36 protein-coding genes, 1 tRNA gene and 1 pseudogene (1 of these 38 running past the window's edge) are annotated in these 43,643 nt (G+C 62.7%); 21 read left to right on the top strand and 17 right to left on the bottom strand.

The window, feature by feature from the left end:
- The 12 genes from EOB80_RS20775 to EOB80_RS20720 form a co-directional block, all read left to right on the top strand.
- Nucleotides 1-168, top strand: partial view of an N-formylglutamate amidohydrolase gene (locus EOB80_RS20775; RefSeq protein ID WP_127329401.1) — the 3' portion only. 606 nt of this gene lie to the left of the window's left edge; the window shows 168 of its 774 coding nt (coding positions 607-774); its start codon lies beyond the left edge, outside the window; its stop codon occupies nucleotides 166-168.
- Between the two features lie 18 nt (nucleotides 169-186).
- The gene (locus EOB80_RS20770; RefSeq protein ID WP_023810103.1) at nucleotides 187-1,749 is read left to right on the top strand and encodes an amino acid permease; all 1,563 of its coding nucleotides are present in this window, start codon (nucleotides 187-189) and stop codon (nucleotides 1,747-1,749) included.
- Nucleotides 1,750-1,836: 87 nt separating this feature from the next.
- A complete protein-coding gene (locus EOB80_RS20765; RefSeq protein WP_127329399.1) occupies nucleotides 1,837-3,207 on the top strand; it encodes a glutamine synthetase family protein in 1,371 nt (456 codons plus the stop codon).
- 125 nt (nucleotides 3,208-3,332) lie between these two features.
- Nucleotides 3,333-4,721, top strand: coding sequence for an aldehyde dehydrogenase family protein (locus EOB80_RS20760; RefSeq protein WP_127329397.1), 1,389 nt, complete (start codon nucleotides 3,333-3,335; stop codon nucleotides 4,719-4,721).
- A 17-nt stretch (nucleotides 4,722-4,738) separates the two neighbouring features.
- Complete coding sequence (locus EOB80_RS20755; RefSeq protein WP_127329395.1) at nucleotides 4,739-5,911, top strand: iron-containing alcohol dehydrogenase; 1,173 nt, start codon at nucleotides 4,739-4,741, stop codon at nucleotides 5,909-5,911.
- 242 nt (nucleotides 5,912-6,153) lie between these two features.
- Nucleotides 6,154-7,260 (top strand): ABC transporter substrate-binding protein, encoded by a 1,107-nt coding sequence (locus EOB80_RS20750; protein WP_127329393.1) that lies wholly within the window; start codon nucleotides 6,154-6,156, stop codon nucleotides 7,258-7,260.
- Between the two features lie 63 nt (nucleotides 7,261-7,323).
- Nucleotides 7,324-8,238 carry an ABC transporter permease subunit gene (locus EOB80_RS20745; RefSeq protein ID WP_023810098.1) on the top strand — a complete coding sequence of 305 codons (915 nt, stop codon included), beginning with the start codon at nucleotides 7,324-7,326 and terminating at the stop codon, nucleotides 8,236-8,238.
- The gene (locus tag EOB80_RS20740; protein WP_023759707.1) at nucleotides 8,235-9,026 is read left to right on the top strand and encodes an ABC transporter permease; all 792 of its coding nucleotides are present in this window, start codon (nucleotides 8,235-8,237) and stop codon (nucleotides 9,024-9,026) included. The genes EOB80_RS20745 and EOB80_RS20740 overlap by 4 nt, the downstream gene beginning before the upstream one ends.
- Nucleotides 9,027-9,037: 11 nt before the next feature.
- Nucleotides 9,038-10,102, top strand: coding sequence for an ABC transporter ATP-binding protein (locus EOB80_RS20735; protein WP_023810097.1), 1,065 nt, complete (start codon nucleotides 9,038-9,040; stop codon nucleotides 10,100-10,102).
- A gap of 270 nt (nucleotides 10,103-10,372) precedes the next feature.
- Nucleotides 10,373-11,923 carry a sodium:proton antiporter gene (locus EOB80_RS20730; RefSeq protein WP_127329391.1) on the top strand — a complete coding sequence of 517 codons (1,551 nt, stop codon included), beginning with the start codon at nucleotides 10,373-10,375 and terminating at the stop codon, nucleotides 11,921-11,923.
- A gap of 164 nt (nucleotides 11,924-12,087) precedes the next feature.
- On the top strand, nucleotides 12,088-12,990 hold the full coding sequence (locus tag EOB80_RS20725) for an endonuclease/exonuclease/phosphatase family protein (RefSeq protein WP_127272321.1): 903 nt from the start codon (nucleotides 12,088-12,090) through the stop codon (nucleotides 12,988-12,990).
- Nucleotides 12,987-13,832 (top strand): EamA family transporter, encoded by an 846-nt coding sequence (locus tag EOB80_RS20720; protein ID WP_127329389.1) that lies wholly within the window; start codon nucleotides 12,987-12,989, stop codon nucleotides 13,830-13,832. Before EOB80_RS20725 ends, EOB80_RS20720 begins: the two co-directional genes overlap by 4 nt.
- 7 nt (nucleotides 13,833-13,839) lie before the next feature.
- On the opposite strand, the gene EOB80_RS20715 is transcribed toward EOB80_RS20720, so the two are convergent.
- The 13 genes from EOB80_RS20715 to EOB80_RS20650 all read right to left on the bottom strand — a co-directional run bounded on the left by EOB80_RS20715 (nucleotide 13,840) and on the right by EOB80_RS20650 (nucleotide 28,925).
- Nucleotides 13,840-15,057, bottom strand: coding sequence for an MFS transporter (locus EOB80_RS20715; protein WP_027037618.1), 1,218 nt, complete (start codon nucleotides 15,055-15,057; stop codon nucleotides 13,840-13,842).
- Between the two features lie 171 nt (nucleotides 15,058-15,228).
- Entirely contained in the window at nucleotides 15,229-15,537 is a 309-nt protein-coding gene (locus tag EOB80_RS20710; RefSeq protein WP_127329387.1) for a Dabb family protein, read from the bottom strand.
- 17 nt (nucleotides 15,538-15,554) lie between these two features.
- Nucleotides 15,555-17,183, bottom strand: coding sequence for a choline dehydrogenase (locus EOB80_RS20705; RefSeq protein ID WP_127329385.1), 1,629 nt, complete (start codon nucleotides 17,181-17,183; stop codon nucleotides 15,555-15,557).
- Nucleotides 17,184-17,195: 12 nt separating this feature from the next.
- On the bottom strand, nucleotides 17,196-17,957 hold the full coding sequence (locus EOB80_RS20700) for a 3-ketoacyl-ACP reductase (RefSeq protein WP_127319162.1): 762 nt from the start codon (nucleotides 17,955-17,957) through the stop codon (nucleotides 17,196-17,198).
- The gene (locus tag EOB80_RS20695) at nucleotides 17,954-19,456 is read right to left on the bottom strand and encodes a GMC family oxidoreductase (RefSeq protein ID WP_127329383.1); all 1,503 of its coding nucleotides are present in this window, start codon (nucleotides 19,454-19,456) and stop codon (nucleotides 17,954-17,956) included. The genes EOB80_RS20700 and EOB80_RS20695 overlap by 4 nt, the downstream gene beginning before the upstream one ends.
- Nucleotides 19,457-19,544: 88 nt before the next feature.
- On the bottom strand, nucleotides 19,545-20,660 hold the full coding sequence (locus EOB80_RS20685; RefSeq protein ID WP_127319168.1) for an ABC transporter ATP-binding protein: 1,116 nt from the start codon (nucleotides 20,658-20,660) through the stop codon (nucleotides 19,545-19,547).
- A 4-nt stretch (nucleotides 20,661-20,664) separates the two neighbouring features.
- Nucleotides 20,665-21,609: a carbohydrate ABC transporter permease gene (locus EOB80_RS20680; RefSeq protein ID WP_127329381.1), complete on the bottom strand. Its 945-nt coding sequence runs from the start codon at nucleotides 21,607-21,609 to the stop codon at nucleotides 20,665-20,667.
- Nucleotides 21,606-22,562 carry a sugar ABC transporter permease gene (locus EOB80_RS20675; protein ID WP_024502750.1) on the bottom strand — a complete coding sequence of 319 codons (957 nt, stop codon included), beginning with the start codon at nucleotides 22,560-22,562 and terminating at the stop codon, nucleotides 21,606-21,608. The genes EOB80_RS20680 and EOB80_RS20675 overlap by 4 nt, the downstream gene beginning before the upstream one ends.
- A 104-nt stretch (nucleotides 22,563-22,666) precedes the next feature.
- Nucleotides 22,667-23,920, bottom strand: a complete 1,254-nt coding sequence (locus EOB80_RS20670; RefSeq protein ID WP_032900903.1) for an ABC transporter substrate-binding protein — start codon at nucleotides 23,918-23,920, stop codon at nucleotides 22,667-22,669.
- Nucleotides 23,921-23,977: 57 nt separating this feature from the next.
- Complete coding sequence (locus EOB80_RS20665; protein WP_127329379.1) at nucleotides 23,978-25,489, bottom strand: aldehyde dehydrogenase family protein; 1,512 nt, start codon at nucleotides 25,487-25,489, stop codon at nucleotides 23,978-23,980.
- A gap of 10 nt (nucleotides 25,490-25,499) precedes the next feature.
- Nucleotides 25,500-26,276 carry an enoyl-CoA hydratase/isomerase family protein gene (locus EOB80_RS20660; protein WP_127329377.1) on the bottom strand — a complete coding sequence of 259 codons (777 nt, stop codon included), beginning with the start codon at nucleotides 26,274-26,276 and terminating at the stop codon, nucleotides 25,500-25,502.
- Complete coding sequence (locus EOB80_RS20655; protein WP_127329375.1) at nucleotides 26,269-27,870, bottom strand: acyl CoA:acetate/3-ketoacid CoA transferase; 1,602 nt, start codon at nucleotides 27,868-27,870, stop codon at nucleotides 26,269-26,271. The genes EOB80_RS20660 and EOB80_RS20655 overlap by 8 nt, the downstream gene beginning before the upstream one ends.
- The gene (locus tag EOB80_RS20650; protein WP_127329373.1) at nucleotides 27,867-28,925 is read right to left on the bottom strand and encodes a LacI family DNA-binding transcriptional regulator; all 1,059 of its coding nucleotides are present in this window, start codon (nucleotides 28,923-28,925) and stop codon (nucleotides 27,867-27,869) included. Before EOB80_RS20650 ends, EOB80_RS20655 begins: the two co-directional genes overlap by 4 nt.
- 239 nt (nucleotides 28,926-29,164) lie before the next feature.
- Between EOB80_RS20650 and EOB80_RS20645 the strand changes: the two genes are divergently transcribed.
- From EOB80_RS20645 to EOB80_RS20630, 4 genes are all read left to right on the top strand, one after another.
- A complete protein-coding gene (locus EOB80_RS20645) occupies nucleotides 29,165-30,319 on the top strand; it encodes a dihydrodipicolinate synthase family protein (protein WP_127329371.1) in 1,155 nt (384 codons plus the stop codon).
- Between the two features lie 71 nt (nucleotides 30,320-30,390).
- Nucleotides 30,391-30,714 (top strand): hypothetical protein, encoded by a 324-nt coding sequence (locus tag EOB80_RS35415; protein WP_245463624.1) that lies wholly within the window; start codon nucleotides 30,391-30,393, stop codon nucleotides 30,712-30,714.
- A gap of 315 nt (nucleotides 30,715-31,029) precedes the next feature.
- A complete protein-coding gene (locus EOB80_RS20635) occupies nucleotides 31,030-31,389 on the top strand; it encodes a lysozyme inhibitor LprI family protein (protein WP_127329369.1) in 360 nt (119 codons plus the stop codon).
- Nucleotides 31,390-31,403: 14 nt separating this feature from the next.
- A complete protein-coding gene (locus EOB80_RS20630; RefSeq protein ID WP_127270519.1) occupies nucleotides 31,404-31,799 on the top strand; it encodes a hypothetical protein in 396 nt (131 codons plus the stop codon).
- Between the two features lie 194 nt (nucleotides 31,800-31,993).
- Here the strand turns inward: EOB80_RS20630 and EOB80_RS20625 are convergent.
- Nucleotides 31,994-32,068 (bottom strand) — tRNA-Val (locus EOB80_RS20625).
- Nucleotides 32,069-32,182: 114 nt separating this feature from the next.
- A complete protein-coding gene (locus EOB80_RS20620; RefSeq protein ID WP_006199474.1) occupies nucleotides 32,183-32,545 on the bottom strand; it encodes a response regulator in 363 nt (120 codons plus the stop codon).
- A 163-nt stretch (nucleotides 32,546-32,708) separates the two neighbouring features.
- Between EOB80_RS20620 and EOB80_RS20615 the strand changes: the two genes are divergently transcribed.
- On the top strand, nucleotides 32,709-33,650 hold the full coding sequence (locus EOB80_RS20615; protein WP_127329367.1) for an N-formylglutamate amidohydrolase: 942 nt from the start codon (nucleotides 32,709-32,711) through the stop codon (nucleotides 33,648-33,650).
- A gap of 325 nt (nucleotides 33,651-33,975) precedes the next feature.
- On the top strand, nucleotides 33,976-34,749 hold the full coding sequence (gene hisN / locus EOB80_RS20610) for a histidinol-phosphatase (RefSeq protein WP_127270523.1): 774 nt from the start codon (nucleotides 33,976-33,978) through the stop codon (nucleotides 34,747-34,749).
- Between the two features lie 98 nt (nucleotides 34,750-34,847).
- On the opposite strand, the gene EOB80_RS20605 is transcribed toward hisN, so the two are convergent.
- Nucleotides 34,848-35,825: an alpha/beta hydrolase gene (locus tag EOB80_RS20605; RefSeq protein WP_127329365.1), complete on the bottom strand. Its 978-nt coding sequence runs from the start codon at nucleotides 35,823-35,825 to the stop codon at nucleotides 34,848-34,850.
- Nucleotides 35,826-36,305: 480 nt separating this feature from the next.
- Here EOB80_RS20605 and EOB80_RS20600 point away from each other — a divergent pair, with 480 nt between their 5' ends.
- Nucleotides 36,306-36,773, top strand: a complete 468-nt coding sequence (locus tag EOB80_RS20600; RefSeq protein ID WP_013529716.1) for an Hsp20 family protein — start codon at nucleotides 36,306-36,308, stop codon at nucleotides 36,771-36,773.
- A 72-nt stretch (nucleotides 36,774-36,845) separates the two neighbouring features.
- On the opposite strand, the gene EOB80_RS20595 is transcribed toward EOB80_RS20600, so the two are convergent.
- Nucleotides 36,846-37,895, bottom strand: coding sequence for a low specificity L-threonine aldolase (locus EOB80_RS20595; protein ID WP_127329363.1), 1,050 nt, complete (start codon nucleotides 37,893-37,895; stop codon nucleotides 36,846-36,848).
- 509 nt (nucleotides 37,896-38,404) lie between these two features.
- On the opposite strand from EOB80_RS20595, the gene gltB reads away from it, so the two are divergent.
- Both gltB and gltD read left to right on the top strand, forming a co-directional pair.
- Complete coding sequence (gltB, locus tag EOB80_RS20590) at nucleotides 38,405-43,141, top strand: glutamate synthase large subunit (protein ID WP_127329361.1); 4,737 nt, start codon at nucleotides 38,405-38,407, stop codon at nucleotides 43,139-43,141.
- 141 nt (nucleotides 43,142-43,282) lie between these two features.
- Nucleotides 43,283-43,643: pseudogene (gene gltD / locus EOB80_RS20585) on the top strand (glutamate synthase); the annotation flags it as partial.

Below are 43,643 nucleotides of genomic sequence, written 5' to 3'. Positions count from 1 at the left end.
GGCCTGCCTTGCGCGATGATCGAAATCCGCAACGACGAAATCGCCGGCGAGACCGGGCAGCGGAAATGGGCGGATCTGCTCACGGGCATTTTTTCGGATCTGGAGCCAGAGGAGGCCGGATATTCCAGATCGCCTTCAGTCGGAAAGTCAGTTCAATCGGCCAATTAGAACCACAGGGGAATGAAAATGGCAGGACCGGATTATACGGACGTTGACAAGAAGGAGGACCTGAAGGTTCTCCACGGCATGGGCTATGCCCAGGAACTGTCGCGAAGCATGAGCCGCTTCTCGAATTTCGCGATATCGTTCTCGATCATCTGCATCCTTTCGGGCGGCATCAACTCCTTCGCGCAAGCCACATCGTCGATCGGCGGCGCAGGTGCGGGCATCGGCTGGATCGTCGGTTGCTGCGTGTCGGGCTTCTTCGCCCTTGCCATGGCGCAGATCGCCTCGGCATTTCCGACCGCCGGCGGCCTCTATCACTGGTCGTCGATCCTCGGCAACCGCTTCACCGGCTGGCTGACGGCCTGGCTAAACCTGTTCGGTCTGATCACTGTGCTCGGCGCCATCAACATCGGCACCGCTTTCTTCTTCGTTGGAACATTCGGAAGCTGGTTCGGCATCACCGGCACGCCGGGCGAAATCGTCGGGTTTGTCGCCTTCATCACCGTGCTGCAGGCGCTGTTCAACCATTTCGGCATCAAACTGACGGCAATGCTTACCGATGCTTCGGGCTTTCTTATCCTGGGCGCAACAGCAGTGCTGATCGTGGCCTGCCTGGTGTTCGCACCGGCAATCGACATCAGCCGGCTGTGGACGTTCACAAACTATTCAGGCGATGCGGGCGGCGGTGTTTTTCCGCAAACCGACTCCATGAGCTACCTGTTCCTGCTCTGCCTGCTTCTGCCCGTCTATACCATCACCGGCTATGACGCCTCGGCCCACACCTCCGAGGAGACCGTCAAGGCAGCACACTCCGTTCCGCGGGCGATCGTTTCGTCGGTGCTGTGGTCGTCTCTGATCGGCTGGGTGATGCTGTGCGCAATCGTTCTCGCGATCCCGGACCTGGCTGCCGGCGCCAAGCAGGGATGGAGCGTATTCTTCTCGACAATGGATGCAATCCTGCCGGTGTGGCTGAAGGAACTGCTTTATTTTGCAATCCTGATCTCGCAATTCCTCTGCGGCCTCGCCACCGTGACCTCGGCTTCGCGCATGCTGTTCGCCTTCTCTCGCGACGGCGGCATGCCTGTTGGCTCCGCGGCTCTCGCCAAGGTCAACCCGACCTGGCGCACGCCGGTCAATGCGATCTGGACGGCCGCGATCCTCGAGATCCTTTATGTGTTCCTTGCCCAGTTTATTTCGATCGGCGGCACCAACATCTACACCATTGTCGTCAATTCGACGCTGGTGTTCCTGTTCCTGTCGTTCACAATCCCGATCGCACTCGGCATGGTCGCATTCGGCACGGCCAAGTGGCCTAATCCTGGCCCGTGGAACCTGGGCGCCGGACTGTTCAAGCTCTTCTGTGCGCTGTCGATTGTCGGCATGGTGATCATCTTCTACATCGCCATCCAGCCGCCGAACGACAAGGTGCTGTACATCACCATAGGCTTCATCTTGCTGACCGCCGTGCTTTGGTTCGGTTTCGAGAACCGCCGCTTCCAGGGTCCGCCGATCGGTGACCAGATCGCCAAACGCCAGGCCGCGATCAGGGCAGCCGAGGTGGCTATCGGCGAAGCTGGCGCCTGACATCGCCCAATATAGCCATGGCCGGCCTCGCGCCGGCCATGGCTACGTTTATCCCTTTCAATCGACAAGCGCTGGAGTGCCAAAGGAATGGCCGGAAATTTCTCGTTCGATCAGTTGAAGAAAGCGGTCTCCAGCGGCGAGATCGACACGGTGCTCGCCTGCATCGTCGACATGCAGGGACGGCTGGCGGGAAAACGCTTCCTGGCGCAGTACTTCGTCGATTCCGCGCATGACGAAACGCATGGCTGCAACTATCTGCTGGCCGCCGACATCGATATGGAGCCGGTGCCGGGCTATAAGGCGGCGAGCTGGTCGAAGGGCTATGGCGATTTCGTCATGAAGCCGGATCTGGCCACGCTGCGGCGCATTCCCTGGCTGGAAAAGACCGCTCTCGTGATCTGCGACGTGCTCGACCACCACACGCATGACGATCTGCCGCATTCACCGCGCGCCATCCTCAAGAAGCAGGTCAAGCGGCTGAGCGAGCGCGGCTATATCGGCTATTTCGCTTCCGAGCTCGAATTCTATCTGTTCAACGAGACATACGATTCCGCCCGCAAGAAGCACTGGCAAGGTCTCGATACCGCTTCACCCTATATCGGCGACTACCAGATCGGCATCACCACCAAGGAAGAAGGCGTCATGCGTCGGCTTCGCAACGAGATGGAAGCGGCCGGCATCCCGATCGAGAACTCCAAGGGCGAGTGGGGTCCAGGCCAGGAAGAGATCAATGTGCGCTACGCCGAGGCGCTCGACATGGCCGACCGTCACGTCATCCTCAAGAACGGCGCCAAGGAAATCGCCGAGTCCGAGGGCAAGGCGATTTCGTTCATGTCCAAATACAATTACGGGCTCGCCGGCAATTCCAGCCACATCCACAATTCGCTGTGGAGCGCCGACGGCAAGACTCCGCTGTTCTTCGACAAAACCGCCGACTGGACGCTGTCGACGCTTGGCCAGCAATGGGCTGCCGGCCAGCTCAAATACGCCAAGGAATTCACCTGGTTCCTGGCGCCCTACATCAACTCCTACAAGCGCTTCCAGGCCGGCACCTTCGCGCCGACCAAAATCATGTGGAGCGAGGACAACCGCACCGCCGGCTTCCGCCTGTGCGGCGAGGGCACCAAGGGCATCCGCATGGAATGCCGCATCGGCGGCGCCGATCTCAACCCGTATCTTGCCTTCGCAGCGCTGATCGCGGCCGGACTTGCCGGCATCGACGAGAAGCTGGAATTGCAGAAGCCGTTTGTCGGCGATGCCTATCAGGCATCGCGCCTGCCGGAGATTCCGAAGACGCTGCGCGACGCCACCGAGACGCTGGCGAAGTCGAAGATGCTGAAGCAGGCGCTCGGCGAGGATGTGCTCGAACATTATGTCCACACCGCCAAGTGGGAGCAGTTCGAATACGACCGCCGCATTACGGATTGGGAACTGCACAGAGGATTCGAGCGGTACTAGGTATCGACGGTTCGTCGGCGCCCCTTCACTCTTACCCTCTCCCAGTGGGGGAGAGGGTGCCGGCAGGCAGATGAGGGGCAGCGCCAGGCCATACGATTTTGTTATAGAATACGAGGATTTACAAAATGACCGAGACGGTCAAACTGATATCCCCCATCGACGGCTCGATCTATGCCGAGCGGCCGATCGCGACCGACCAGGCGATCAATGCCGCGGTCGAGCGTGCCAAGGCGGCTCAGGAGAAGTGGGGGCTGACGCCAATCGTCGAGCGCGGCAAGTACATGCTCGCCATGCTGGAAGCGCTGGTCGCGATATCAGACGAGATCGTGCCGGAGATCGCCTGGCAGATGGGGCGGCCCGTACGCTACGGCGGCGAGTTCGGCGGCGTCAGGGAACGCACCACCTACATGGTCGAGATCGCCGAGCAGGCGCTCAAGTCGGTGCCGGCCTCCAACCCGAAGGATGGCTTTCGCCGCTATGTGAAGAAGGACCCGCTTGGCGTCGTCATGGTGATCGCGCCGTGGAATTATCCTTACCTCACCGCCGTCAACACCATCGTGCCGGCGCTGATGGCCGGCAACACCGTGATCCTCAAGCATGCGGCGCAGACGCTGCTGGTCGGCGAGCGCTTCCAACAGGCTTTCGACGGAGTGGGTCTGCCCAAGGGCGTGTTCCAGAATGTCGTGCTGAATCACGCCCAGACCGAAAAACTGCTCGGCTCGGGCAAGATCGACCATGTCAATTTCACCGGTTCGGTCGGCGGTGGCCGCGCCATCGAAAAGGCTGCGGCCGGCACCTTCATGACGCTCGGCCTCGAACTCGGCGGCAAGGACCCGGCCTATGTGCTGCCTGACGCCAAGATGGATCATGCCGTCGCCAATCTGGTCGACGGCGCCTTCTACAATTCCGGCCAGTGCTGCTGCGGCATCGAACGCGTCTATGTGCACGAGAAGGTCTATGACGAATTCGTCGAAGGCTTCATCGCCGAGACCAAGAACTATGTCGTCGGCAATCCGCTCGACCAGGCGACGACGATGGGGCCGATGGCGCAGGCGCGCTTCGCCGACCTGATCCGCGAACAGAAGGCCGAAGCGCTGCGCAAGGGCGCGGTGGCGCACGTCAACATGAAGGTGGCTAACGACAAGGCCGGTTCGCCCTATCTGGCGCCGGAAGTGCTTACCAATGTTGACCATCAGATGAGCGTCATGCGCGAAGAGAGCTTTGGCCCGGTCGTCGGCATCATGAAGGTGCGTAACGACGAAGAGGCGATCGCGCTGATGAACGACAGTCCTTACGGGCTGACGGCTTCGATCTGGACCCGCGATACCGAGCATGCCGTCGCGATCGGCAATCGGGTCGAGACCGGCACGGTGTTCATGAACCGCTGCGACTACCTCGATCCGGCACTGGTCTGGACCGGCGTCAAGGACACCGGCAAGGGCGCGGGCTTGTCGGCCATCGGCTATGACAATCTCACCAGGCCGAAATCATTCCATCTGCGCGAAGCCATCTGATTTATTGAAAGACAAAAATGTCCAAGCTGATCTCCAAATGGAACTACCCCACCACCGTCCGCTTCGGCGCCGGCCGCATCAAGGAATTGCCTGAGGTGCTGGCGGCCACCGGCATCAAGCGGCCGTTGTTCGTCACCGATCCTGGCCTGGCGAAACTGCCGGTCGTCGCCTCGACCCTAGAGATCCTCGACGATGCGAAGGTCCCTTACGGCGTTTTCTCCGAGGTCAGGCCGAACCCGGTCGAATCCAACCTGACCGCCGGCATCGCCGTGTTCAAGAAGGGCAAGCATGACGGCGTCATCGCCTTCGGCGGCGGCTCGGCGCTCGATCTCGGCAAGCTGATCGCCTTCCAGGCCGGGCAGGTCAGGCCGGTGTGGGATTTCGAGGATGTCGACGACTGGTGGACGCGCGCCAATTCGGACGCCATCGCGCCGATCATCGCCGTGCCCACCACTGCCGGGACCGGATCGGAGGTTGGCCGCGCCGGCGTCATCACCAACGAGGCCACGCACACCAAGAAGGTCATCTTCCATCCCAAATTGTTGCCGGCTATCGTCATTGCCGATCCGGAGCTTTCGGTCGGCATGCCGGGCTTCATCACCGCCGGTACCGGCATGGATGCGCTGGCCCATTGCCTCGAAGCCTATTGCGCGCCGGGCTACCATCCGATGGCCGACGGCATCGCCGTCGAAGGCGTGAGGCTGGTCTTCGAGAACCTGCCGAAGGCCTATGCCAACGGCGGGGATCTCGTCGCCCGTGCCCATATGATGAGCGCTGCCGCCATGGGCGCCACCGCCTTCCAGAAAGGGCTCGGCGCCATCCATTCGCTGTCGCACCCGGTCGGCGCGCTCTACGACACCCATCACGGTATGACCAACGCGGTGTTCATGCCCTATGTTCTGGCCTTCAACCGGGACTCCATCGAGGAGCGTATCGGCCGGCTCGCCGCCTATTGCGGCATCAAGGGCGGCTTTGACGGCTTCGCCAAAGCCATCATCAAGCTTCGCAAGGAACTGAAGGTGCCGCATGCACTGCCCGGCCTTATCAAGGGGCTCGACATGGACAAGAAGCGTAAGACGCTGATCGCCGATATGGCGGTGGTCGATCCGACAGCCGGCGGCAACCCGGTCAAGCTGACCAAGAAGGCGGCGCTGACCTTGCTCGAAAACGCCATCGCCGGCACGATCTGAGGCGTTTTCCGCGCCGCAAAGTGATCTGAAAAGGGGCTATGAAAACAAGGGGGAGGATGACGGGCAAGGCAAAAACTAGTTAGCCGGAAAAAGAATCGCGGAGCGATTGCTACATCAGGTTAAAAAGAGTTTACTTTTTCGCACTGCGAGCAGCCGCTTTCACAAAGCTTTCATCTGGCTGTCACATGAAAACGATACCGCATCGCAGGCGTCCAACGGCGTCAGTTCAACGGAGAGAACACATGTTCAAATTCACGGGGAAAGTGCTTTCCCTTTCGGCCGCGGCGCTTTTCGCGTCGACGGTGATTTCGTCCGCGGATTCGCTGGACGATCTCGTCAAGGCCGCCAAGGCGGAAGGCCAGCTCACCACCATCGCGTTGCCGCATGACTGGTGCGGCTACGGCGACGTCATCGCAGGCTTCAAGGCGAAGTATCCGGAAATCACCGTCAACGAACTTAATCCCGATGCCGGTTCCGGCGACGAGATCGAGGCCATCAAGGCCAACAAGGACAACAAGGGCCCGCAGGCGCCTGACGTCATCGACGTCGGCTTGTCCTTCGGCCCGACCGCCAAGGCCGACGGCCTGATCCAGCCCTACAAGGTGTCGACCTGGGACTCGATCCCCGACAGCGCCAAGGATGCCGACGGTTTCTGGACCGGCGACTATTACGGCGTGCTTTCCTTCCAGGTGAACAAGGATCTCGTCAAGGAAGCTCCGGCCGACTGGGCCGACCTGCTGAAGCCGGAATTCGCCAACTCGGTGGCCCTTGCCGGTGATCCGCGTGCCTCGAACCAGGCGATCCAGGCGGTTTATGCCGCCGGCCTGTCGTCGGGTGCCGCCGCTGGTGAAGCTGCCGGTACCGCTGGCCTCGACTTCTTCAAGAAGCTCAATGCCGCCGGCAATTTCGTGCCGGTCATCGGAAAGGCCGCGACGCTCGCCCAGGGCCAGACCCCGATCCTCGTCACCTGGGACTACAACGCGCTCGCCGGCCGCGACACGCTGAAGGGCAATCCGCCCGTCGACGTCGTCGTGCCGAAGACCGGTGTCGTCGCCGGTGTCTATGTGCAGGCGATCAGCGCCTACGCGCCGCATCCGAATGCAGCCAAGCTCTGGCTCGAATACCTCTACTCGGACGAAGGCCAGATCGGCTGGCTGAAAGGCTATTGCCACCCGATCCGCTTCAACGATCTCGCCAAAAACGGCAAGATCCCGGCTGACATCCTGGCCAAGCTGCCGCCGGCCGAAGCCTATGCGTCCGCCGTGTTCCCGACACTCGAGGAGCAGGGCAAGTCCAAGGAAGCCATCACCAAGAACTGGGATGCCGTCGTCGGCGCCAACGTGAAGTAACTCACACCATGCCGGGCGGCTTCGCGGCCGCCCGGTCCTTCTCTCGAAGACGGTAGCCGGCGCATGACTGATATCTCATTGTCCGACCACGCTGTTACCGGGAAGACTGCGCCTCCCGCCGAAGCACGCAGCATGCGGCTGCCGACACAATGGCTTGGTGTCGCGCCTTTCTTCATCTTCGCCATCATGTTCCTCATCCTGCCCACGCTCTATCTGATGCTGGGTGCATTCCAGAACGATGCCGGCGAATTCACGCTCGAGAACATCGCAGCGCTGGCGCAACCGTCCATCGTTGCCGCCTACTGGATTTCGATCAAGATCAGTCTTGCGTCATCGCTGATTGGCGCATTTGCGGGCCTGGCGATTGCCATCGCCATCGTGCGCGGCGGCCTGCCGGACTGGATACGTTCGGCGACACTGACGTTTTCCGGCGTGGCCTCCAATTTTGCCGGCGTGCCGCTGGCCTTTGCCTTCCTCGCCACGCTCGGCCGCCTCGGCCTTGCGACGGTGATCCTGAACACCGTGTTCGGCCTTAACATCTACGCGCACGGCTTCAACATCCTGTCATTCTGGGGCCTGACACTGACCTATGTCTATTTCCAGATACCATTGATGGTGGTGATCATCGTGCCGGCCATCGACGGACTGAAGAAGGAATGGGGCGAGGCCGCCGCGACGCTGGGCGCGACCATGTCCCAGTATTGGCGCATGGTGGTCATTCCGGTGATCTGGCCGAGTTTCCTCGGCACCGTGATCCTGTTGTTCGCCAACGCCTTCGGCGCCATCGCCACCGCCTATGCGCTGACCGGCTCGTCGCTCAACATCGTGCCGATTTTGCTCTATGCACAGATCCGTGGAGATGTGCTGCACAATGCCCATCTCGGTTATGCCATCGCCTTCGGCATGATCGTCATCACAGGTCTTGCCAATGTGTTCTACATCTGGTTCCGGACCCGTTCCGAGAGGTGGCTGAAATGAAGTCGGGAAAGTTCTGGGCCTGGCTCGTCTTTGCTCTCGGCGCGGCCTACTTTTTCATCCCGCTGATCGCGACCGTGGAGTTCTCGATGCGCATGCGGCGCGGGGAGTACTCCTTCGACGCCTACAAGGTCGTGTTGGGCGATGCCCGTTTCCAGGCCACCTTCGGCTATTCGGTACTGGCCGCCGTTTTCACCATCATTCTCGGCGTGCTGATCGTGGTGCCCGCCGCTTATTGGATTCGGCTTCGGCTGCCGCAATTGCGGCCGATCGTCGAATTCATTACCCTGCTGCCGCTGGTCATTCCGGCCATCGTCATCGTCTTCGGCTACATCAGAATGTACGGGTCGAATTCGCCGCTGCCGTTCCTGGCGACCGATACAGGCACCAATGCCTTGCTGGTCATCGGCTATGCAACACTGGCGCTGCCGTACATGTATCGCGCCGTCGACACCGGGCTTCGCACCATCGACGTGCGCACCCTGACGGAGGCGGCACAGATCCTTGGTGCTGGTTGGGGGACGATCATCACCCGTGTCATCCTGCCCAACGTGCTGATCGCGGTGCTCTCGGGCGCCTTCCTCACCTTCGCCATCGTCATTGGCGAATTCACCATGGCCAGCCTGCTCAACCGGCCGGCCTTCGGCCCCTATCTGCAGAATATCGGCGCCAACCGCGCCTATGAGCCGGCGGCACTTGCCATCATCGCCTTCGCCATCACCTGGGGCTGCATGTCGCTGATACAGATCCTGTCCCGCTTCGCGCCGAGATCGGCGAACCGTCCGAACTGAAAGTCAAAGCCATGGCCGACCCATTCCTCTCCATCCAGCACGTTCGAAAATCCTTCGGCGCCACAACGGTGGTCGAGGACTTCAATCTTGACGTCGAGCGCGGCGAATTCGTCTCCTTCCTCGGCCCGTCCGGCTGCGGCAAGACCACCGTGCTGCGCATGGTGGCGGGCTTCGAGGAGCCGAGCGCCGGCACGATCGTCGTCGGCGGCAAGGACATTACGAGGTTGAAACCCAACCAGCGCAATGTCGGCATGGTGTTCCAGGCCTATGCGCTGTTTCCGAACCTGACCGTGGCGCAGAACATCGGCTTCGGCCTGAAGGTCGCCGGCATGCCCAGGGCGGACATCGATGCCCGTGTCGCCGAGATGCTCGGCATCATCAAGCTGCCGCAGATGGCGGATCGCTATCCCTACCAGCTCTCGGGCGGCCAGCAGCAGCGTATCGCATTGGCCCGCGCTATCGCGCCAAAGCCGAAGCTCTTGCTGCTCGATGAGCCGCTGTCGGCGCTAGACGCCAAGGTGCGCGTGTCGCTGCGCGAGGAAATCCGCTCGATCCAGAAGAAGCTCGGCATCACAACCATTTTCGTGACGCACGATCAGGAGGAGGCGCTGTCGATCTCGGATCGGATCGCCGTCATGTATGGCGGCAAGGCCGAGCAGGTCGGCACGCCGTTCGAGATCTACAACCGCCCGGCGACCAAGTTCGTCGCCAATTTCGTCGGCACGCTGAACGTGCTGGAAGGCACCGTCACCGATGCGGCTGCAGGCACGGTGCGGGTCAATTCCGAACAGGTTTCGCTCAAGGGCAAGCTCAACGGTTCCAAGTCGGGCGACACGCTGTCGCTGGCGTTGCGTCCGGAAGCCATCTCGCTTGGCCGCCAGCCCGGCCGCGACTCCAGCCTGTCCGGAGAAATCTCCGAGGTGCATTTCCTCGGCTCGGTCATCCGGGTTCGCGTCGGCATCGGCGGCAACACGGTGTCGCTCGACACGTTCAACAGCCCGGCGACACCGCCGCCCGCGGTCGGTGAAAAGGCCGAGATCTCGTTTTCGTCGAGCGATATGCTGGTGCTGCACTAGGCTGCTGCGCTTGTTTGGAATGAATGGCTGCATCCCGGTCCACGAAGACGGGAGGATGCTTCCGACCGCGTGGCATGGGCTGCAATGCAGCGAAGTCGGTGTTTAAGCGAACCCCATATCAGCTGATCTCGATGCCGGTGGGGTCAGCGCATTTGTCGAATTAGCAGAAAGGCAATTCGAGGTATCCTGCCGGCTCGAGCTTGCCGGGCAATCAACAGTTTCCAGCCGCTTTGCCGCTGCCAGAATCTCGCTTCCCGGCTATAAGAGGCCATGGCTCTTTTCGAACTCACCCTTGTCCTGCTGTTGATCGCCGTTGCGCTGACGGCGCTGTCGCGGCGCGTACAGGTTCCCTATCCCTCTTTGCTGGCGCTGGCCGGGGTGGCCATCGCCTTCGTGCCTGGCGTGCCGACCATAGAGATCGATCCGGAACTGGCGCTAGCCCTGTTCATCGCGCCGGTGCTGCTCGATGCCGCCTATGATACCTCGCTGCGCGATCTCAACCGCTACAGGGTGCCGCTTGTGCTGCTGGCGCTTGGCGCCGTCCTTTTCACGACAGCGACGGTCGCACTTGCCGGCTGGGCGATGGCAGGCCTGCCGATCGCCGCGGCCATAGCGCTTGGCGCCATCGTGGCGCCGCCCGATGCGGTTGCGGCATCGGCCGTGCTTGGCCAGTTCAAGGTGCCGCACCGCATCACTGCCATTCTGCAAGGCGAGAGCCTGCTCAACGACGCCACCGCCTTGCTGATCTACCGGATGGCGATTTCGGCGGCAGCAGGTTCCATTCTGCTGAGCAGCGCCGTTCCGATGATCCTGCTGTCCACGCTCGGCAGCCTTGCCGCCGGCTACCTGCTTGGCCGGGTGTCTCTGATGACGCTGGGCCGGATCGAGGACCCGGCGAGCGGCACTGTGGTGCAATTTGCCGGCACATTCGGGGTCTGGATCCTGGCTGACAGGATCGGACTATCGGCCATCATCACCATAGTCGTCTATGCCATGACGATCGCCCGCACCGCACCGCGCCGCATGCCGGCCAGAAACCGCATCAGCTCCTATTCGGTCTGGGAGACGGCGGTCTTCGTGCTCAATGTTCTGGCTTTCGTGCTGATGGGCCTGCAGGCGCATACGATCGTCGGCAGGCTTGCCGGGCAGGGGCAGACCGATGCGTTCGTCCTGGCCGGGACAGTGCTTGCTATCGTCATCGTCTCACGCCTCATCTGGGTGCTGGGGTGCGGAGCGATCATCAGGTGGTTTGGCCGTTTCGGCGTGGCTGATCGTCAGCGTGACGCTCCGTCGTTTCGTGGCGGCGTGCTGATCGGCTGGTGCGGGATGCGCGGTTTGGTGACGCTTGCGGCGGCATTCGCCTTGCCGGCTGAATTCCCGGCCCGCGACCCGATCGTGCTCGCTGCTTTCACGGTCGTGCTCGGCACGCTGGTGCTGCAAGGCATGAGCCTGAAGCCGCTGCTGCGGCTGCTAAACCTCGACCCGGACGAAACGGTCGACCGCGAGGTCGCGCAGGCGCGCGTCGTGGTCATGCAGGCCGCCCTCGACATATTAAGCGGCAAGACATCGGACGCGGCGGCTGCGGTGCGCGAGCAATATGCCGCTCAACGCAAGATCGCCAAAAATCCCGACGATGCCCAAGCGGCGACCGAATATGACCGCTTGCGTCTTTATGCGATCAAGAGCCAGCGCGACGCTCTGGAGGAATTGCGCCGCAACGGGACGATTGGCGACGAAGCCTATCATCGCCTTGAGGAAGAGATCGACTGGACCGAACTGGCGGCGTCGCCACCCGGCCGGTTCCAGCCGCTGAATACTTAAGGCATCGCACGCCGTTTTCCGGCGCACGGAAGATACCGAAGTGCTTCGGGATCTGTGCATGATCCCGGTAAAGCAAGGCTGGTCCAAGCCACGTCCATTCTCCTGCACATTGCAACCGTGGCATCGAACCGTTACTGCCAACACGAAATTGAGCCGGATAAGCAATGAAGCTGGTCAGCTACAACATCCAGTACGGGTTCGGCGGCGACGGCCGTTACGATCTTTCGCGCGCCGCGCGCATCGTTGCCGGCGCCGACATCATTGCGCTGCAAGAGGTCGAGCGGCATTGGCAGCGCAGCAATTTCGACGACCAGCCGGAGCTGCTTTCCCGTCTGCTGCCCGAACATCACTGGGTCTACGGCCCGGCCTTCGACATGGACGCCAGCGAAAGGCGCGACGGCCGTCTGGTCAATCGGCGCCGCCAGTTCGGCACCATGCTGCTGTCGAAACTGCCGATCGTCTGGTCGCGGCTGCATGCGCTGCCAATGCGCCGCACGCAGCGGCCGCTCAACACCCGCAACGCCGCGCTTGAATGCATGATCCGCACGCCGGCAGGGCCGGTGCGGGTGTTGTCGCTGCATCTCGCCCACATCGCGGCCGAGGAGCGGCTGGAGCAGATCGACTACCTCATGGCCGAGCATCGCCGGGCACCGTCCGATGGCGGACCGTGGAGCGGCGTCGACGACGAGCCCACGCGCAATTGGACCAGCGGCGAAGCGGAGCCGGAAAACCCGCTGGCGGCGATCTGGATGGGTGATTTCAACATGGAGCCGGACAGCGCCGAGTATCGCCGCATCGTCGGCAGCACGCCCTACCATAGGGGTGCCGCCTATCTCAGCGGTTTCGTCGATGCCGCCGCCGTTGCCGGGGAGCCGGTTCCGGACTTCCACACCCATGTGAAGACCATCGACGGCAGGCTGGCAAAGCGCCGGCTCGACCATTGCTTCGTCGGCGGCATGTTCGCCGGGCGGGTGCGTTCGATCAGTGCCGACATCGGCGAGGTTGCCTCGGATCATTTTCCGCTGCGGGTCGACATAGACCTGGAAACGCCCGGCATCGCCACATGACGCTTTTCGTCTTCTTCGCAGTGCTTGCCGCCGCCGCCATGCACGCGATCTGGAACGCGCTGGTCAAGGTCCATCTCGACCGCTTCCTGTCGATCACGCTGATGACGCTCGGCATGGGCGCTGCGGCACTCGTGGTGCTGCCCTTCGTCGAAGTGCCGAAGGCGGAAGTGTGGCCCTACATCATCGCCTCCGTCGTTTTCCACATGGGCTACCGGACCTTCCTGATCGGCGCCTACAAGGCCGGCGATTTCGCCCAGACCTATCCGCTGGCGCGCGGCACCGCACCTCTGCTCTCAGCCTTCGGCGGCATGTTCGTCGTTGCCGAGATTCCCGGCCCGTTCGCCATGCTCGGCATCTTCCTGTTGTCGGCCGGCACGCTGGTGATGTCGTTTCGTGGCGGCGCGCATCTGGAAAAACTCAATCTGCGCGCGGTTGGCTTCGCGCTCGGCACTTCCATCTTCATCGCCAGCTATACGCTGTCGGACGGCAGTGGCGCGCGGCTGGCGGCAACCGCGCAGAGCTATGCCGCCTGGCTGTTCATCTGCGATGCTTTAGGCGCGTTGGTGCTGTGCCTCATCTTCCGCGGGCCGAAGGCGCTGCCGGTGTTGGCGCGCGACTGGAAGGCAGGGCTGTTCACCGGCGTACTCAGCGGCGCCGCCTATTGGATCGTCATGTGGGCGATGACCAAAGCACCGATCGCTTCGGTGGCCTCGCTGCGCGAAACCTCGATCCTGTTTGCCATGATGATCTCGGTCTTCGCTCTCGGCGAAAAAATGACCGGCTGGCGCGGTGCCGCTGCGCTCAGCATCGTGGCCGGCGTCGTCGCGCTGAGGCTTGGTTAGGCGCCGCTCAGGTCAGGACGGTCATCACCTGGCCACGTCGTTCCGGACTGAAGCGGATGACGACGATGATGCAGACGGCGACCACGCCTGCGAACAGCGCCAGGGCATAGCCATAGCTGCCTCCGGCGCTTTCAGCGATTCCTGCTTGATAGGGGCCGCCATAGGACGCGGCGAGATTGCCCGCCTGATAAATAAAGCCGGGCAAGGTCGCCCGCACCGCTCCGGGCGAAAGCTCGTTGAGGTGCACGGGGATGACGCCCCAGGCACCCTGGACCGCGACCTGCATGACGAAGGCGCCGATGGCAAGCATGAACGGCGTGGTCGAGTAGGCCCATAGCGGGATGGACGGCAAGGCGATCAGGCATGCCAGCGTGATGGCGTTGACGCGGCCGATCTTCTCCGACAGCGCGCCGAAGGCCAGGCCGCCGACGATGGCGCCGATATTGGCGACGATGGTGATCCAGCTCACCGTATGCGGATCGAAGCCGTGCTGCTTCTTCAGGAAGGTAGGGTAGAGGTCCTGCGTGCCATGACTGAAGAAATTGAAGAACATCATCAGCACGACGGCATAGAGCGCAACGCCCCAGTGCTTCTGCAGCGTTTCCCACATGCCCGGTCTCGCGGTCTTCTGCGCTTCGACGAAGGCCGGCGATTCCGGCACATGCGATCGGATGAAGAGCACGATCAGCGCCGGCACGAAGCTGAGCAGGAACATGGCGCGCCAGCCGATCGTGTAGCCGCCGATCGTCTGCTGATAGAGCAGGCCATAGACCACCGCCGCCAGCAGATAGCCGGCCGGATAGCCGCATTGCAGGATGCCGGAGACCATGCCGCGTGCGCTCGGCGGAATGGATTCCATGGCCAGCGAACTGCCCAGCCCCCATTCGCCGCCCATGGCGATGCCGAACAAAGCACGCAGCGCCAGGAAAATGCCGAGATTGGGCGAGAAGGCCGCCAGCGCGCCGATCACCGAATAGCTGACGATGTTGAGCATGAGGATCGGCTTGCGCCCGTATTTGTCGGCAAGCATGCCGAAGAAGAACGCGCCGATGAAGCGTGTGGCCAAGGTCAGGAACAGCGCCTTGGAGACCGCGGGCACGTCGGCGTGGAATTCGGTCGCGATATCGGTGAGCAGGAATGTCAGAAGGAAGAAATCGAAAGCATCGAGCGTCCAGCCCAGGAATGAGGCGAGGACGGTCTTCTTCTGCTGCGAATTAAGGGGCAAATCTTCCTCCATCATCATCGATGGGGGAATTATCGGCCAGTTCAGGGAAGACCGGTGGTCACGTTTTCGCGCGGCTCATTTGATCGAACGCCCGCTGGAATGGCGGAAGGTGCGATGAGGAGCGAGCGGTGCCATCTGTCGATGAACTCGATCGTGGCTTGAGAATGAGGTCTAGATTTCGAGATCAAACACCAGCAGCCCGTCCGTGCCGCCTTCCAGGGCAGCGACCAGGCGCGCGCCGGCGCGCTGGTGCGCTTCATGCACAAGATAGGCATCGCGCGCGGCGGCATCGCGGAAATCGATGGTGAAGCCGTGGGTGAAGCCGCGTGCGAACGGCTCCGGGCTGACATTGGCGCTGAATTTTACGGCGTCCATGCCGTCGATCACCTGTCGAAGCGCCCCGAGATCGGAATGGATCGCCATGCGCTCGGCGGCGGCAACATCGTTGCGAAACTTGGCGAAAACACAGTGCCTAATCATGTCTTACCCCTCAGTGGCTAAGCAGCCCGGTTTCCGGAAAACACCGCCGGCGGCAGCGGCTCGCGGCCAAGGACCAGGTCGGCGCCCTTTTCACCGACCATGATGGTCGGTGCATTGGTGTTGGATGAAGGCACGCGCGGCATCACCGAGGCGTCGCAGACGCGCAGGCCCTCGATGCCGCGCAGCCGCAGATCCGGCGTCACGACAGCCATCTCGTCATGGCCCATGCGGCAGGTGCCGACCGGATGGTGGTCGGTCTTGGAACTGCGGCAGGCATAGTCGAACAGCTCGTCGTCGCTGGCGAGTGACGGACCGGGCAGCACCTCGCGCAGCACGTAAGGGGCAAGCGCCTTCTGCCGCATGATCTCGCGGGCCAGCCGCAGCCCCTTGATCGACATGGCGCGGTCATAGGGATCGGACCAGTAGTTCGGATCAATCAGCGGGTGGTCGGCCGGGTCGGCGCTCTTCAGCCGCACCGTGCCGCGCGAGCGCGGCCGCAGGAAGGCCGAGTTCAAAGTGACGCCGGGATTGTTCAGCTTCTCGACGCCGGCCTCGATACCCGAGCCCAGACCGAGATGGAACTGGATGTCGGGCGAGGCGGCTGTCGGATCGGCGTACCAGAAGCCGCCGGTCTCGAACAGGCTGGAGGCCACCGGCCCCTTCTTCAGCAGCAGATATTGCAGGCCGGCCCAGGCCGTGCGGTGCAGCTTGGCGTAGTTGTCATAGGTGTGATCGCCGGTGCATTCGGCGATGACGAACAGATCGAGATGGTCCTGCATGTTGGAGCCGACGCCGGGCAGGTCGTGCACCGGCGTGACGCCGACCGACTTCAGATGGTCCGCGGGGCCGATGCCCGACTGCATCAGGAGTTTCGGCGAGCCGATGGCGCCGGACGAGACGATCACCTCGCGTTCGGCGTGCAGGATTTTCTTCTCGCCGCCTGGCCTGTCGACCAATTCGACGCCGATGGCGCGGCCCTTCTCGACGACGATGCGCGTCACCAGCACATCGGTTCGGACGGTCAGGTTCTTGCGGGCGCGGATCGGCTTCAAATAGGCGACTGAAGCGGACGAGCGCCGGGCATCCTTCTGGGTCAGCTGGTAGTAGCCGACGCCTTCCTGGGCAGCGCCGTTGAAGTCCGAGTTGAAGGGGATGCCCATCTCCTGGCCGGCACGGAAATAGGCTTCGCAGATCGGCAACGGCGCAATCGGGTTCGAGACGCCGAGCGGCCCCTGGTCGCCGTGAAAATCGTTGGCGTAGCGCTGGTTGTTCTCAGCGCGTTTGAAATAGGGCAACACATCGCGATAGCCCCAGCCGGCGAGGCCCTCTTCCTTCTCCCAGGCGTCGTAATCGCGGGCGTTGCCGCGTGTATAGATCTGGGCGTTGATGGACGAGCCGCCGCCGACAACCTTGGCCTGCGTGTACCAGAAGACGCGATCCTTCATGTGCTTCTGCGGCACGGTCGACCAGCCCCAGGAGGCGATGCCTTTGGTCATCTTGGCGAAGCCTGCCGGCATGTGGATGTAGGGATGCCAGTCCTTACCGCCGGCTTCCAGCAGCAGGACCGAATTTGCCGGATTCTCGCTCAGCCGGTTGGCCAGAACGCAGCCGGCCGGACCGGCGCCCACGATGATGTAGTCGGTCATGACACTGTCCACTTACAGCCGCGGCACGGAGAGCGCGCCGTCGACATTGATGATCGAGCCGGTCGAAAAGCCGAGCTTGCCGTCGGCGAGCGTCGCCACCACCGCGCCGATGTCGGAAGCCTCGCCCCAGCGTTTGGCTGGCACCAGACCGCCGTCGATGAGGGCGTCATATTTGGCGGTCACGCCTGATGTCATATCGGTGCGGATGATGCCTGGCCGGACCTCGAACACGCCGATATTTTCGGGCGCAAGCCGCAGTGCCAGGTTCTTCACCCACATTGAAAGGCCGGCTTTCGAGATGCAGTAGTCCGGCCGCTCCGGCGATGCCATTTCGGCGCTGACCGAGGTGATGGTGATGATCGACCTCTGGTGATCGCCTGGCGCAGCCAGCATCGCCTTGGCGACGGCCTGGCTGAGGAACACGGTGCCGCGCAGATTGATGCCGAGCGTGCGGTCGAAATTCTCCGGCTCGAGGTCCAAGAGGTCACCGCGCACCACGGCGCCGACGCCGGCATTGTTGACCAGGCAGTCGATGCGGCCGAAGGTGCGCATCGCGGCATCGACAAGTGCGGTGTGGCTGGCGAGATCGGCGATGTCGCACTGGATGTTGGCAAATTTCGCGCCACGCTTGGTGATGTCGGCGGCAAGTCCGTCAGCGGCTGTTTCGGCAAGGTCGGCGACCAGAATATCGTAGCCGCCATCCGCCAGCGCCTGGGCACAGGCAAGGCCAATGCCCCGCGCGCCGCCTGTGACGATGGCCGCAGGGCGGGTCATGCCGTAAGCTCCACCTTGCGAATATGATCGGCGACACGCAGCGCCTGGGCTGCAATCGATAGCGCCGGATTGACCGCGGCCGAGTTCGGCAGGAAACCGGCGTCGACGACGAACAGGTTCCGGTGGTCGAAGGAGCGGCAGTAAGGGTCGAGCGCCGCGGTCGCCGGATCGTCGCCCATCTTGACCGTGCCGCATTGGTGCGACGGCGTGCGTTTGTCGAAGGGGCGCGACAGCACTAGGGGATAACCGCAGGCGCGGAAGTTCTCGCGCATCACCTTGGTCAGCCCGTCGAGCGACCGCATGTTGGAGCGCCGCCATTGCATGACGATGTCCTTGCCGTCGACCATGATGCGGCTTTCCGGATCGGGCAGATCCTCGCACATCAGGTACCAGTCGACGGCGTGGCCGGCCATGAAATCGAGCGCGAATCCCGGCGTGTATTTGACATTGGCCCGCAGCATGTTGCCGTCGATCTTTCCCAGAAGCTGGACATTGCCGAGCGGCTTGCCGCCCTTGCCGTCGGACAGGTAATAGTCGTTCAGCATCAAGGTCTTCTGGTAGACGGCATCGTTGCGACGGCGCGGGTCGATCGCCAGCATGGCGCTGGAATTGTGGTTCATGAAATTGCGGCCGACCTGGTCGGAGCGGTTGGCTAGGCCTTTGCCATCCGATGTGGGCGAGCGCAGCAGGATGACGGCGGAGTTGACCGCGCCGGCCGAGAGGATGACCAGCTTCGGCGATACTTTCTTCAGCTCGCCATTCTGCCGGTAGTGAATGGCTGATATCGTCGTGCCGTCCGCCGAGGCTTCGAGATATTCGACGTGGGCGCCGGTTTCGAGCTTGATGTTCTGGTCGGTGAGGGCCGCCGTCAGCGGTCCCGTTTGTGCGTCGACCTTGCCTTGGCCGGTGTTCGGGAAAGCATCCCAGCCGGTCTTGCCGTCTTTCAGCCAGGTGTCGATGTCGACACCGAGCGGCAGCGAGGCCGGATGCAGGCCGAGGCTTTTCAGCTCGGCGCGGGCGCGGGCGATCGGTGCCTCGTCGGGCACCGGCTTGTAGGCGTAGGGGACCGAATGGAACGGCTCGGTCGGATCCTCGCCCAGTGCACCGCGCACGCGAAACAGCTGTTCGGCTTTCGAATACCAGGGCTCGAATTCGTCATAGGTGAACGGCCATGCCGGAGAGACTCCGCCGAAATGCTCCATGGCCGCAAAGTCCTCCTTGCGGTAGCGGATCAGCACCGCGCCGTAGAACTTCGAATTGCCGCCGACATAGTAATAATTGCCGGGGTTGAAGGCGGCGCCGCCGGCCTCACGCCACATCTCCTTCGGCCTGTAATGGCCGTCGACGAAGATCGAGCGCGTGTCGCGCGCGTGCGGCGTCGCCGGCAACGGCTCGCCGCGCTCCAGCATCAGGATCGAGGCGCCGCTGCCGGCAAGGCCGGAAGCGATCGTAGCGCCGCCGATGCCGGAGCCGATGATGACGATGTCCGGATTTGTCATGGCCTAAATCGCGTCCCGACGCGCTTTAGTTTTTTGTTTTGATGCATGTCGTTGCCCCAAAACCGGATCCACTTTTGGGCGACATACATTAGCGAATACGGGTCTCGGTCGCCGGGTCGAAGAACACCGCCTTGGTCAGGTTGAAGGCAAGCGGCGTGTTGGTGCCCGGCTGGATGTTGGCGTCGGCGCGCAGCCGCGCCACCACGCCCTTGCCGCCGAGATTGGTGACGGCGAAAGTGTCCGAGCCGGCCGGTTCGACGACCTCGATGTGACAGTCGGCGGTGGCGATGTGCGAAGCGTTGCGCTCGGCACCTTCCGGATCGGTCAGGGCTTCGGGGCGGACACCGAAGATGATCGGCTTGCCCTGGAATGCCGACAGGCCGGCCGGTGCATTGGCCATCGGCAGCGAGATCGGCTCTCGTGTTTCGCGCTGCAGCACGACGGACAGCGCGTTGCCTGACGTGCCGATCGTCGCCGGGATCAGGTTCATCGCCGGCGAGCCCATGAAATCGGCGACGAAGAGATTGCTCGGGTTGTTGTAAATTTCGGCCGGCGTACCGAACTGCTGCACCTCGCCATCGCGCATGACCGCGATCTTGGTGGCCAGCGTCATCGCCTCGATCTGGTCGTGTGTGACGTAGACGATGGTGGTGCCGGTGGTGGCATGCAGGCGCTTGATTTCGATGCGCATGTCGACACGCAGCTTGGCGTCGAGGTTGGACAAGGGCTCGTCGAACAGGAACAGTTTTGGGTCGCGCACCAGCGCCCGGCCCATGGCGACGCGCTGGCGCTGGCCGCCGGAAAGCTGGCTCGGCTTGCGCTGCAAGAGGTGGCCGATCTGCAGCACCTTGGCCACCTTGTCGATGGCCTTCTGGCGCTCCGCCGCCGGCACGCCGCGCATCTCCATGCCGAAGGAGATGTTTCCGGCCACCGTCATGTTGGGGTAGAGCGCGTAGCTCTGGAAAACCATGGCGATGTCGCGCTTGGAAGGATGCAGATCGTTGATGGTGCGGCCGTCGACCCGGATTTCGCCCGAGGTGATCGTCTCCAGGCCGGCGATGGTGTTGAGCAAGGTCGACTTGCCGCAGCCGGAAGGGCCGACCAGCACCAGGAAGCCGCCTTTCTCGAGCTCGACATCGATCCCCTTCAGGATCTCGACCTGGCCGAAGCGCTTCCTCAAACCATCAATTTCCAGAAAAGCCATCGGATTATCCTTTGACGGCGCCCGCCATCAGACCGCGCACGAAATAGCGGCCGGCGAGCACATAGACGAGAAGGGTGGGCAGTGCCGCGATCATCGCGGCGGCCATGTTGACGTTGTATTCGACGACGCCGGTCGACGTGTTGACGACGTTGTTGAGCGCCACCGTCATAGGCATCGCGTCGCCAGTGCCGGCGTAAGCCGAGGCGAACAGGAAGTCGTTCCAGATGTTGGTGAACTGATAGATGACGGTGACGACGAAGATCGGCATCGAGTTCGGCAGCATGATGCGGCGGAAGATCTGGAAGAAGGATGCGCCGTCGACCTGTGCCGCCTTGACCAGTTCGGTGGGGAACGCCTCGTAGTAGTTGCGGAAGAACAGCGTGGTGAAGCCGATGCCGTAGACGACGTGGACGAAAACCAGATTGACGGTCGGATTGCCGAGGCCAAAGCTGGTTCCCGTTGCATTCTGCAGCGTGACCCCGAAGCGGCCGAGGCTGCCGAGGATGGTCGCCATCGGCAGCAGCACCGACTGGAACGGGATGAAGCAGGCGAACAGCATCAGCCCGAACACCAGCGTTGCGCCGCGGAAACGCCATTTGGTCAGGACGTAGCCGTTAAGCGCGCCGAGCATCGTCGAGATCAGCACGGCCGGGATCACCATCTTGATGGAGTTCCAGAAATAGCCCTTGATGCCGGCGCAGGTGAGGCCGACGCAGGTCTCGCCCCAGGCCTTCAGCCAGGGGTCGAAGGTCGGCGCCCTGGGCAGCGCCAGCATGTTGCCGTTCTGGATCTCGTCCATGGTCTTGAACGAGGTCACCAGCATGACGAACAGCGGCATCAGGTAGAACAGCGCAAACAGCGCCAGCAGCCCGTAGATGACGATGCGATTGATAACCTTGACGTTGACGCCGCCGGAGGCCTGGCGGGCGGGAATGGTGACGGCGCTCATCGCGGCTTCTCCCGCAGTTCCGAATAGAGATAGGGCACGATGATTGCGACGATGGTCATCAGCATGATCACCGCACTGGCCGAGCCGACGGCCATTTCGTTGCGCTTGAACGTGTACTCATACATGAAGTTGGAGGGCAGCCAGGCCGAGCCGCCGGGGCCGCCGCTGGTCAGGGCTACGACCAGATCGTAGGACTTGATGGCGAGATGCGCGAGCACGATGAAAGCCGACAGGAAGATCGGCCGCAGCAGCGGGATGACGATGCGGCGGTAGAGCTGGAAGGTGGTGGCGCCGTCGATCTGCGCCGCCTTCATGATCTCGCCGTCGATGCCGCGCAGGCCGGCCAGGAACATCGCCATGATGAAGCCGGAGGCCTGCCAGACGCCGGCAATGACCACCGTGTAGATGACGAAATCCTTGTTCTTGATCCAGTCGAAATGGAAGCTCGTCCAGCCCCATTGATGCAAGGTCTGCTCGAGGCCGAGGCCGGGATCGAGGAACCATTTCCAGGCGACGCCGGTGACGATGAAGGACAGCGCCATCGGGTAGAGATAGATCGGCCTCAGCACGCCTTCGCCGCGGATCTTCTGGTCGAGCAGGATGGCCAGGAACAGGCCGAGCGCCAGGCAGATGGCGATGTAGAGGAAACCGAAAATACCCATATTGGTGATCGACGTGTACCAGCTCGACGGCGGGTCGGTGTCGAAGGTCCAGCCCCACAGCCGCTGATAGGCGCGCGAGCCGGTCAGGACATAGGATGGAAAGGTCTTGGAATTGGTGAAGGACAGATAGATCGTCCACAGGATGAAGCCGTAGACGAAGACGATGGTGATGGCGAAGCTGGGCGCCAGCACGATCTTCGGCAATGCGTCCTGCAGGCGTGAGCGCACCGAGGCGCGTGGCCGCGCATGCTCCGGCGTCAGCTTGATCTGGCTTGTCGCTACCGTGCTCATGGGGCTCCTCCCGTCGACTCGCGGCCAACCAGCTTCGCGGATCCAAGTTCGCGGATCTGGGCCTTCCCCGCCGGAGCGGGGAAGGCGTTTTTGGCGCGTGGCGCTTACTTGGCGTCGTCGATCGCCTTGACCAGCTCGGTCACGGCCTCGTCCGAGGTCTTGATCTGACCATGGACGAATTTGGAGACGACATCCTTATAGGCATTGGCGACCGCCGGGGGCGCGCCATAGCCCTGGGCCAGCGAGCCGAACAGCGTGCCGCCTTCGTTGGCTGCCTTCAGGTCGGCGATGCCCTTCTTGCCGCAAGCGTCGAAGTCGGTGTCCGGAACGTCGGTGCGGGCCGGAACCGAACCCTTGACGACGTTGAAGGCCGACTGGAAGCTCTTCGACAGGGTGGCGGTGGCCAGCGCGACCTGGGCGGCCTTGCGGTCGTCCGGAACGTTGAACATGCCGAACATGTCGGAGTTGTAGATCACCGAGCCGTCGGTGCCCGGGAAGCGATAGCAGAGGAAGTCGGTGCCCGGCGTTTTCTTGGCGGCGTTGAACTCGCCCTTGGCCCAGTCACCCATGACCTGCACCAGGGCGTCCCCCTTGATGACCATGGCGGTGGCAAGGTTCCAGTCGCGGCCGGAAAAGTTGGGGTCGACATAGGTGACGAGCTTGGCCAAATTGTCGAACGACTTCTTCATCGTGTCGGACTTCAGGGAGGCGTCGTCGAGGTCGTTGAAGGCCTTCTTGTAGAACTCAGGTCCGCCGGTCGACAGCACGACGGAGTCGAACATGGTGGCTTCCTGCCAGTTCTGGCCGCCGAGAGCGAGCGGGATCACCCCTGCCGCCTTGGCCTTGTCGAGCAGGGCAACGAAGTCGTCGAAGGTCTTCGGCTCGGTGCCGCCGATCTTGTCCAGGACGGCCTTGTTGATCCACAGCCAGTTGACCGAGTGAACGTTGACCGGCGCCGCGACCCACTTGCCGTCATAGACCGAAAACTTCTGCAGGGCTGCCGGAACGGACTTGTCCCAGCCTTCCTTCTTCGCCGTTTCGGTCAGGTCGCCCATGACGCCGGCAGCGGCGTAGTCGAGCACGGTATAGCCGAGCATCTGCGAGGCGGTCGGATAATTGCCGGCCGCGACCATCGCCTTCAGCGCGGTCATGGCGGCATCGCCGCCGCCGCCGGCCACCGGCACGTCCTTCCAGGCATAGCCTTCCTTGGCCAGATCGCCCTTAAGGACGTTGAGAGCAGCCGCTTCGCCGCCCGACGTCCACCAATGCAGCATCTGCACTTCCTTGACGTCCTCGGCGTGGGCCGCGAAAGCCAGGCCGGATGCGAGAGCGGTTCCGATAAGCAGTTTGCGCAACATGTACTACCTCCCTTGTTGCATTACACGACCGGTGAAGCCCACCGGGTTCTTCTCAACTCAGCCGACCCACCACCCGGTGCGCAGGCCGCGATGAAACTGGATTGTCTTTTCCTCGGTATAGTCCTCGACGGCGCGTTTGCCGAGTTCGCGTCCGAGACCGGACTGCTTGTAGCCTCCGAAAGGCAGCTCGGGATAACCTTCCATGAATGTGTTCACCCAAACGGTTCCCGAACGCACTCCACGCGCGACCGACATGCAAGTGTCGATGCTGGCGCTCCACACGCCCGCCGACAAACCATAGGGCGTGTTGTTGGCGATGTGCAACGCCTTTTCAATCGATTCAAAAGTCAGCACCGAGAGCACCGGTCCGAACACTTCCTCGCGCGCTATGGCCATCTCCTCGGTGACGCCGCGGATGATGGTGGGATCGAGGTATTGGCCGACATTGGAGGCCAATTGCTTGCCTCCGCTGTAAACCTGGCTGCCGTCGCCTTCAGCGGCAGAAACATAGCCGGCCACCTTCTTCAGATGGCCGGACGAGATCATCGCGCCGACCTTGGTTTGGTCATCGAGCGGATCGCCGACCGTGACCCTGGCGGCAAGCGCCTTGACGGTGCTGAGAAAATCGTCGGCGATCGCCTCGTGCACGATCAGCCGGCTGCCGGCATTGCAGCACTCGCCGGCATTGAAGAAGCCGCCGAACACCGCCGCATCGGCGGCCGCTTCGAGGTCGGCGTCCGGGAAGACGATCTGGCCGTTCTTGCCGCCGAGCTCCATCGAGACTTTCTTCAGCGACTGCGCGGCGGCCGCCATCGTCATCTTGCCGACGCGGGTGGAGCCGGTGAACGAGACCATCTCGACCAGCGGATGGCTGACCATCGGCGCGCCGACGTCGGCGCCAAGCCCGGCCAGGATGTTGACGACGCCGGCGGGCAGGCCGGCCTGCAGCAGGATATCGCCGAGCACAAAGGTCGAGGCCGAGGTCATTTCGCTCGGCTTGACCACCGCCGTGCAGCCGGCGGCGAGCGCGAAGGGCAGTTTCTGGCTGACGATCAGGAACGGGAAATTCCATGGGGTGATGATCGAGACGACGCCGATCGGTTCGCGCAGGACGACGCCCAGCATGGCATCGCCGAGATTGGCGTAGGATTCACCATGCAGCGTGCGGGCAAGCGAGGCGGCATAGCGCCAAATGTCGACGGCGCCGCCGATCTCGCCGCGCGCCTGGGCGATCGGCTTGCCCGATTCCAGTGCATCGAGCCGGGCGATGTCTTCCAGCCGCGCCTCGATCAGGTCGGCCGTCTTGAGCAGGATCGCGGCACGCTCGGCCGCCTTCATCCGGGGCCATGGACCGGTCTCGAACGCCTTGTGGGCGGCCTGCACAGCGGCTTCCACTTCGGCCGCGCCCGCCTGTGCGTAGTGCGAGACGGTGAAGCCGTGGCCGGGGCTATTTCGAGCAATCGTGCGGCCGTCGCGGGCATCGACATGCTTGCCGTCGATCAGCAGCCTGTACGCTTTCGGCGCCGCAGCCGCCTCGGCCGGCATGGCGATCTTGAGTGGGGCGTTCATCTGTTTTCCTCTAGGATCTCGAAAAGGCCGGCTTCTGCTTGGCCTTGAAGGCATCGACGCCGGCCTTGAGATCTCCGGTCAGGGCGATGAAGCCGCTGGCCAGCGCTTCGGTGGCGGCGGCACTTTCCTCGCCTTCGGCGACCGCGATCATCAGCTTGGCGGATTCGGTCGCCAGCGGGCCGCGCTCGGCGATCTTTTCCGCCCACGCCCTTGCTTCGTCGTATGCCTTGCCAGTCGCGACCACCCGGTCGACGATGCCCAGAGCGAGTGCCTCGGGGGCGAGAAAGATCTCGCCGCCGAGCGCCATGCGGCGCACCGTCTGCGTGCCGAAGCGGCGCACGGCGCGTTGCGTGCCTGACCAGCCGGGTACGACACCGATCGAGGTTTCGGGGAAGCCCAGTTTCACCTGTGTTTCCGCCACGCGAAAATCACAAGCCACAGCCAGCTCCAGCCCGCCGCCCAGTGCATGGCCCGACAAAACGGCGATGGTCGGCTGCCTGAGCCGCGCCAGCCGGTCGAAGACGCGGTGGCCGTAGCGTACCCATTGCACCTGGAAATCGGCGGCACTCATCCGCGCCCAGGCTTCAACATCGCCACCGGCGCAAAATCCCTTGCCTTCGCCGCGCAGCAGCACGACGCGGACGCCCTCGGCCATCTCGGCCGCGTCAAGCGCCGTCTCCAACGCGCGCAGCATCGGAATGTCCAGCGCGTTGAATTTCTCCGGCCGGCGCAGCGTGACGACGCCGATGGCGCCGTCGGTTTCAAAGGTGACGAGGTGCTCAGCCATGCGCGCCTCCAAGCGAGGCGCCGCCATTCAGCGACAGGCCTATCGGTTGCTCCTGATAGAGGGCTGCCGGTGTCGTCTTGAGGTCCTTGGCAATGCCCAACGGAATTTCCGACTGCGCCAGCACATCGCGCTGCAGATCGATGCCGGGTGCGAGTTCTGTGACGACCAGGCCCTCCGGCGTCAGCCTCATCACGCAGCGTTCGGTGACATAGGTGATGTCCTGTCCCTGCGCGACTGCGCGCTTGCCCGAAAACGAGATGTGCTCGACTTCGTTGACCACCTTCTTGACCTTGCCCTCCTGATCGATGCGGATGCCGCCATCGGCCAATGAGAGTTTTGCCCCGGCGTTGAAGAAGCCGGAAAACACGATCTTCTTCGCCCGCGCGGTGATGTCGACAAAGCCGCCGGCGCCAGCCGTGACATGCGGGCGCGCCGAAAGCTTCGAGACATTGACCGAGCCATGGCGGTCGATCTGCAGGAAAGACAATAGCGAGGCGTCGAAGCCGCCCGCCTGGAAATAGATGAACTGGTGCGGCGAGGGCATGAAGGCGTCGGCGTTCGACGAACAGCCGAATTTGAAGTCGAGCAGCGGCACGCCGCCGACCGCGCCCTGTTCGATCACCCAGGTAATCTTGCCATGCTGTCCTTCCTCGAGAAGGATGCGCGGGACATTGGCGGAAATGCCGAAGCCGATGTTGACGGCCATGCCGTCGCGCAACTCCATGGCGACGCGGCGCGCGATCACTTTCTGGACGTTCATCTCCGGCGTGCGGAAGCTCGACAGCGGCCGGAAGATTTCTCCGGAGATCGCCGGGTCATAGGGTGTCAGCGTCGTCTGCAACTGGTCGGGCGCGACGACGATATGGTCCACCAGGACTCCCGGCACGCGCACGTCATGCGGTTTCAGCGTACCGTTTTCGACGACGCGCTTGACCTGCGCGATAACGATGCCGCCATTGTTACGGGCGGCGAGCGCCTGTTCGAGGCCACCGAGATAGGCGCCCTCATGCTCGTAGGTGAGGTTGCCGCGCTCGTCGGCCGACGTGGCGCGAATGATCGAGACCTGCGGCACGATGGAGCGAAAATAGAGCCATTCCTCGCCGTCGAACTGCTGCACCGAAACGATCGGCTCGCTTGCGGCGGCGTTCATGGCGCAGCCCTGGTGGCGCGGGTCGGCGAAGGTGTCGAGGCCGACCTTGGTCAGCACGCCCGGCCGCTTGGCGGCCGCTTCGCGGTGCATGTCGAACAGGATGCCGGACGGCACGTTGTAGGCGGCCACCGAATTGTCGCCGATCATCTTCCATATCTGCGGCGGTTCGGAAGAGGAGGGGCCGGACGGGTAGGAGCCGCACAAAGTACGCTTCAGCAGTCCCGGCTTGGCCAGATGGTCGATGCCTTTGATGCCGTACATGTCGCCGGCGGCGATCGGGTGCAGCGTGGTGATATTTTTTGGGTGGCCTTCCCCATCGAAGCGTTCGCCGATCGCGGCGAGCACGGCGTCGGGACAGCCGAGACCGCTCGACGACGACACGGATACGACCATGCCGTCCTTGATCAGGCCCGCTGCCTGAGCTGCCGAAACGACCTTGCTCAATTCGTGCTCCCCGAACCGGCCGTCCTGTTTCGGGTGCGGCGATCCGGGCCACAGCTTTCCCTGACCACGAGATTGACCGCGCCGATATGGTCCTCAGCGCGCGTGGTGCGCGACTGGATCATTTTCAGCATGACATGGGCGGCGCGTTCGCCGAGGCCGGCCGAGTCCACCGCGACGCTGGTCAGAGCCGGCATGTAATGTTCGGCCTCGGCCACATCGTCGAACCCGACGATGGCGAAATCAACTCCCGGCTCAAGTCCGCGCTTGCGCAGCGCCAGCATGGCGCCAAAGGCGACGGCGTCGTTGAAGCAGAGTGCCGCGGTCGGCGGTTCAGCCATTGCGAGAGCGGTTTCGAGGCACGCGATGCCGCCTCTGCGGCTGGTCTCTCCCTCGACGACCAGTGCGTCGCGGTCGGAGATGCCCTGCGTCTCGCAGGCTTCGCGAAATCCGCCAAGCCGATCGTGATAGACCACCAGGTCGGACGAACCGCCGAAGAAGACCAGCCTGCGATGTCCCTTGCCGATCAGATGAGCGGTGGCGAGATAGGCGCCGCGATGATTGTCGGGCGCGATGACCGGAATGCGGCTCTCGGGAAGCCGGCGCATGGCGAAGACAACCGGCAGCCCCGCCGTCTCAATCCGCCTGAAGGCGCCCGGCGTCGTGCCGCGAGCCGGCGAGACGATGAGGCCGGCGACGCCTTGCTCCATCAGCGATTTCAGCACTTCTTCCTGGCGCACCGGATTTTCCGCCGTGTTGGCGATGAACGGCACGATGCCCGCGGACTGGAAGACGCGTTCCATGCCGACCGCCAGCTCTGCGAAGAAAGGATTGGTGAGATCGTTGATGACCATGCCGATGACATTGGAGTGCGCCTTGCGCAGATTGGCGGCGCCGCGGTTGTAGACGTAACCGACATCCTCGATCGCCTTGCGCACCTTGCTCGCTGTTTCGGGCCGGATCAGCCCGCTGCCCTGGAGCACGAGCGATACCGTCGATTTGGACACGCCTGCTTCGCGGGCGATGTCGAATATCGTCGCCTTGGCCCGGTTGGCCATCCAGATGCATCCTCCCCGACTGCAGGCCCAAACTATTGGAACGTTCTAATCTCTGCTCCGCTCGTGAGTCAATCGGGATTTTTCCCGCGCCTCGAATGTCGATTGTGCGTACTCAAACGGCTTGCTCTACAAGGATTTTGTGTTGCGATGCAGCATTCTTCCCGCCGTGGAATTCGAATCTTAAAGGTTCTTGATTTATTGGAACGTTCCATTTAATAGCGTTGCGAAGGGAGAGATCGATGGACATTGCCTTGCCTGGTGAGGGGGGCGGCAGCACCCGGTACACGCTGGTCGGCGAACCGGTGCAGCCTGACATCGGCGCGCGATTTTCGCGTATCGCCTATGCCGCCGCGCACGTCGTTGCCGATCCGCTTGCCATGACCGATCCGTGGTCCAGGCCGGTGGTCGACTGGGACAGGACGATGACGTTCCGTCACCATCTGTGGCGGTTGGGATTCCGCATCGCCGAAGCGATGGACACGTCGCAGCGCGGCATGGGTTTCGACTGGGCAAACGCGCAGGAATTGATCCGCCGTTCGATCGCCGAGGCGCGCACCGTCGATGGCGCCGATCTCGCCTCGGGTGCCGGGACCGACCAGCTGGCGCCCGCCGCCGCCAGGACGCTGGACGATGTGGTCACCGCCTATGAGCGGCAATTCGCTTTCATCGAAGGCTTGGGCGGCAAGGCGATCATGATGGCCAGCCGGGCACTGGCGGCAGTTGCCAAGGGGCCGGACGACTATGTCAGCGTCTACGACCGCATCCTGTCCCAAGCATCCGGCAAGGTCATCCTGCACTGGCTGGGCGACATGTTCGATCCGGCGCTCAGGGGCTATTGGGGCAGCGAGAATTTCGAGGCCGCTCTCGATACAGTGGTTGCCATCATCGAACGCCATATTGGCAAGGTCGAGGGGATAAAAATCTCACTGCTCGATGCCGGCAAGGAGGTCGCGCTGAGGAACCGTCTGCCGGACGGCGTCGTCATGTTCACTGGCGACGATTTCAATTATCCCGAACTGATCGCCGGCGACGAGAAAAGACACTCGCACGCACTGCTCGGTATTTTCGATGCGATTGCGCCGGTCGCCAACGCGGCGCTGTCGAAACTGGCGGAAGGCGATCGCGCCGGCTATGACGCTTTGATGGCGCCGACCGTGCCGCTATCGCGAAAAATCTTCGAGGCGCCCACCGAGTACTACAAGGCCGGCATCGTCTTCATGGCCTGGCTGAACGGCCATCAGGACCATTTTGCGATGGTCGGCGGCATGCAGTCGGCGCGCGGCATCCGTCACTATGCCGACGTGTTCCGCCTTGCCGACCAGGCAGGATTGCTCGCTGATCCCGATCTGGCGGTAGCCAGAATGAAGAGCCTTTGCACCGTCGCGGGCATCTGAAGCGCGGAAAGGCTGACCGGTCGAAGAGGACGCGTCGCCACGCGATTGCTGCGCCTGCCCAGGCGCCTCCGGTGTCGAACGACCGCGAGGAAGGTTTCGCCGCCGTCATCAATTTTCTTGTGAACCAATTTCTCCCGAGGCGCGACCAAGCGATGTGTCCAAACATGGTCCATCAAGGAGAACGTCTGATGTTTACTGTTTCAAGAAACGTCCTTTTGGCCGCCATCGCCGTTTCGGTGCTGGCCGGCTGCAAGACAACCGCTCCCAGGGAATGCGACAAGCTGAAGCCCGGCGTTACCTACAACGGCAAATGCTGCGGCATCGGCGAGCCTTGCCGTGAAGGCAAGGGCGGCGGCGACAGGCCGGGAAATACGCCTGATCCAGAGCCGCAATGATCTGATTGCCTGTCGCCCGTCCCGGTCAGCACCGGGACGGGCGCACAGCTTTCTGCGACGGCGTTTGCGTCCGGCGTCCGGTCTGCCAGGACCGGGTTGCGAAACTCGCCGGCGCCGCCCACGACAATGGCGAAACGGCAAATCTCAACGTCAGCTTGTGGCGGCCATTCCCCGCATATCACCCCACGGCCCCAGCCTCGTCCGTCCTGCGTTGTTGAACCCGACAACCCTTTGCTTACTATACGGTTTTTCGGTGCTTGTCGGCTGCCCCCATGCGTGCTTACTTGTGGTTGTTTTCACTCCGGGGATACAATCATGCGTTTTCTACTTGCTGGCGTCGCCATGCTGTCGTTCGCCGCCACCGCGGCTCTGGCTGATCCAGCTTCGGACTTCAAAAGAGCCGATCAGGCGTTGAACCAAACCTTCAAGCAAATCCAGAAGCGGCTTACGGACGATTCCGACGCCAAGGCGCGGTTGGTGAAAGCGCAGAGAGCGTGGATTGCGTTCCGCAACGCCGAATGCACATTTCAATCCAGCGGTGACGATGGTGGCTCCGCGGCGCCGATGGTTGCCGCTGCTTGTCAAGCTGAACTGACCAAGGCTCGCACCAGGCAGTTGAGGGCCTACCTGAACTGCCAGGAGGGTGACCTCTCTTGCCCGGTGCCATCAGAATGATCTGGAGTGACAAAATGCCGAATTTCAAGATGAGATATGTGCTGATCGCGCTTGTGCCGTTGGCGGTTGCTGGTTGCGTCAGCGCTGAGGATCAGCGCGCAATGGATCAGCAACAGTGCGCTTCTTACGGCTATAGGCCAGGAACCAACAGGTTTGCCGACTGCATGATGCAACAGACTTCACAACGTTCAGAAGACGAGCAGCGCTCAATGGATCGCATAGCCGCGCAGGAACAGAGAGACAAGGATCGCAAGGAAGCGCGTCGAAAGAACGACAGCTACATCGACCCAAGGCCGAGTTACGACAAGGACGGCAATCCGAATTTCGACACTCAAGGCAATTACCAAGGGTGTCACGGCGCGGGATGTTTGGTCGACAATCCAGACAATGGCGATGACGATGACCAGTAGGCTGGCTTCGCAAGGGCTCTTCTTCCTGCCCCTATAGTCCGGACCTCAGCCCAAATCGACAAACCGTTCGCCAAGCTCAAGCACTGCATGCGGCGTTGCGCCAGGTGCAGGCTATAAGTCAACCTATGCGAACCGCTCTACCTCTGGGGAACCAGCCGGGAAATGCCGATGCAAGATCTGCTTGTCTGGTTGGATGGTGGGCGTGACAGGGATTGAACCTGTGACCCCTGCAATGTCAATGCAGTGCTCTCCCGCTGAGCTACACGCCCATCCGAAGCCGCGCATACACCATTTTTGATCCAGCGCGTCAATAGCAGGAAAAAGGAAAGAAGGCGTCGTCTCGCCGCAGTGGCGAAGAGTGCGGCGCCTCGGCTAAAAACGGCTCACGCCGCCTGCAGCATCTTTTCGACCTCGTTGACGAGGTCGCGCAGGTGGAAGGGCTTCGACAGCACCTTGGCGTCTTTCGGCGCCTTGGAATCCGGGTTCAGCGCAACGGCGGCGAAACCGGTGATGAACATGACTTTCAGATCAGGATCGATCTCTGTGGCGCGCCGCGCCAGTTCGATGCCGTCCATCTCCGGCATGACGATGTCGGTCAACAGCAGCGAGAAAGGCTCCTCGCGCAGCCGCTCATAGGCGCTGGCGCCATTGTCGAAATCGCTGACCTGGTAACCGGCGCGCTCCAGCGCCTTGACGAGGAACCGACGCATATCGTCGTCGTCTTCCGCCAGAAGAATGCGTGCCATGATATCCCGTCCGAATCACCCGCCCGAGGTTGCCGTTGGGCAAGCCCGTTAACCATCCTGTATATGAGGAGGTGAGGGTAAACATCAAGTGAACGCTGACGGGGATGATCCATATTTGCCGGGCGTGTGCTGCGGCCGAAATGCTGGACACGAGGCTTGCAAGGTGGCACTTTCACATCATGATGCACTGGTGTTTTCGGGTTCGTTCAAATTGAAGACGGCAGCCGAGGATTTTTCGGTCTTTCCACCCTTCGAAATCCGGTCGGGCGTCGAGCAGCGCGTCCCCTTCCTCTTCAACTCACCGCATAGCGGCCGCTACTATCCGGAGCGCTTCCTTGCCATGGCAAGGCTGGACCGCAACGCCATCCGCCGGTCCGAGGACTGCTACGTCGATGAGCTGTTCGGCGGGACCGTCGCGCTCGGCGCACCGCTGCTGGCGGCGAATTTCCCGAGAGCCTATCTCGACGTCAACCGTGAACCGTGGGAGCTTGATCCGCGCATGTTCGCCGAGCCGGTGCCGTCCTTCTGCAACATCCGCTCGGCACGGGTGGCCGGCGGGCTGGGCACGGTGCCGAAGCTGGTCGGCGAGGGGCTCGACATCTATTCCGGCCGCTTGCCGCTGGCCGAAGCGGTCGCCCGCATCGAGGCCGTCTACAAGCCCTATCACGAGACGCTGAAGCGGCTGTTGACCAGAACCCATGCGCGGTTCGGCTTTGCCGTGCTGATCGACTGTCATTCGATGCCGGCGAGCATCAGGGTCGGCGACAGCGGCCAGCGGCCCGACTTCATCATCGGCGACCGTTTCGGCATCTCGGCAACGGCCGCCCTGACCGACACCGCGATCGGCCTGCTCAGCGCCATGGGCTATTCGGTCGCCCACAACAAGCCCTACGCCGGCGGCTTCATCACCGAGCACTATGGCCGCCCGGCGCGCCATCTGCACGCGCTGCAGATCGAGGTCAACCGGGGGCTCTATATGAACGAGCGGACATTCGAGAAGGCTGCCGGCTTCGATGCGCTGGCCGACGATCTGACGCGGTTCTCAGCCGACCTGATGTCGATGCCCGATCATCATTTCATCGACTTGCCACTGGCCGCGGAGTGAATAACCTGCCGCTGGCCGCGGACTGAATGGCGCCATAAAAAAAGACCGCATCGTTTGCACGATACGGTCGAAGTCTAGGGAGGAAACGCCCAAGGAGGGCATGGACAGGAAACCCTGTCCGAGATTGAGGGTATTGTGCGCTGCACAAATGTCAAGCGACCTTCAGCCTTTTTTAATTCACTCTGATGTGGAAATTGCGTTTCGATGGCGCCTGTGTGACATCCAGGCAACAGATGCCGTCGCGGAAAAATCCTCGACACCCTTGTTTTGGCACGAAATTGGCGGCAAAGCCGGGCTCGGGCATGCTGCAATGCGGGAGAATCAGTTGGACATCAGCATCGATTTCATGCGTCGCATCGCGCAGGCGGCAGCGGCGGAGACCTTGCCGCGCTTTCGTGCCCAAGGTGCGGTCGCCAACAAGGAACAGGGCAGTTTTGATCCGGTCACCGAGGCCGATCGCGAGGCCGAGCGCGCCATCCGGGCTCTGATATCGGCTGAGTATCCCGATCATGGTATTCTAGGCGAGGAGCATGGCAGCGAGAACATTTCGAGCCGGCACGTCTGGGTGATTGACCCGATCGACGGCACCCGCGCGTTCATTTCCGGTCTGCCGGTGTGGGGCACACTGGTCGGGCTGACGGTCGACGGCGACGCCGTTGCCGGCATGATGGCGCAGCCCTTCACCGGCGAGCTTTTCTACGCCAACGGCTCGGGCTCCCATTATGAGGGGCCAGGCGGGCCGCGAAAACTGACGACCCGCAAGACGACGAAGTTGGACCAGGCGACGCTGTTCACCACCACGCCGGCCCTGTTCAAGGGCGAGGCGCGCAACCGTTACGATGCATTCGAAAGACAGATCCAGCTCGCCCGCTATGGCGCCGATTGCTATGCCTTCGCCATGATCGCCTCGGGAAGCGTCGACATCGTCGCCGATCCCGGATTGAAGCCCTACGACATCGTGGCGCTGATCCCGATCATCGAAAAGGCAGGCGGCGTCGTCACCACATTCGATGGCGGGCCGGCGGAACAGGGCGGCGATGTACTCGCCGCGGCGACGCCGGAACTTCATGCCGCCGCCATGGCCGCCCTGCGCGGCTAAACGAGCGTCCGCCGCCATTCAGGTGATGCCGACCGCTTGAAGCAGTCGTTTTACTGCCGGCGGCACCCCTTGGGGAGCGGGCCAGCGACCGGCGCCCGTCAGGCTGTGGGGTCGTCGCTGCCGGGAATGAAGGCGTCGAAGGCGGCGAGCAATTGCTCGCGGTAGATGTCGGCTTCCTGCAGGATTTCGTGGCGGGAGCCATCGATCATCAGCAGCGAACCGAGCCGCAGACGCCTGGCGTAGGCTTCCACGGCCCTGGTCGAGACGACCTGGTCGGCGCCGGCGGCGATGATCAGCAGCGGGACCTGGATCCGAGCCATGAAGTCGGGGTCGCTGACGGCTTCCGATGCTTTCGCGGCTGCCTGCAGCCAGCGGATCGTCGGCCCGCCAAGCGCCAGTTGCGGGTATTCTTCATAGATCCGTGTGTTGCGCCGATAGCGCTCCGGGTCCGATGTCAGCTTGTTGGTCTCGAACGGGGCCGTAATCCTCGGCCGCGGACCCCAGGCGGCGTAGAGCCGGCCGAGGCCGAGAGCGCAGAACAGAGAACAGACGCGGCGAACCGTCGAGATCGAGACCGGCAGGTCGGGCAGCGTCAGGAAGGGCGCGATCAGCACCATGCGCCGGATGCGGTTCACCATTGATGGGGCGGCAAGCAGGGTGATCAAGGCACCTGCCGAATGGGCGAGGATGTAGTACGGTCCGCGGCAATCGGGCAGCACGATCTCCTCGAAGAACTGTTCGAGGTCGGCGGTGTACTCGCGGAAGCTGCTGACGTAGCCGCGCTGGTGATCGCGGATCAGCCGGTCGGAATCGCCCTGGCCGCGCCAATCGAGCGTGGCGACGCCAAAGCCGCGATCGGCAAGGTTGCGGATGGTTTCGAAATATTTCTCGATGCACTCGTTGCGGCCGGTGAGCAGGACCACGGTGCCCTTCATCGGGCGAGCGACCGCGCCGAACAGGCCGTAGCGGATATTCTTGCGGTCACGCGTGGTGAAGAAGCCGCCGGTGGCATTTTCCGGCCGCGGATTGCCCTCGATTTCGTGAAAAAGGGAGTTTTCGGTGAAAAGATCCGTCATTCGGCGCTTCGTGCTCGGCGTCTCGCATGCCCGCCTGCGCTGGCCGGCTCCGCTAAGGTGATAGACGCCCATGCGCCAAAAGCCAAGGAATTCCCGGTGAAGGGGAGGCTGCATCAGGGAAGGCCGGAAGCCGCTTGAAAGCGTGCTTCCGGCCTCTGTCGATCCGGGAGGAAGGGACGTTACACCCGGTCGGCCTCGTTGCGGTGCCTGTTGTGCAATCGGCGCCGCCAGTCCTTGATCCTGGAATGGACTTTAGCGCCGGCTGCCTGAACGCGCGCCGAAGTGCCGGTTCATCTGCCGTTCATCAAGGGTCCGGCCGCCGTGGCTTTTGCCGCCAGGTGAAATCTTGAAATGCTTTCCAGCGCTCCCCAAATGTCTCGTGCGGTCGCCAATGTCGGGGCCGCTGGTCCACCCGAAACGCCGCTCAAGGGTTTCGCACCGGCCATACGCAAACCATGTTGCTCAACAGGAGAACACCTCATGCGTCACGTTGATTTTTCCCCGCTTTATCGCTCGACCGTGGGCTTCGATCGTCTGTTCACGATGCTCGATTCGCTCGCGCAGCCGGATGGCGCGCAGACCTATCCGCCCTACAACATCGAGCGCACCGGTGAGGATTCCTACCGGATCTCGATGGCGGTTGCCGGCTTCTCTGACGAGGAAATCTCGATCGAAGCCCATCGCAACGTGCTGACCGTGAAGGGTGAGCGCAAGGACGAGGGCACCGGCGAAGGCTCCGAGCTGCTCTATCGCGGCATTGCCTCGAGGGCTTTCGAACGCCGCTTCCAGCTTGCCGACCACGTCGAGGTCGTTGGCGCCTCGCTGAAGAACGGCCTGCTCTTCGTCGACCTCAAGCGCAACATCCCCGAGGAGCTGAAGCCGCGCAAGATCGCCATTACGGCGTCTTCGGCCAAGGCCAAGCAGATCGAGGCCAAGACCGCTGCCTAAAATACAAGTCTCCTCCCGAGACGGAAGCGGCGCCGAAAGGCGCCGCTTTTTTGTTGTCGGGGAAATGCGTTATCAGGCGATCAGCTGGCCAAAACGGTCGACTTCATCGGCTGTCGTCGCAAAGCTGGTGACGAAGCGGTAGAGCAACTCGTCCTCGCCGATGTGGCCGTCAAAGCCATGCGGCTTGTGCCAGTCGTAGAAGGCGGCACCCGCGGCCTGCAGCCTCTCGGCCTCGGCTTTCTTGATCACCGCGAAAACCTCGTTCGCCTGCGGCAGCCATGCCAGCTTGGCCGTTGCCGAATCCTCGATCGCGGCGGCAAGGCGTGCGGCCATGGCGTTGGCGTGGCGGGCGGTGTCCAGCCACAATCCGTCCTTGAAATAGGCTTCGAACTGCGCCGCGACGAAGCGCGATTTCGAAAACAGCTGGGCGGCGCGCTTGCGCAGGAACGCCAATTCCCTGGCACGATCGAGGTCGAACAGCACGATCGCTTCGGCGCACCAGCAGCCGTTCTTGGTGCCGCCGAAGGAGAGGATGTCGACGCCGCGTTTCCAGGTCATTTCGGCCGGTGTCGTGTCGAGTGCGACCAGCGCATTGGCAAAGCGGGCGCCATCCATGTGCAGGGGCACCGAATATTGTTTGGCGATCGCCGAGATCGTCTCGATCTCATCCAGGCCGTAGATGGTGCCGACCTCGGTCGACTGGGTGATCGAAACGGCCATCGGCCGTCCCCAATGGACAATTTCCGGTGCGAAACGGCCGATGGTCCTTTCCAGATTGTGCGGATCGATCTTGCCCAGCGCGCCATCGATCTCATGCAGGCGAGAGCCGCCGGAAAAATATACCGGCGCGCCGCATTCGTCCTCGATGACATGCGATTCGCGATGGGCAAAGGAAATGCCGCCCGGCTTGTTGTAAGCGGTGAGCGCCAGCGAGTTGGCGGCCGTGCCGGTGGCGACGAAGAACACCGCGACCTCGCGTTCGAAAATCTCACTGAAGCGCTGGTAGACTGCCCGGTCGAGCGCACCGTCGCCATAGGCGGTGGAAAAGCCGCCGGCATTGGCCGACAGGCCGGCGGCAATATTGGGATGGGCGCCTGCCCAATTGTCGGAAGCGAAGAACATGCATCTGCCTATGTCTTGGGAGGTCGGGGGGTTGGGGAGATCGGGTTTTGGGGAAATCAGTCTGAAGTTGACCGGTTTCGCGAGCGGACCGCAAGGGGCCAGGCGCCGGAAAAACCGTAAAGCCAGCCAACCGACAAAGCCCAGGTCGACGACTGAAGCTTACGTTTTTTCCGGACTTGACGACATTTTCTGTCGCGAAAAGCCCAAGTTTTTTGTGAATCGGTCTTGTGTGCGTCCCGGATTTCTGCCATAAAAATTTAGGACAGTAGTGCTGTCTTATTTTGTCGCACAAAACGAGCCGGATTGGCGTATCATTGGGCCTCTCCGGCTGTTGCCGCGAGCGACAGGTGGACAGCCAGACTCTGGCCTGTACGATTACCAGATGCGATCCATGCGGAAAGCCGCCTGGTTCGGCAAGGATTTCGCAAGACGTGCCACAAGGATCAGGGTGAGCCAAGCGCTTGCCGAGGCAAACCAGCGCCTGAATGGCTGGGAATGGAGGACAGGAGATGACGGACATGACGCACTCTGCGACGAACGGCCAGGCCGCGCAGACGAAAGCGGCAACCGTCAAAACCACCTTGCGATCCAATATTAGCCGAACCGCCAACGGCTTTTCCGCCCAGGGCCTCTACGATCCGCGCAACGAGCATGACGCCTGCGGCGTCGGCTTCATCGTCAATATGAAGGGCGTGAAGTCGCATCAGATCGTCAAGGACGGGCTGGCTGTGCTCGAAAACCTGACGCATCGCGGCGCCGTTGGCGCCGATCCGCTGGTCGGCGATGGCGCCGGCGTGCTGGTGCAGCTTCCCGACCAGTTCTTCCGTGAGGAGATGGCGGCCCAGGGCATCGAGCTGCCGCCGGCGGGTCAGTACGGCGTCGGACACTGGTTCATGCCGCAGGACGCGGCCCTTCGCGCCCATATCGAGGACATCATTGTCGAATCGGCGCAATCCGAGGGGCTTCCGCTCATCGGTTTCCGTGACGTGCCCGTCGACAATTCGTCGCTGTCGAAGGCGCCTGACATCGTGGCATCCGAGCCGTTCCACCGGCAGATCTTCATCGGCCGCACGCCAGACATTACCGATGACGAGGAATACGAGGCCAGGCTCTATCTGCTGCGCAAGGTCATATCGGGCCGCATCTACGCCGAGAACGACAACAAGGACATCGGCGCCTATTGCGTGTCGCTGTCGGCGCGCACCATCGTCTACAAGGGCATGTTCCTGGCCTACCAGGTCGGCGCGTATTACAAGGACCTGATCGATCCGCGCTTCGAGACCGCGCTGATCCTCGTCCACCAGCGCTTCTCGACCAACACCTTCCCGTCTTGGAAGCTGGCGCATCCCTACCGCATGGTCGCCCACAATGGCGAGATCAACACCGTGCGCGGCAACAACAACTGGATGGCTGCGCGCCAGGCGTCGGTCGATTCCGAACTGTTCGGCAACAACATCTCGAAGCTGTGGCCGATCTCATACGACGGCCAGTCCGACACCGCCTGCTTCGACAATGCGCTCGAGTTCCTGTTCCAGGGCGGGTACAGGCTCAGCCATGCCATGATGATGCTGATCCCGGAAGCCTGGGCGGGCAACAAGCTCATGGATGCCGATCGCAAGGCTTTCTACGAATACCATGCGGCACTGATGGAGCCGTGGGACGGGCCGGCGGCGGTGGTTTTCACCGATGGCCGCCAGATCGGCGCCACGCTCGACCGCAATGGCCTGCGCCCGGCACGCTACATCGTCACCGATGACGACCGCGTCATCATGGCCTCGGAAGCCGGCGTGCTGCCGGTGCCCGAGGAGAAGATCGTCAAGAAGTGGCGGCTGCAGCCAGGCCGGATGCTTCTGATCGACCTGGAGAAGGGGCGTATCGTCTCCGACGAGGAGCTCAAGTCGGAGATCGCGACCAAGCATCCCTACAAGACCTGGCTCTCCAACACACAGCTCATCCTCGAAGATTTGAAGCCGGTCGAGCCGCGCGCGCTGCGCAAGGATGTCAGCCTGCTCGATCGCCAGCAGGCGTTCGGCTACAGCCAGGAAGACACCAAGCTCTTGATGTCGCCGATGGCGACGACAGGCCAGGAGGCGGTGGGCTCGATGGGCACCGACACGCCGATCTCGGCGATGTCGGACAAGTCGAAGCTGCTCTACACCTACTTCAAGCAGAACTTCGCCCAGGTCACCAACCCGCCGATCGATCCGATCCGCGAGGAGCTGGTGATGAGCCTGGTGTCCTTCATCGGGCCGCGGCCCAACATCTTCGACCTGGTCGGCAATTCGCGCCGCAAGCGGCTCGAGGTGCGCCAGCCGATCCTGACCAATGGCGATCTCGAAAAGATCCGTTCCATCGGCCACACCGAGGACCGCTTCGACACCAAGACGATCGACATCACCTATGGCTCGGCCGAAGGGGCCGCGGGCATGCAGGGCGCCATCGACCGGTTGTGCGAGCGGGCGGAGGCGGCGGTCGCCGGCGGCTACAACATCATCATCCTGTCCGACCGCCAGGTCGGGCCGGACCGCATCGCCATCCCGGCGCTGCTGGCTACGGCCGCGGTCCATCATCACCTCATCCGCAAGGGGCTGCGCACCTCGGTCGGCCTCGTCGTTGAATCCGGCGAGCCGCGCGAAGTGCATCATTTCTGCTGCCTTGCCGGCTATGGTGCCGAGGCGATCAACCCGTACCTTGCCTTCGACACGCTGCTCGACATGCACAAGCGCGGCGAACTGCCGAAGGAAGTGGACGCCTACGAGGTCGTTTCGCGCTACATCAAGTCGATCGGCAAGGGCATCCTCAAGGTGATGTCCAAGATGGGCATCTCGACCTACCAGTCCTATTGCGGCGCGCAGATTTTCGATGCCATCGGCCTGAAGACCGATTTCGTGCAGCAATATTTCACCGGCACCGCGACGCTGATCGAAGGCGTCGGCCTGGACGAGATCGCGGCCGAGACGCTCAGCCGCCACAATGACGGTTTCGGCAACGACCCCGTGCTGCGCAACAGCCTCGAGGTCGGCGGCGAATACATGTTCCGCATGCGGGGCGAGGCGCATATCTGGTCGCCCGACGCAGTCGCCACCTTGCAGCACGCCGTGCGCCAGGGGTCGTGGGAAACGTTCAAGGACTATTCCGCCCAGATCGACAGCGAGACGGCCCGCGCCCAGACCATTCGCGGCCTGTTCAAGATCAAGCTGGCCGGAGAGACCGGCCGCAAGAAGGTGGCGCTCGACGACGTCATGTCAGCGGCCGACATCGTCAAGCGGTTCTCGACCGGGGCGATGTCGTTCGGGTCGATCTCGCGCGAAGCGCATACCACGCTGGCGCGCGCGATGAACCAGATCGGCGGCAAGTCGAACACCGGCGAGGGCGGCGAAGAGGCCGACCGCTATCTGCCGCTGCCTGGCGGCGGCAAGAACCCCGAACGCTCGGCGATCAAGCAGATCGCCTCGGGCCGTTTCGGCGTCACGGCCGAATACCTCGTCAATTCCGACATGATGCAGATCAAGGTGGCGCAGGGTGCCAAGCCCGGCGAGGGCGGCCAGCTGCCCGGCCACAAGGTCGACGCGACCATCGCCAAGGTCCGGCATTCGACGCCGGGCGTCGGCCTGATTTCGCCGCCGCCGCATCACGACATCTATTCGATCGAGGATCTGGCACAGCTGATTTACGATCTGAAGAACGTCAATCCGGCGGCCGACGTGTCGGTCAAGCTGGTGTCGGAAGTCGGCGTCGGCACGGTCGCGGCGGGTGTCGCCAAGGCACGCGCCGACCACATCACCATTTCGGGCTATGATGGCGGCACTGGCGCCTCGCCGCTGACCTCGCTCAAGCATGCCGGCAGCCCATGGGAAATGGGCCTTGCCGAGACGCACCAGACGCTGGTGCTGAACGGCTTGCGGTCGCGCGTCGCGCTGCAGGTCGACGGCGGCTTGCGCACGGGGCGAGACGTTATCATCGGCGCGCTGCTTGGCGCCGACGAGTTCGGCTTCTCGACGGCACCGCTGATCGCGGCCGGCTGCATCATGATGCGCAAATGCCATCTCAACACCTGCCCGGTCGGCGTCGCGACGCAGGATCCGGTGCTGCGCAAGCGCTTCAAGGGCACGCCCGAGCATGTCATCAACTTCTTCTTCTACGTGGCGGAAGAGGTGAGGGAGCTGCTCGCCGAGATGGGTTACACCCATATCGACCAGATCATCGGCGACAGTGATCTTCTGGAGAAGCGCGACCTGATCGTGCACTGGAAGGCGCGCGGGCTCGATTTCTCGAAGATGTTCTTCAAGCCGGATGCGCCGCATGAGGCGGTGCACTGGACCGAGCGCCAGAAGCACCCGATCGACGACGTGCTCGACCGCAAGCTGATCGAACTGGCAAAGCCTGCGCTCGAAAGCAAGCTGCCGGTCAAGATCGAGGTCGATATCCGCAATGTCGACCGCTCGGCGGGCGCCATGCTGTCGGGTGAAGTGGCCAAGCGCTTCAAGCACAAGGGCCTGCGCGAGGACACCATCCAGGTGAAGCTGACCGGCACTGCCGGCCAGTCCTTCGGCGCCTTCCTGGCGCGCGGCATCTCGTTCGAGCTTGTCGGCGCCGGCAATGACTATGTCGGCAAGGGCCTGTCGGGCGGCCGCATCGTCATCCGGCCGCCGGAAGAGGCCAAGATCGTCGCGGCGGAGTCCATCATCGTCGGCAATACGGTGCTCTATGGCGCCACCGAGGGCGAGGCCTACTTTGCCGGCGTCGCCGGCGAGCGTTTCGCCGTGCGCAATTCGGGCGTCGCCGCCGTCGTCGAAGGCGTCGGCGACCATGGCTGCGAGTACATGACGGGCGGCATCGTCGTCGTCATCGGCAAGACCGGCCGCAATTTCGCCGCCGGCATGTCGGGCGGCGTCGCCTATGTGCTGGACGAGGCGGGCGATTTCGCCGAGCGCTGCAACATGGCGATGGTCGAGCTGGAGCCGGTTCCGGAAGAAGACGATCTGATGGAAAGGCTGCTGCACCATGGCGGCGACCTTGACCACAAGGGTCGCGTCGACGTCTCCGGCGACATGACCAGCCATGACGAGGAGCGGCTTTACCAGCTGATTTCCAACCATGTGCATTACACCGGGTCGGTACGCGGCCGCGAGATTCTCGACGACTGGACGATTTTCCGGCCGAAGTTCCGCAAGATCATGCCGGTCGAATACCGCCGCGCCCTGATCGAGATGGAACGCATGCGCATGGGCGTCGCGGCGGAATAGGCTTTGCAATTGCCGGGGAGCCCAAGCTTCCCGGCCCATCTTCATCGACAGTTTGACCTCCGGCGCAAGGTTGCCATGGCTGCCTCAAGGGGTTAACGGGTGCGGCGAAAACCGCACCATCTGGACAGCAGGAACTGGACTATGGGCAAGGTAACAGGCTTTCTCGAAATCGACCGGCAGGTGCACAAGTACCAGCCGGCCTCCGATCGCATCCGGCATTTCCGTGAATTCACGCTGCCGATGTCCGACAAGGAGGTCGAGAAACAGGCCGCGCGCTGCATGGATTGCGGCATTCCGTTCTGCCATGGGCCGACCGGTTGCCCGATCCACAACCAGATTCCGGACTGGAATGACCTCGTCTACAATGGCGACTGGGACAACGCGATCCGCAACCTGCATTCGACCAACAATTTCCCGGAGTTCACCGGCCGCATCTGCCCCGCGCCCTGCGAGGAAGCCTGCACGCTGAACCTCGAGGACATTCCCGTCGCCATCAAGACGG

The organism is Mesorhizobium sp. M7A.F.Ca.MR.245.00.0.0, assembly GCF_003997415.1.
Classification (GTDB): domain Bacteria; phylum Pseudomonadota; class Alphaproteobacteria; order Rhizobiales; family Rhizobiaceae; genus Mesorhizobium.
This window is presented reverse-complemented; position numbering and strand designations above follow the sequence as displayed.

Bases quoted from the DNA above. Each gene is read 5' to 3' on its own strand.
- EOB80_RS20770 (WP_023810103.1), top strand. From the start codon at position 187: ATGGCAGGACCGGATTATACGGACGTTGACAAGAAGGAGGACCTGAAG.
- EOB80_RS20765 (WP_127329399.1), top strand. From the start codon at position 1,837: ATGGCCGGAAATTTCTCGTTCGATCAGTTGAAGAAAGCGGTCTCCAGC.
- EOB80_RS20760 (WP_127329397.1), top strand. From the start codon at position 3,333: ATGACCGAGACGGTCAAACTGATATCCCCCATCGACGGCTCGATCTAT.
- EOB80_RS20755 (WP_127329395.1), top strand. From the start codon at position 4,739: ATGTCCAAGCTGATCTCCAAATGGAACTACCCCACCACCGTCCGCTTC.
- EOB80_RS20750 (WP_127329393.1), top strand. From the start codon at position 6,154: ATGTTCAAATTCACGGGGAAAGTGCTTTCCCTTTCGGCCGCGGCGCTT.
- EOB80_RS20745 (WP_023810098.1), top strand. From the start codon at position 7,324: ATGACTGATATCTCATTGTCCGACCACGCTGTTACCGGGAAGACTGCG.
- EOB80_RS20740 (WP_023759707.1), top strand. From the start codon at position 8,235: ATGAAGTCGGGAAAGTTCTGGGCCTGGCTCGTCTTTGCTCTCGGCGCG.
- EOB80_RS20735 (WP_023810097.1), top strand. From the start codon at position 9,038: ATGGCCGACCCATTCCTCTCCATCCAGCACGTTCGAAAATCCTTCGGC.
- EOB80_RS20730 (WP_127329391.1), top strand. From the start codon at position 10,373: ATGGCTCTTTTCGAACTCACCCTTGTCCTGCTGTTGATCGCCGTTGCG.
- EOB80_RS20725 (WP_127272321.1), top strand. From the start codon at position 12,088: ATGAAGCTGGTCAGCTACAACATCCAGTACGGGTTCGGCGGCGACGGC.
- EOB80_RS20720 (WP_127329389.1), top strand. From the start codon at position 12,987: ATGACGCTTTTCGTCTTCTTCGCAGTGCTTGCCGCCGCCGCCATGCAC.
- EOB80_RS20710 (WP_127329387.1), bottom strand. From the start codon at position 15,537: ATGATTAGGCACTGTGTTTTCGCCAAGTTTCGCAACGATGTTGCCGCC.
- EOB80_RS20705 (WP_127329385.1), bottom strand. From the start codon at position 17,183: ATGACCGACTACATCATCGTGGGCGCCGGTCCGGCCGGCTGCGTTCTG.
- EOB80_RS20700 (WP_127319162.1), bottom strand. From the start codon at position 17,957: ATGACCCGCCCTGCGGCCATCGTCACAGGCGGCGCGCGGGGCATTGGC.
- EOB80_RS20695 (WP_127329383.1), bottom strand. From the start codon at position 19,456: ATGACAAATCCGGACATCGTCATCATCGGCTCCGGCATCGGCGGCGCT.
- EOB80_RS20685 (WP_127319168.1), bottom strand. From the start codon at position 20,660: ATGGCTTTTCTGGAAATTGATGGTTTGAGGAAGCGCTTCGGCCAGGTC.
- EOB80_RS20680 (WP_127329381.1), bottom strand. From the start codon at position 21,609: ATGAGCGCCGTCACCATTCCCGCCCGCCAGGCCTCCGGCGGCGTCAAC.
- EOB80_RS20675 (WP_024502750.1), bottom strand. From the start codon at position 22,562: ATGAGCACGGTAGCGACAAGCCAGATCAAGCTGACGCCGGAGCATGCG.
- EOB80_RS20670 (WP_032900903.1), bottom strand. From the start codon at position 23,920: ATGTTGCGCAAACTGCTTATCGGAACCGCTCTCGCATCCGGCCTGGCT.
- EOB80_RS20665 (WP_127329379.1), bottom strand. From the start codon at position 25,489: ATGAACGCCCCACTCAAGATCGCCATGCCGGCCGAGGCGGCTGCGGCG.
- EOB80_RS20660 (WP_127329377.1), bottom strand. From the start codon at position 26,276: ATGGCTGAGCACCTCGTCACCTTTGAAACCGACGGCGCCATCGGCGTC.
- EOB80_RS20650 (WP_127329373.1), bottom strand. From the start codon at position 28,925: ATGGCCAACCGGGCCAAGGCGACGATATTCGACATCGCCCGCGAAGCA.
- EOB80_RS20645 (WP_127329371.1), top strand. From the start codon at position 29,165: ATGGACATTGCCTTGCCTGGTGAGGGGGGCGGCAGCACCCGGTACACG.
- EOB80_RS20635 (WP_127329369.1), top strand. From the start codon at position 31,030: ATGCGTTTTCTACTTGCTGGCGTCGCCATGCTGTCGTTCGCCGCCACC.
- EOB80_RS20630 (WP_127270519.1), top strand. From the start codon at position 31,404: ATGCCGAATTTCAAGATGAGATATGTGCTGATCGCGCTTGTGCCGTTG.
- EOB80_RS20620 (WP_006199474.1), bottom strand. From the start codon at position 32,545: ATGGCACGCATTCTTCTGGCGGAAGACGACGACGATATGCGTCGGTTC.
- EOB80_RS20605 (WP_127329365.1), bottom strand. From the start codon at position 35,825: ATGACGGATCTTTTCACCGAAAACTCCCTTTTTCACGAAATCGAGGGC.
- EOB80_RS20600 (WP_013529716.1), top strand. From the start codon at position 36,306: ATGCGTCACGTTGATTTTTCCCCGCTTTATCGCTCGACCGTGGGCTTC.
- EOB80_RS20595 (WP_127329363.1), bottom strand. From the start codon at position 37,895: ATGTTCTTCGCTTCCGACAATTGGGCAGGCGCCCATCCCAATATTGCC.
- gltB (WP_127329361.1), top strand. From the start codon at position 38,405: ATGACGGACATGACGCACTCTGCGACGAACGGCCAGGCCGCGCAGACG.